Consider the following 57,671-nt stretch of genomic DNA (forward strand, 5'->3'; position numbering starts at 1 on the left):
ATAAATTTCGGGATTCATATCGGTAGTAACCGCAATGTTTGCAATTAACTTTGCTCCATCTTTTGCTAATTGGTACCATTTTTTATTTCTTCGTTTAGATAGCCAAGGGGAAATGATTCCTGCAGCTGCTTTAGTGGCTTGTCCCTGATTATCATCAAACATGGTAACATCTAAGTTTTTATTATTCGGAAGACAATTTAAAAAATAAGCAGCAGATGATCCGACGATTCCTCCCCCAATAATTGCAACTTTCTTTTTCATTAAATACCTCTATTTTTTAATTTGATTCACTCCAATATTGAAAGTAATCAGTTCTAATTCGTCCATTATATAGTTTACGTCGTTTAGTTGCTTTTTTACCATAAGCTTTTTCGAAATTTAAATCACTAGTAAGATAATACTTGGACCACGTTGTCATTGGAATAAAAACTTTGCCTAAATCTCGATAAAGTTTTTCAGCTGCTTCTTGGTCACCCATTCGTTGACCATAAGGAGGATTAGTTACAACTATCCCATTCTTTTTATCAGTATGAAAATCTTGAACAGCTAATTGTTTAAAATCAATATCATGAAGTAATCCAATTTCTTGTGCATTCACTTTAGAATAGTTTATCATTTCACCATTTACATCTGATCCTGCAATATCAAATTCACTGTCATAATCTGCCTTAGAATCTGCTTCAGCTTTTATTTCATCAACTAATTTTTTATCTACCCAATCCCAACTTTCAAAAACAAATTCACGCTGAATCCCTGGTGCAATATTACGTGCAATCATGGCAGCTTCAATTGGAATTGTTCCAGAACCACACATTGGATCTAAAAATGGCATTGTTTTAGGTTTCCAATCTGTTAATAAAATTAAGCCAGCAGCCATATTTTCTTTTAAAGGTGCTTCGCCTTTAGCCACTCGGTAACCTCTTTTAAATAAACTAGGACCAGTTGTATCAAGTAAATCAACGACTTGATTTTTAGAAATTCTAACTTCTAGTGGAAATAACCCACCAGTTTCCGGTAGTTTTGTTCTTCGATGATAAAAATTGCCTAATTTAGTTGCAATGGCTTTTTTGGTAATTGCTTGGATGTCAGGAACGCTATGTAAATCAGAATTACGAGAACGTCCTTCAACGGGAAATTTTGCATCCATTGGAATAAGATCTTCCCATGGTAAATCTTTAGTTCTTTCAAAAAGATCATCAAAAGTTTTTGCTTCAAACTTTCCAACAATTATTTTTATTCGATCAGCTGCTCTTAACCAAAGATTTGTTTTGATTATATCAACAACAGAACCATCGAATAAAACCATTCCATTTTCGACTTCAACATCATATCCCATATCTTTCAGTTCTTTGCCAACGACTGATTCTAATCCAGCAGAACAAGTTGCCATTAATTTGAATTTTTTCATTAAGTTACCCTTTCAATTATATAAAAAAAGAGTGGGAAATCCCACTCTTCCTGATTGGTGCAGACCCCTGTAAGCCATGTTTTGTGCTCAATTGAAATATCAGGAATAACAATTGAGTAGTAATCATCTATCTCAAGAATCAAAGATTCTTCCCCTACACTTGGTTCAATTTCCGTGTGTAAAGCTCCCCTACCAAAGTTTGGGTTTCCCGCTCGAGGGGTTTACTACGTTCCAGTAATTTGATTTCTCAAATTAATCGTCTCTATAGCACCTTAGGAAATACTAAGACATAGATTAAAAATCCTTAGTCTATTCTTTCGCCGTAATTGTAAATTACAATTCCCCGGCTTATTTTTTCACCGAGCACGAACACTACAAGCATCTCAGCTTGTGCGAGAGTGGACTTTCCTCAGCCAGTAAAAACTGACCGCGATTACTCAGGATCTACACCAATTATAAATTATACATTTAGTTGTTAGTGTTCTCACCAAACACTTTACGCTCAAGATTTGACAAACGTCTTAAAACATCCATATTGGTTACGTTATTACCTGTACTATTTTCAACCGACTTAGGCTGTGGAGCAGCAGGTGTTGTTTCAACATCTTGCTCAGGTTTAACGTAATCCGCTTTATTAGTTAATTCATTTGTCAACGCAGCTACTCTAGATTTTAATTGTTTGTTTTCAGAATCTAATTGATCAATTTGCTGATCTTGTTCTTGGATGTTTTTTTGAAAACTTTCATAGTCTTTAATGACTTCATCTAAGAATGAATCAACATCGTTTGGATCATATCCACGCATTTTTTGTTTGAATTCTTTTTGCAAAATTTCTTTTGGTGTGAAATTGATTTTGTTCATTCTAAAGCACCTCTTGTAATTTAAATACTATATTAGTATAGCATATTTAAGAAAAATTGTCATCATCAGTTTGTGATTGTAATTCGTTCGCTGTTTCTTGTAAATCATCAAAATCAATTATCTGCATTTTATAATTATGATTTTTCATATAATAATTAGTTGCATTATAATCATACATTGTTTTCCCCTCATTATCAGTATCGTATAAAAACAAGGCTCCATCCGTATGTGTTAACATAAATGTTTGATAGTTTTTTAATTGTTGTGGAGATTCATAAGGCTTATTGCTAACTGAAGCAGAAAAATCAACTATAGAAAGTAAATGTTGCATTTTAATTTGATTAGTTTCATTCCATTTTCCCCCAAAATTTTTGAACGGTAACATAATTCCAATTTTAAATTGATTTGGATATTCTTCTTTTAATTGGTTTGCAATTTCTATTGTCCATTGTTCTGTCCCTAATTGGGCTCCTGTTATTATCCATTCACATCCATTTTCAATTAATTGTTTTAATTGATCCTTAATTGCTAATTTAATAATTCTAGCTTTTGGACTTTGATTGTCAAAAATCCCTAATTCATAGTTACGATAACCAGTTACCCATACCCTATTCATTCATAATCCTCTAATCAATAAAATTTTTAATAAATCAATTATATTGCTATAATTGTAGTACATTACGCAATAAGATTGCATGAATTATTTAATGGGGAGCTTAGATTGACTATCAATTATCCAAATGGAAATGATTATTCACCAAAAGACAAACAGTTAAAAAAAAAGAATAGAATTAATTACGGCGATCGAGGGATGTCTTTGGAACAAGAAATTAATTTAAGTAATGAATATTATTTAAATAAAGGAGTTGCTGTGATTCATAAGAAACCAACTCCAATTCAAATTGTAAAAGTAGATTATCCGAAGCGAAGTGCAGCAGTTATCAAAGAGGCCTATTTTAAACAAGCATCAACAACTGACTATAATGGCATTTTCAAAGAAAAATACATTGATTTCGATGCAAAGGAAACTAATAACAAAACTTCTTTCCCATTGAATAATTTTCATCAACATCAAATTAAACATATGCAACAATGCTACAAATTAGGAGGAATTTGTTTTTCGTTAATTAAATTTGTTAAAACAAATGAATTATTCGTTCTAAATGGAGCAGATTTGTTTTTTTACTGGGAAAGACAATCTAAAGGCGAAAGAAAATCTATTTCTAAACAAGAATTAGAAAAAACAGGATATAAGCTAAGCTATCAAATCAATCCTCTTATTCCATATTTGGATGCGGTTGATAAAATTATTGATAACAATGGAGGAAAATAAAATGAGCTCAGATGAAACGTATTCTAGGATGAAGAAAAATCAAAGGCATCATGGGCCGGTATTTCACATTATTATGTGGATTATTTTCTTTGTTTTTTTACTTATTTTGATGGGATGTGGATTGTTTGCATACTACGCGGCAACTGCTCCTAATATTTCTTATCACACACTTTCTAGCGATAACTCTACTACTATTTACGATAAAAATGGAAAAGTGATTTCTAGACTGGGAATGCAAAATAGAGATTATGTTAAACAACAAGACATTCCAGATAATTTAAAAAATGCAATTATTTCTATTGAAGATCGTCATTTTTATTCTGATAAAGGTGTAGATCCAATTAGAATTATGGAAGCTGCCGGGAGTGATTTAATTGGCGCCGGGGGCGGATTACAAGGTGGAAGTACATTAACTCAGCAATTAGTAAAATTGTCTGTATTTTCAACCAAATCTTCAGATCAAACATTTAAACGAAAAGCGCAAGAAGCTTGGTTAGCCATTAAAGTTGATCGTGATTATAGTAAACAACAAATTATGGAATTTTATGTAAATAAGGTTTATATGGGAAATAATTCTTATGGTATGCAAACAGCGTCACAATTATTATTTCATAAGCCTTTAAATAAAATTGATCTTTCACAAACAGCTTTATTAGCTGGATTACCCCAAGCACCTGTTGCATATAATCCAGTTAACAATCCTAAATATGCTCAGATGAGAAGAGACACAGTTTTAGAAGCAATGGTTCGTAATAAGTCAATTAGTCGTTCGCAGGCTGATAAAGCTGAAAAAGAAAGTGTAAAAAAAGGACTTCATACAAAAAACGTTAATAAGACACCAACGCAAAAAGATGAAAAATATGCTGACGGCTATATTAGTCAGGTTATTCAAGAATTAAAAAATAAGGGGTATAATCTTACTTCTGGTAACAAAGTTTATACAAACTTAGATATGAACACGCAAAAACACATGTATAAGTTAGCAAATGATAAGAATTCTGGGATGGATTTTCCCAATAAAGATTTTCAAATTGGTGCAACAATGGTGGATCCACATAATGGTAAAGTTGTATCAATGTTAGGAAGTCGAAAACAAAATGTATTATTTGGATTAAATCGAGCCGTTCAAACTGATCGTTCAAGTGGTTCAACCATGAAACCGTTAATGGATTATGGTCCAGCAATTGAATATCTTAAATATCCAACCTATCAACCAATTAAAGATACACCATTTACTTATCCCGGGACTGGTAAAGAGTTAAATGATTTTGATAATAAACATGAGGGTACCATCACGATGCGGCAAGCACTTATAGAGTCTCGTAATATTCCAGCAATTAGAACTTTACAAGCAGTTGGTATTCCCCAAGCAACAACTTTCCTTAATGGTTTGGGAATGAAATTTAAACAACCGCTTGATTTGCAAAACGGTATTGGTGCTTATATTTCAACAGAACAAGAAGCTGCTGCTTATGCTGCTTTTGCTAATGGTGGTATTTATCACAAACCTTACATGATTAATAAGGTTGTTACTCCAACTGGCGAAGCAAAGCATTATAGTTCTACTAGTCACAGAGCCATGTCTACTGCTACCGCATTTATGATGACCGATATGCTTAAAGGGGTCATGACTGATGCAAAAGGCTCTGGAACAGCAGCTAAAATTAATGATTTATATGAAGCTGGTAAAACTGGTACCGTTCAATACCCTGGTAATTATCTTGGTAAGTTTCCTAAAGATGCAAGCATGGATTCATGGTTTACTGGTTATACTAAAAACTTATCATTGTCAGTGTGGACTGGTTATGATCGTCCACTTGAAGATGGTCATTATGTATCTCAGTCCCAGACTAAGATCGCTCAAAAATTTTATAAAGAAACAATGGAAAAAGCTTCTGAAAACCTACCAAATGAAAATTGGGATAAACCATCTGATGTAGTTAAAACTCACAAAGACAACGCAACTCAATATTACATTGTTGGTTATCCTGGTGATTCAGATGCTAAAATTTCACATAATTCTACTCAAGCGCAGCAAGCATCCAATGATAAGTCTGTTGTTAATAACAATTCTAATAATTCACAAAATAATACAGAATCAAAAAGCAATGATGACAACACTAATGGCGGGACTTCGGCTGCCAATGAAGAAACACCAAATGACGATAATAAGAACAATTCTACAAATAGCAATCAATCCAATGACAGTCAAAATAATGGTAACCAGCAGCCAAATGATGCCCAAAATAAAAATAACCAGGATGCTCAAAATCAACCTAATAATGCTGATAATACCAATAATAATGGCGAAGATAATAACAATTAGAATAAAACAAACCCCAGACTTAATAAGTCTGGGGTTTGTTTTATTTTTTTTGAATTTTAAATATTGGTATTTTAGGACCATCATTACTATTGTTTGATTTAATATTACTTTTCCTTTTATTTCGTTGTTCTTCAACTTGAGCTGCAGTTTGAATATTAGACTTTTTCCAATTTAGCAATATTCGATCCATATATTTTAGATTATAGACTTGATTTAATACTGCCTCTTTCAGAGCTAAATTAACTAATTTAGGAGAATAATTATCTTTATCAAACCAAGCATTAATAGTTTCTAACTCAAGTGGAGAAAGCATTCTGCCAAACTCTTTGCTAATCATATCAAAGGTTTCTTTTTTTTCACTTTTTTCATTATTACTTTTTGTCTTAGAAACATCCATTTTATAATCAGTAATTGATTCTTTATTATCCATAAACTGATTCATTTTTCTAACTAATGGATCTAAACTGTATTCGTCTTTATTAGTATTAGTACTAGTTTTAATTGAAATCAACTTTTTAGTTACTAATTGGTGTAGAATCTCATAGATTTCATTCTCAGTTAATCCAGTTGCCGTAGACAGCTTTTTAGCATTCGGAAACGAATCACCTTGAATACGAAAATAATTTAACTCTAAAATAATTATTAATTCAACAGAATTAATCCCTAATTTAGAAAAGTTAGTTAATAAAAAACCGGAAACATTAATCGAACCAAAATTTAAATATCGAATTAATTTATCGTCCATATAGCAGCCTCCTATTTATATTTAACTAAACATTATTGATTTTAGAAATGATATGACCATTATAAAAATTAATTGTAGCATAACTCATTTTATTATTTTCAGAAGACATTGAAACTATCCAAACGGGTTTGTTTTTTACTAATGACAATCCAATATTAGTAATTTTTTTATTTTTATTTCCACCAAGAGAAATATTTTTTGCTTTATTGGGAGATATTCCATCATCATGTTTGATAACTTGAATATTTTTCCAATTTTTAGAAACTATTGCGTAAGCTGGTTTTCCATCTTGGTTATACCCAGATACTGAATAATATGTTTTGTCTAAATTAGAAGTATAAAATTCATTAATTCCATGGAATTTAGCATGTTTTTCTACCAAACTAACTGTAATTTTCTTGGTTTTAACTTGTGGTTCTTTAGCTTGATGAATAATTATAACAGCCATTATTAATAAGAAAATTAAAAATATAACTAATATTTCAAATATTTTCATCAATTTTTTACGTCTAATCCATTTTTTTCGCATCTTAAAATCCTCTTCTTAGCTTAATAGCTTAATTATAGCAAATAACGGCTACTTTTTAATGATGTTGCTTTAAGAATTCAGCTTGTTTTTTCGCAATTATATCTATTTCTCCAATTTCTGGATCTATTCCATTATCAATCGCTTTTAAAATTTGTTTTCCATATTTTTTAGTTATAATTCGATTATCAAGAATTGTAATAACTCCAAAGTCCTGGTTATTTCGAATTAATCGCCCTATCCCTTGCTTTATATCCATAATAGCTTGTGGTAACGAATAACTAGTGAAAGGATTCTTTTTTTTCTCTTTTAAATATGATGCTCTAGCTTTGACTACCGGATTATTTGGCGAAGAAAATGGTAGCCTAGGAATAATAATAGATTTTAAATAATGTTTTGGGAAATCAATCCCCTCCCAAAACGCGTTTGAACCAAGAATAATTGAATTTGAATTAGCTTCAAAACGTTTAATAATTTTTTCTTGACTCCCAGATATACCCGATGCAAGAACAGCATAAGCACCATTTTTTTCATTTAATTTTTCATAAACCGCTTTAATTAAATTTAACGAATTAAACAACACCAATGTGGGTTGTGGATTTTCTTTAAATAATTTTTGAATTGAATTTGCCAAAAAATTAACATATTCATCATTTTCATAATTTTCTGGAATTGGTGTTTCATTAGAAATTGCTATTTGACTTTGTTTACCATAATCAAATGAACTTTTTAGACGTTTCATTCTAGTATTACTTCGATGTAAGTCCAATTGATCATAAATATATTGCGATTTTTTTGATGTGAATAAAACTGATCCAGTAAAAACTGTCGGTTCAAAATATTTATAAACTTTTTTATTAAGATTACTACTAGCGTCAAATCTAGCAGTTGATAGATAAACGTTATTAATATCCATGTCATCTGAATAATTTAACCAAAAAACTTCAGAATCATAGCTTACTTTTGCTTGATTGACTATCTTTTGAATATCAGTAATAAAATCAGTAATATGATTAATATGATTATTAAATTGAAGAAAAATTTTGTAATCTGATGTCGTCCACTTTTGTTCATTTTGAGAAATCTTAATATTAATTTGATTTAATATTAATTTGATTTGCTCATTTAATTTAAATTGTTTTTTTAAATCATTATGAGCGTTTTCAAAATACTTATTGAGTTTGTTATTTTTTAATCCAATTTCATGTTGTTCTCGAGATAAATGATGCATAAAATATTGTTGAAATTGTTTCAATAATTTTGAATTAATCTCAAAAACTTCATCAATTTTTTTCATAATCTTTTTGAGTTCATTATCTAACGATACATCGCCGGCAAAGATATCAGTTAAATTTTCATTATGAGTTTGAAAAACATCATTTTTAATCCGTCCAATATATAACTTAATTGTTCCTAACCAAAGTGATTTTTTTTGGGAATCAAATGCTACATCTGCTAAACGATGTGCTTCATCTATAATTAAATAAGGAACGGTATGCAATTCATCATGAATTTTTTTTGCATTTTCAAATAAATAATTATGATTAACCAATATCACATCTGAAACTTGAAGCTGTTTTTTTTGCCACTCTAAAAAATCATATTCTCCAAATTCATTATCAAAATTATTGGTGCCAGATTGATAACTGATTTGTTTTAAAATCGCTGCTTTATTTGAGAGATGTAATTCATCTAAATCACCTGAAGTTGTTTCAGTTAGCCAAACCAAAATTTGTGCTTTAATAAATTGTGATAATTTATTGTCATCTTTAATTACTAAATTATTAATAAATCTTGAAAGATCTATATAATGGCTTTTTCCTTTTAAAATGCTTGTATTCAGATCAAATCCAAAATAATCATTAATATCAGTCTTTAAAATTTGGTTTAATTGTTGTTGCAATGCTATTGAAGCGGTACTAATTACCACAGGGTTACCCTTAGCCGCTATAAAAGCCATTGGTAAAAGATACCCAAGTGTTTTGCCACTTCCAGTTGGGGCTTCGATTAAAAGGTTATTAGTTTTTTTTTGTGAATCAGTATAATTTCGATAAATTAAATTCATCATTTTACTCTGAGATTCACGCCATTGAAATTTATCTTTTAATAATAATTGCTTTTGATGTTTAGTTTTTGGAAATTTTTTTTCAGTTACTTGATTATTATTTAATTTAATTTGATGTTTTCGTAGGATAAGTCCTTCAATATTAATCAAATCATCTGATAATGAATCATTATTATTTGTGTGTAGTTTTTCTTGATAAATTGATTTAATAAAATCATTTGTTTGTTGTGGTAAATCTAAATTAATTTCTAAAATGCTCTTTATGGTATTTATTGGTAATGACTTAATTTTATTATAAATAATTACCAGTAAATCAGCGGTTGCTTTAGCATCACTAAATGATGAATGCGGATGATCATGTAAAATATGAAAATGACTACTCAAGTTACTCAAACGATAACTAGTCAGTGTTGGAAAAAAAATCTGCGAAAGAGTTACTGTATCAATTGCATCGTTAGATAAAGATGGATATCCAACTTTTTCCAATGAATTATTTAAAAAAGGGAAATCAAAATTAACATTATGAGCTACAAAAACAGTATCTTTTATTTTTTTATAAATGGTTGGTGCTAGTTGATCAAAAGTTGGATAATCTTTAATTGTTTCTTCAGAGATACCCGTGAGTTTTGTAATTTCCTGTGGAATTTCTTCCCCATTATTTACGTACGTAGAATAAGAATCGATAACTTTACCATTTTGTACAAAAACAGCACTAAATTGAATTATTTGATCTCCATTATTTATATCAGTTCCAGTTGTTTCCATATCAACAACCGAATATACTGTATCTTTATTCGTAATAATCACCAACTTTCATTTCTAACTAAAACAATTTTACTACAAGTTAGCAATATTCGATAATGTCAATATGCTTGAATGCTAGAAATAAATTAATTTGTGATAAAATGAGACTATTAAGAAAGCGAGCGATTATTAATGAAAAATAGTGCCTCTGGTAAAAGTCATGCCAAAGTTATTTTTTTGGGTGAACATAGTGCAGTATATAATAAACCTGCCATTATCTTTCCCCTACCTCAAGTTAAAGTTTGTGCAACTATTAAAAAAAGTAAAAATCAGCAGTCAATAATTCATAGTTCTTATTTTAATGGTAATCCTAGTAAACTACCTGCTACTATGGATGGATTGAAACTATTAATCATAAAATTAGATGACTATCTTAATTCGCAACAAATCCCTTTAGACATTAAGATTAACAGTGAAATCCCCTTGGGAAGAGGTATGGGATCTTCGGCTGCAATCGCAACTGCTATTATTCGTGGATATTTCAATTTTTTTGAAAAGCAATTAAATGTTAATACTTTAAAAATGTTTACTGATATTGAAGAAAATGTTACACATGGGAATCCAAGTGGAATTGATGCAAAAACGGTTAGTTCTACACATCCAGTTTTATTTGAAGCAAAGGAATTTTATGATTTTCCTTCCAAATTAAATGGTTATTTAGTGATTGCTGATACAGGGATTTCTAGTAACACACGAATAGCGGTTAATAAAGTACGTTCTGAATTATCAAATAATAAAACTAAAATATTACAAATTATTGATAATTTAGGAGTTTTAGTTGAAGATGCTAAAAAAACAATTTTATCTGATGATATTAATCAAACGGGTAAAATTATGAATTTAGCTCAACAAGATTTAAATCAACTTAAAGTTAGTTCAAGAGAAATTGAAAAATTAATAAAAATATCAGTACAAGCTGGTGCCGTAGGTTCTAAATTAACTGGTAGTGGTTTAGGTGGCTGTATAATTTCACTTGCTCCAGATAAACAAATAGCTGTTAATATTAAAAACGATTTATTAAAAAATGGGGCAGCACATGTTTGGATTCAATCATTACAAGAATTAAACGATTAGGAGTAAACCATGACAGTTGAAAATCAAAATAATTCCAAGGTACGTGCTCATACTAATATTGCATTAGTAAAGTATTGGGGAAAAGAAAATGAATCATTAAAAATTCCGACCACTAGTAGTTTGTCATTAACATTAGACAAATTTTATACCGATACGGAAGTAACATTTAAAAATGAATTAGCAGCTGATCAAATTGTATTTGATGGTAAAGTTATTAAAGGAAATAAGGCAAACCGAATTATTAATTTCTTAAATATTGTCCGAGAAATGGCCGGTAAAAATATTTTTGCAGAGGTTAAAACATCAAATAACGTTCCAACTGCCGCAGGATTAGCTTCCTCTGCTTCTGGATTCGCTGCATTAGCAGGAGCTGCTAGCAAAGCGATAGGATTAAAATTAAACAAAAAAGAACTATCGAGACTAGCTAGAAGAGGTTCTGGATCCGCCACGCGATCTATTTATGGTGGATTTGTGGAGTGGCAAAAAGGATTTGGCGATCAAACTTCAATTGGAGTTCCTTACATTGAAAAAGTTGATTGGAATATTCATGTCGTTGCAATTTTGGTTAACAAATCAGAAAAAGAAATGACTAGCACCCAAGGGATGAAAATTTCAAAAGACACCTCTCCCTATTATGTTGAATGGAAAAAACTTTGCAAACGGGACCTTAAAAATATTAAAATAGCAATTAAAGCTCATGATTTTAGTAGTATGGGCAAAATTGCAGAAGAAAATGCTATGCGAATGCACGCATTAACGTTAAGTGCAGATCCAGATTTCACCTATTTTGATGCTGATTCATTAAAAGTTATGAAATTAGTTCATAATTTACGTAAAAAAGGAATTGAATGTTACTTTACTATGGATGCAGGTCCAAATGTGAAAATTTTAGTAGAAGACCATAATCTAGTAAGTTTGCGTCAAGAACTACAAAAGGATTTTGACGAGGATAAAATTGTGATTGCCTCGCCAGGTCCTGGAATTAAATATTTAAAATAAGAAAGAAGTTACTAATTTGATTACAACTAAGGCTCCTGGAAAAATTTATATTGCTGGAGAATATGCTGTTGTTGAAAATGGCAATCCCGCTATTATAGCTGCGGTTAATCGTTTCGTTACCGTTAATTTAAAAAAAACTACAGGGATTGGACTGATTACTTCAAAACAATATGAAAATCATATGTTACGATGGCATCGAGTAGATTCAAAAATGGTTGTCGACAATCGTGATAACCCTTTTCAATATATTATTTCTGCTATTAATGTTACAGAAGAATATGTTCAAACGTTAAATATTCCTGCACAAACATATGAGATTAATGTTAACAGTACATTGGATAATGGTGATGGAAAAAAATATGGGTTAGGATCATCTGCAGCTGTAACAGTAGCAACTATCAAAGCACTCTGTGAGCTATATCAATTAAAAATTACTAAAATCGAATTATTTAAATTAGCTGCAATTTCTCATTTTGCTGTTCAGGGCAATGGATCATTGGGAGATGTGGCATCTAGTGTTTTTGGTGGGATTATTTCATATAGTTCTTTTGACCGACAATGGTTAGCAGATTTCCGCAAAAAAATATCTATTAAAGAGCTTCTCAAATTACAATGGCCAGATTTAGAAATTATTCCTTTAAAAATCCCCAATTCATTAAAATTTTTAGTTGGCTGGTCTGGATCCCCTTCTTCAACATCTAATTTGATTGATAAAGTTGAATTAAAAAAAGGAAAAAATAAATCACGTTACCAAAAATTCCTTCATGATAGTAATAAATGTGTAAGAGAAATTACAAATGGATTTAGACAAAATAATATTCGAATAATTATGAATAATATTAAATGGAATCGATTATTATTGCGAAATTTAAGTAAATTTGCTCATGTTGATATTGAAACCCCTGCTTTGACAAAATTAATTAAAATTGCTGACGAGTTTGGTGGTGCAGCAAAAACATCTGGAGCTGGTGGTGGAGATTGTGGAATTGTTTTAATTGAAAAAGAATGTGATATCAATCATCTTATTAAAGACTGGAAAGAAAATGGAATTCAAAGACTTGACATTAGTATTTATGAACATTAAGGAGTTTTAGGATGTTAAACCAACATTCCCATAGAAAAGATGAACACGTTTCTTTAGCTAAAAAATTTCATCAAGAGCAATCAAATGCTGGATTTGATGATATTCACTTTATGCCTAACTCTTTACCAGAAATTAGCAAAAACGAAGTTGATATTTCGACACAAATTAGTAATTTAAAATTTAATGTTCCCTTTTATATTGAAGCAATGACCGGCGGGAGCGAGTTCACTAAAAAATTAAATCAAAAACTAGCTAGAATTGCTAAAAATACTGGAATCGCAATGGCAGTTGGAAGTGAAAGGGTTGCCTTAAAATATCCTGAAACACGTGATAGTTTTTCAATCGTCAGACAGGTTAACCCAAAAGGAATTTTAATTGCTAATTTGAGTGCTGATGTTTCTTTAGATGAAGTTGACGCTGCAATTGAACTAATTAATGCTAATGCAATTGAAATCCATATTAATACAGTTCAAGAGATTATTATGCCAGAAGGATCATCAGTATTTAAATGGATTGAGAATATTAAAAAAATTGTAGAACATGTGACCATACCCGTAATTATTAAAGAAGTTGGTTTTGGAATGGATTCGGCTTCTCTTCAAAAATTAAAAAATATAAACGTTAGATACGTTAATATTGGTGGACGTGGCGGGACTAACTTTGCACAAATTGAGAATTTCCGACGTAAAAATAAGGAAATGCAATATTTAGAAAATTGGGGCATAACTACTGTTCAATCTCTATATGAGGCTCAGAAAGTTGATGGATTACAAATCATCGCCACTGGTGGGATTACAAATCCCTTAGAAATTGTTAAATCATTATATTTGGGTGCAGATGCAGTTGGTGTGGCCAGTGAAATATTAGTGAGCTTAATTGATAATGGTGTTGAAAAGACAGAAATTATGATTAATTCATGGATTGATGGAATAAAATCAATTTTTACTATTTTAGGTGTTAAAAACATTCAAGAATTGCGTACTAAAAAAACAGTTCTTAGCCCCGAATTACTTAGTTATTTAAAACAAAGAGAAATCAAATAAAAAATAATGCTCTAACCTGTTAATCATTGGTTAGAGCATTATTTTTATACTTTAAATCTTAAGCCTTTGGGGAAAAAATTTTTCAAAGTTCCATTAACAACTTTACCAAATCCAACTCCCATTTCATCACATTGAATTAAATACCAGCCTTTTTCTAAATCTTTATCGACTTTAATCGTATCTCCATGAACATATGATTTCCATTGATTTCTGTCAATTTGGACTTTTCTTTTAACATTTTTAGGATTGATAGCTAGTGCAAGTCCATAACTAGGTTCAATTCGATTTTTTTTAACCATACCTAATTGCGTTCCTGGTTGCATAACTTTTAATCCTTGTAAATTTGGTATCTCAGGATTAAAAGAATATAACATATTCCCAAACTTTAAAAGATGTTTTGGATCAAAATCAACGAAAGTATCATTGGCAAATTTTTTCCATTCCTTTCGAAGATCAGATTTTACATTTGATTTTTGCAAATTAAATTTCTTGATCGATTTTGGATCGTTATTTTGTAATTTAGCCACAAAGTGTCCATCTCCCCTAAACAAATACGGAAAAAGCCGGACAGTCTTAGTTAATTCTGTGTTTCCATTAGCCCAATCTGGTTTTCCATCAACCATTCCTTCATATTTTTTAATTGGTAAAACCTTAAAATTATAATTTTCTAATATCCAAGCAATGATTTGTTCGTCTTCTTCAGGAGCAAAGGTACAAGTTGAATAAATTAACTGTCCACCTGGTTTAAGCATTTTAACTGCTTCAGCAATAATTTCTTTTTGGCGGAATGCACAATCTTTTGGATAATCAACTGACCAATATTTCGTAGCATCATGATTTTTACGAAACATTCCTTCTCCTGAACATGGTGCATCAATTAAAATTTTATCAAAATATTGTTTAAAATGACTAGACATTCCTTGAGGTGTTTCATTCAAAATTAATGGATTCCAAACTCCAAACCTTTCAAGGTTTTCCACTAATATCTTAGCCCGCCCTCGATCAATTTCATTTGAAACTAATAATCCGGTGTTATTTAATAAACTAGCAATTTGAGTAGATTTACCACCTGGGGCAGCACATAAGTCTAAGATTTTTTCTCCCGATCGAGGGTCAACTACTTGAGCCACAAACATTGCTGAAGGTTCTTGACTATAAACGTATCCACTTTGATGTTCAGGAGTTTTACCATCGACTTTACCATAATATCCATTTGAAACATACTCAATTGGAGAATCAAAATTTTCATGGATATTTGCAGTTGGTTTTAATTCATTAATTCGAAACCCGTTATCTGGATTATCATCAAAGCTTTTTATAAACTCATCATATTCATTTCCCAATAATTTTTGATATTTAGTTTTAAATTCCTCAGGAAGTTTCATTACTTTTCCCCTTTTTAAATTCACTAGTTGCCTTAACAGCCATTTTCCATCCAGAATATAGTTTATTGCGAGTTTTTTGATTTATCTGCGGATTAAAGTGGATGCCAGAGGTTTTATTTTTTTGCAATTCATTAGTATCTTTCCAGTATCCCACTGATAATCCAGCCAAATAAGCCGCCCCTAATGCTGTTGTTTCAGATATTTGCGATCTTTCAATTGTCTTATTTAAAATATCTGACTGAAATTGCATTAAATAATTGTTTTTAGATACACCGCCATCTACTACTACTGATTTTAGTTTGATTCCAGTTTCATTTACCATTGTTTCTAAGACATCTTTTGTTTGATACCCTAAGGATTCCAAAGTTGCACGCACAATTTGTTCTTTAGTGGTATGCATAGTTAAACCTAAAATAGATCCGCGGATATTTTGATTCCAATAAGGTGCTCCTAATCCAGAAAATGCCGGTACTACATAAACTATTTCCGATGATTTAGCAGTTTGAGCTATTTTTTCTGATTCAGAAGCATCAGTAATAAGTTTAATTCCATTTTTCAACCATTCAATGGCAGCTCCTGCAGCAAAAATACTTCCCTCATAAGCATAGGTTATTTCCCCATTAAGACCATAGGCAATCGTGGTTAGTAATCCTTGTTTAGATAGTTTAACAGTATTACCTAAATTCATCATTATAAAAGCGCCAGTACCATATGTGTTTTTAGTCATCCCAGGCTTTAAAGCTAGCTGTCCAAACAAAGAAGCTTGCTGGTCGCCCGCAATTCCTGAAATTGGAATTTGGACTCCCATAAAAGTAAAATCTTGTGTATAACCGTAAATATGAGAGGAATCTTCAACTTTTGGCAATATCTCTTGAGGAATATCTAAAATATTTAATATTTCTTGATCCCATTTTAAATCATTAATGTTAAACAACATAGTTCTACTAGCATTAGTATAATCGGTAGCATGCACTTTTCCATTAGTTAGCTTCCATAATAACCAGGTATCTATGGTTCCAAACATTAATTCACCCTTTTGAGCTTTTTTTCTAGCCCCTTCAACATGATCTAAAATCCACTTTATTTTAGTAGCAGAAAAGTAAGAGTCAATCAATAAACCAGTTTTTTCATGAATTAATTTTTCATAACCATCTCGTTTTAGTTGATTAGCAATTAGAGCAGTTTGCTTTGATTGCCAAACAATCGCATTATAAATAGGTTTACCTGTATTTTTATCCCAAATAATCGTTGTTTCTCTTTGATTACTAATTCCAATTGAACGAACTTTATATGGGGGAATTTCACTTTTAAAAAGCACCTCGGAAATCACAGTCTCAACAATATTCCAAATCTCATTTGCGTCTTGTTCAACCCACCCAGAATGTGGAAAGTATTGTGTAATTTCTTTTTGTGCTTTTCCAATTTCTTTTCCTTGATGATTAAATAAAATAGCACGAGCAGATGTAGTTCCTTCATCGATTGCCATTACGTATTGTTCGTTTTTCATGTTTAACTCCATCAAATTAACTTAATATAATAATTATAACCTTTATTGGTTTTTCTTCATAACTATTCATTATCATGAATTATAAATTAGCTTGGTGTACAATTAAAATATAGGATGTTCTTTTAAAACTAAAATAAGGAGTATTTTTTTAATAATGAATAATAATTATTCAGCATGTACAAGTATTTTGGTTGGTAGAAAAGCAACTACAGATGGAAGTACTTTGATTGGTAGAAATGAAGACGCTAAATCAGCTTGGCCCAAACGTTTTATAGTTCATGAACACCAAAAATTAGTAGAGCAACCCAAATTTGTTTCTAAAGATAATAATTTTCAAATGCTATTGCCTAAAGAACGAGCAAAATATACTGCTACTCCAGAGTGGACCGATAAATTTGGTTTATTTGAAGAAGATGGTATTAATGAAAATAGAGTAGCAATGAGTGCTACTGAAAGTACTTATGCTAATAATCAAGTTCTTGGTGCAGATCCACTAGTAAAAAATGGTATTGGAGAAGAAGCAATGGTAACCGTGGTTCTTCCATATATTAAAACTGCTAAAGAAGGCGTACAAAGGCTAGGTAAAATTGTGAGTGAATATGGAGCCTCTGAAACAAATGGAATTCTCTTTTCTGATTGTAAAGAAGTCTGGTATTTTGAAATTGGGTCTGGTCATCATTGGGTTGCTGAAAGAATCCCAGATGACGAGTATGCAGTTGTAGCAAATCAAATGGCAATTCAAAATATTAATTTTGATGATCCTATCAATTTCCAATGGTCACCTAATATTATTGAGTTTGTTAGTCAAAACAGATTGAATATTAATAGAAAAGGTTTTAATTTTAGAGAAATTTTTGGCACCCAAAACCAATCAGATACTTATTACAATACCCCTAGAGTTTGGTACGGACAAAAAATATTTAATCCTGACATTGAACAAAATCCAAATTCACAATGCTTGCCCTTTAGTCAGAAAGCTGAACATTTAATTTCCGTATTTGATGCTCAATCATTTTTAAGTTCTCATTACCAAGGAACCGTTTTTGATCCAATTGGAACTGGAACTAAAACAGAAAAAACTAAATTTAGACCTATTAGTTTAGCTAAAACACAAGAATCACATGTTTTACAATTAAACGATAATTTTCCACAACAAATCGGTGATATCCATTGGCTTTTAATGGGAGTTGGTGCTCAAAGTACTTATGTTCCATTTTTCGCTGGAATCACAGATACTCCTGAAGAATATAAATATCCAGTCGGAAAAGATTATGATGCTAAGTCTGCTTATTGGGTTTATAAATTGGTTGGGGTCCTTGTTGATCCTCATTATTTAGAATTTGGAGAACAACTAACCAAGGTACAAAATCAACTAGTTCAAAATTATATTCAAATAATTAATGAAACTATTCAGGAATCAAGTAACCTTAATGGTAAAGACTTAAATAAATTAGCAAACAAACAAAGTAACAAAGCCGCTGTCATGGCTATGGAATCTTTTAGAAAACTTGCATCTCAGTTTATTACGCAATCAACTGATTTTTCTCCATTAAATTATCATCAAGATTTGAATCTTTAAGGGGGATGTAATCATATGAAAAATAATAAAAAAATGAGTGTAAGTGGTTTAGTTTTAATGATTCTTTCTTCAATTTTTGGTTTTGCTAACGTAACTGTTGCATATGATCAAATGGGTTATGCAAGTATTATTTGGTATATTTTTGCAGCGTTAGTCTTCTTTTTACCTACTGGATTAATGTTTGCTGAGTATGGATCTTCATTTAGCAATGAAAAAGGTGGAATTTATTCCTGGCTAAAAAATTCAATTGGTGAAAAATTAGCTTTTATTGGAACTTTCATTTGGTTATCTGCTTGGATAATTTGGATGATTTCAGTTTCAAGTAAGGTTTGGATTCCAGTTTCAAATATTTTCTTTGGAACTGACAAAACTAGTACTTGGCATTTGTTTGGAATTTTCTCATCAATGCAAACTATAGGAATTTTAGGTATTCTTTGGGTGTTAATTTCTACTCTTTGTGCTACAAAAGGATTTAATCAAATTTCAAAAGTGGCCAATATTGGCGGAATTTTTTCGATTATTTTACCAGTTTTGTTTGTAATAATTTCGATTTTTATTTTGTTTACAAATCATGGTAATTTAGCCGAACCGATTCATGGAATGTCTACTTTTATTAAATCTCCTAATCCATTATTTTCGAGTCCAATCGCAGTAATGTCGTTTGTTGTTTATGCGATTTTTGCATACGGTGGAATGGAATCTATGGGAGGAATCGTTGATCAAGTTGATAATCCTAAACGTAATTTCCCTCGTGGAGTAATTATTGGTGGAATTATTATGGCAGTAATTTATTCTGGAGCTATCTTTTTTGTCGGAGTAACTGCAAATTGGCAACAGGTTTTAGGTAAAGGAAGCGTTAATTTAGGTAATATTACTTATGTTCTTGTTAGTAACCTTGGATATGTTTTGGCCAAGACTATAGGAGCTTCTCCTACTACTGCTATTATAACTGGAGAATGGTTTGCACGTTTTGCCGGATTAAGCATGTTTTTGGCATATATTGGTTCATTCTTTGTTCTAATATATTCTCCAATTAAATCATTTATTGAAGGCTCAGACACCAAAATTTGGCCTAAACGAGTTACAAAACTCAATAAGCATGGAATGCCAGCGTTTGCAATGTGGATTCAGGCGGCTGCTGTGACTGTCGTTATTTTTGCGATTTCATTTAGTGGTTCAGGAGCACAAAAATTTTATCTTATTTTGACTGATATGGGGAATATTTCTAGTACTTTTCCCTACCTTTTCTTAGTTGGTGCGTTTCCATTTTTCAAAAAATTAAAAAATATCGAAAGACCGTTTGTTTTTTATAAAAATAAATTATTCACCTCAGTAGTTGTCACAGTTATTATGATTGTTTTAATTCTTGGAATTGGATTTACAGCTATTGAACCAATTTTAACCAAAGACTACGAAACAGCGTTTTGGACAATTTTTGGACCAATCGCATTTGGAATAATTGGTTGGGTCATATATGATATTGGAACACATAAACAAAAAAATAGTTAAAAAAAGAGATTAGACTTTTATGTCTAATCTCTTTTTGGTTTTTAACGTTTTTTGAAAGATTGCTTGATACGAGCAGCTTTCCCTTGACGATCACGTAAGTAATAAAGCTTAGAACGACGTACTTTACCGTGTCTAATAACTTCAATTTTTTCAACACGTGGCGAATTTAATGGGAAAATTCTTTCCACTCCAACACCATTACTAATCTTACGAACAGTATAAGTTGCTTGAATACCAGCACCATGACGTTTAATTACAACACCAGTGAAGTCCTGAATTCTTTCATTGTCACCTTCAACAACTTTAACTGATACCTTAACAGTATCACCAGAACGAAAGTCTGGAATATCTGAACGTAACTGATCACTATTGATCTTTTCAATCAATTTGTTTTGACGCATAATAATTTCTCCTAACTAGCACTCTTATCTATTCGACAGCGGAATACTGTTGTATTTAGCCTAACGACCATTATAGATTATAGCATAAAAATTTAAAAATAGTAAAGATTAATTTACATTATTCTTCTTCAATCTTAACTTCAGCAAGTAATTTAATTGCTCTTTTAGATAGTTTTTTATAATTAATTAAATCTGGACGTCTCAAATAAGTCTTTCTTAAAGATTCTTTTAATCTCCAATCAGAAATTTTTTGATGATCTCCATTAGTTAATACTGCAGGAACTTTTTGACCTCTAAAATTAGCAGGACGTGTATATTGAGGAGCTTCCAATAATCCGCTTGAAAATGAATCATCTGTTGCTGATCCTTGATTTCCAAGCACTCCTGGGATCAACCGTGCAATGGCATCAATCATAACCAAAGTGGGTAATTCCCCTCCGGTTAGTACATAATCTCCGATTGAATATTCATCAGTAACAATCTGCTTAATTCGCTCATCGTATCCTTCATAATGACCACATAAGAAAGTTAAATGTTCTTCTTTGGATAACTCCATTGCAGTATTTTCATCAAATTTTTGCCCAGCAGGATCAGTTAAAATAACTCGTCCGGTTGAAATATCATTTTCTTTTGCCACTTGTTGAGTATAATCAAATGCATCTATAATTGGTTGAGGTTGCAACAACATTCCTGCTCCACCACCATAAGGCGTATCATCAACATTATGATGCTTATTAGTAGAATAATCTCTAAAATTTGTAATATCAATATTCAAAAGATCTCGACTAATTGCTTTTCCAATAATAGATGCATTTAAAGGTCCTTTTAAAATGTCTGGAAAAAGACTTAAAATATCTATTTGCAAACTATTCCAATCCTTTCAACATTTCAACAATTACTATACCGTTTTCTAAATCAACTTTTTTAATTACATCATCAATCTTAGGTAATAATAAATCTTTTTGATTTTCACGTTTAACAACCCATACATCGTTTGGACCAAGATCCATAATATCTTTAATTTCGCCCAATTTATTATTATTAGTATCAAAAACAGTTAACCCAATAATTTGATGATAGTAATAAGCACCAGGTCGTAATTCATCTTCTTTTTGTTGTTCCTGTTTTATTTTTAATAATGAAGGTTTAAGATATTCAACATCATTAATTGAATTGAGTCCTTTAAAATGAAGTAAAATAAAATTTTTATGTTTTCTAGACCCGTCAATTTTAAGGGGAACGATTTCATTACTTTTAGGAAAAGCATATACAATTGCTCCGACCTTAAACCGTGAATCTGGAAAGTCAGTAATAGCTTGGACTCTCACTTCTCCTTTAATTCCTTGAGTATTAACGATTTCTCCAACATTTAAATATTGCATAATTCACCTGTTCTAATGTTCTAAAAAAACACTTAAATAAAACTTAGTTTTATTTAAGTGTTTCTATTTATTTACCGTCATTAATAATAAGTTTAATTCGCTTATTATCAGGAACATGGACACTATAAACAATAGCACGAATTGTTTGAGCAACTCTTCCACGTTTCCCAATCACACGACCAACATCTTTTTCATTTGTTGATAAAATATATTCATGAAAATCATCAGTATCTTGATGAACTATTTTAATATCATCAGGAAATTTAACTAACGGTTTAATAATGGTTTTTATTAAATTATCAAAATTAATCATAATTAAAGTTATTTCTTATTAGCAAGCTTTAAATCATGAAGTTTTTTCATAATTCCAGCATCTGACAAGATATTTCTAACTGTATCAGAAGGCTTTGCGCCTTTTTCTAACCAATTAAGAATATTTTCTTCTTCTAGAGTTACTTGGTTTTCTTGAATTAATGGATTATAAGTACCCACATTTTCAATATAACGACCGTCACGAGGACTACGTGAATCAGCAACTACAATACGGTAAAATGGATTTTTCTTTGAACCCATACGTTTTAAACGAATTTTAACAGACATAGTGACACCTCCTATAAGTTTCTTAACACTTATTATAATAACAAGAATATTTTGTAATGTAAAGAGTTTTTTCTTTACACCACTATTTTTTCTTTTTCTTACGACGGCGTTTATTTTTTTTCATTTTACGACTCATACGTTTCATAGCCAGATTGGATAATTTGCTCATTCCACCACCCATTCCAGTTGCTTTCATCATATTCTGCATTTCAGACATGTTACCATTTGATACTTGGTTCATCATTTTTTTCATTTGATTGAATTGTTTAATCAAACGATTAACATTTTGAATTGGCTGAGCAGACCCGCGGGCAATTCTTCTTCTTCTTGAAGGATTTAATACATCTGGATCTTCACGTTCTTCATTAGTCATAGAATAAATAATTGCTTTGATCTTTTCTAAATCTTTTGGATCCATATTAACGTTTTTCAAAGCAGGATTATTAGCCATTCCAGGAATCATACCAATAATATCTTTTAAAGGTCCCATATTTTGAATTTGTTGTAACTGATCTAAAAAGTCATCAAAATTAAAAGAATTTTCTTTGATTTTTTCAGTTAATTCTTTTGCTTTCTTTTCATCAACATTTTTTTGAGTTTTTTCTACTAATGATAGAACGTCCCCCATTCCCAAAATACGAGAAGCCATTCGATCTGGATGAAAGACATCTAAATCATTCATCTTCTCGCCTTGACCAATGTAAAGAATTGGTTTCCCAGTAACTGCTTTAATTGATAAAGCTGCTCCACCACGGGTATCACCATCAAGTTTAGTTAAAATAACACCAGTTAAATCTAGCGCATCGTTAAAGCCTTCTGCTGTATTGACAGCATTTTGCCCAGTCATCGCATCAACTACTAAGAGAATATCAGTTGGATTAGCAACTTCTTTGATATTTTGGAGTTCTTTCATTAATTTTTCATCAATTTGTAGTCGACCAGCAGTATCAATAAAAACATAGTCATTATGATTTTCTTTAGCTTGTTTTAACCCATCCTTAACAATTTTAACTGGATCAACATCTGTGCCCTCTTCAAAAACAGGAACGTCAATCTGATTACCAATTTGTTGTAATTGTTCAATAGCAGCTGGTCGATATACATCCGCTCCTATTAATAATGGTCGAGCATTATCATCGGTTTTTAAACGATTTGCTAATTTTCCAACAGTAGTAGTTTTACCTGCCCCTTGAAGTCCAACCATCATTATAATTGTTGGTATTTTGGGTGCTTTTATTAAAGAAGTAGTTTCTTCACCCATCATTTGTGTTAATTCATCATCAACAATTTTAATAATTTGTTGTGCTGGATTTAATCCTTCAAGAACATTTTCTCCATTTGCTTTAGCTTGTACTTTTTTTACAAAATCACGAACAACTGAAAAATTAACATCAGCATCTAACAATGCTAATCTAATTTCCCTCATTGTAGCGCGCAAATCTGCTTCACTAATTTTACCCTTACCACGCAGATTTCTAAATGCATTTTGTAATTTGTCAGTTAACCCTTCGAATGCCATTTTATAACCTTCTATTCTTCTTCTATTTTTTCTAATTTATCAATTAATTGATTAATATATTTATCATTATTATATGTTTTTTTAACATAATCCTGTAGATTATCAATTATTTTGTTTCTTTTTAGAAATTTATTATACAAACCCATTTTCGCTTCATATTTTTCTAAAGTTTGCTCAGTTCGTCGTATATTATCATAAACTGCTTGACGACTGACATTGAAGTTTTCTGAGATCTCTCCTAATGATAAATCATCTGCATAATACTGACAAACATAATCAGATTGCTTGGAAGTTAATAAACTTCCATAAAAATCAATTAAAGCATTAACTCGGTTATCCTTCGCTAATTTTAAATCGAAGTTTTCATTCATGAATTATTATTCCTTTATTAAGCCTTTAAAAAGTCCGTAAACAAATTCTTTGGGATCAAAATCTTGCAAATCATTTACTGATTCTCCCAATCCTACATATTTAACTGGAATTCCAAGTTCATTTTTAATTGCAATAATTATTCCACCACGTGCAGTACCATCCAACTTAGTTAATACTAAACCTGATATATTAGCGACATCTTTAAACATTTTAGCCTGAACTAAAGCATTTTGACCAATAGTAGCATCAATTACAAGTAATACTTCTTGTGGTGCACCAGGGATTTCGCGAGTAATAATTTTATTCATTTTTTCTAATTCGTTCATCAAATTAACTTTGTTTTGTAGACGTCCCGCAGTATCAACAAATAAAATATCATAATTTTCTTTTTTGGCTCGTTCGACAGCATCGTAAACCACCGAAGCTGGATCACTACCTTCCTTTTTTTTGACAATATCTACATGATCACGTTTAGCCCACTCATCAAGTTGTTCAATAGCTCCAGCTCTAAATGTATCAGCAGCAGCAACCAAAACTTTCTTACCTGCTTCACGATATTTATTAGCCAATTTACCAATTGTAGTGGTTTTACCGGCCCCATTAACTCCAATAAATAAAATCACTGTTGGACCATCAGGGTTAATATTCAATTCTGATTTGCCATCATCTGGTGCATCATACATGTCAATTAATTTTTCAACAATAAAATTTTGTACTTCTGAAGTCTTTTTTATGTTATTTAATTTAACCGCTTCTTTTAGTTGGTCACTAATTTCGGTTGCTGTTTTGACTCCAACATCTGACTCAATTAAAGTATCTTCTAAATCTTCAAAAAATTCATCATCAACGGATCTAAAATTAGCGAATAAACTATTTAACTTTTGACCTAATAACGAGCGTGATTTTGATAAACCGTGTTCATATTTTTTATCTTTGTCAATATCTTTTTCAATAGCATTGTCTTTATCATTATCCAATTCGGAATTTTCAAGACTAATGGATTCCATTTCATCATCATGCTTATCATTGTTTTCCAATTCAGATTTATCAGGATTATCATTTGACACGTCATTTTCAGATTTTTCTATGGTTTTAATTTCATTACTATCAGTTTCGGTAGTTTCATTTGAATCACGTGTCTCTTCTGAATTGTTTATATTTTCTGTTTCAACGTTAGTTTGTTGTCCAACATTTTCATTGTTTTGAGTCTCGTTGTTTTGTTGTTCAACATCTTCATTGTTTTGAGTCTGTTTACTTTCTTTTTCTAATTCACTATTTTCTTTGTTTTTCTTTTTGAAAATATCAAATAGTCCCATTTTTAATGCTCCTTACGTTTGTCATCATTTAAGTTTACCGATACTAGCTTTGAGATTCCAGAATCTTGCATAGTAATACCATATAGATTGTCAGCATAGATCATTGTTTCTTTCCTATGAGTAATAACTATAAATTGAATTTCAGACTTTAGGTTCTGAATATAACGAGCAAATCTATCAACATTTGCAGGATCTAGTGCAGACTCAGCTTCATCCAAAATTACAAATGGAACTGGCTTAACTTCTAAAATTGCAAATAGCAATGCTAAAGCTGTTAAGGCTTTCTCTCCACCAGATAATAAATTAATATTTCTAAATCTTTTTCCAGGTGGTTTTACCATAATATCAATTCCAGTAGTTAATAAATGGTGAGGATCATTTAATTCTAGCTTAGCTTCACCACCGCCAAAGATATTGCGGAAAACTTTAGAAAATACTCGAGAAATATTTTGATATGTTTTTTCAAAACGGACTTTAACTGTTTCATCCATTTTGTTCATAATGCTTAATAATTGATTTTTAGCTGTATTTAAATCATCCATTTGATGTTGCATAAAATCATAACGATCTTTAAGTTCTTCAAATGATTTAATTGCACCTATATTAACGTTACCAAGTTTAGTTATTTCTTGTTTAACATTTGCAATTTCTTGTTTAATTTCGTTAAAATTCAATGTTAATTTCGAAAAATTTCCATAATTAATTTCTAAATTTTTTAGTTTGTTTTTATTCTTTTGAATATTATCAGAAATCACATTGAGTTGTGACTGAAATTGATGAAGCTTTTCATTTTGATTAATTGTTTCAACTTGATTTTCACTAATTTGTTTATCAATTTTAATGATTTTTTCTTTACTAATCTTGGTTTTTTGCTTAATTTGATCAATTTTAATTTTAATATTTTTTATTGATTGTTGAATATAATCGGTATCTACCTTATTTAACCTAATAGTTTGATTTAATGCAACGGTTAATTCTTTAATTTTATTACTTGAATCTGATAATTGCCGATCAACATTTTGTAATTGATTAGTTAAATTACTCTTTTGCTTATTTAAATTTCTTTTTCGCTCATTAGAAACCACTAAATTTTGATTAACTTCATTCAAATTTTGTTTATTTTGATTTTCTTTTAATTTTAATTCATCAATTTCATTTTTTAATTCTTCATTTAACTTTTGATTATTTTCAATTTTTATTTGTAATTGTTTAATAAGGTCATTAAGTTCACGTGCATTATAACTTGGATTACTAAAACTTCCACTAAGTTTAATTTGTAACGCTTTAATATTTCGGTTAGTTTTTTCAAATTCGGTTTTATTTAAAGACAAATTTTTTTGTTTAATTTCTAATTTTGATTTTAAATCACTATTTAAGTTATAAAGTTTGTTCCTTTTTTGCTGAATTTCTTCATGAAATTCTTTGGCATGAGTAAGTTTTAATTCATCTGCTTTTAATTTTTCACTCATTTTTTCAACTTGACCATTAAGTTTTAATAATTTGTTTTTTTGACTTAAAATTCCTTCATTTTGACGTTGATTTTTACCACCCGTAATTGATCCGCCTGAATTAATCACATCGCCATTTAAAGAAACAAATTTAACTCGATGATGAACTACTTTACTTAATTCAGTAGCATGTTTCAAATTATCAGTAACTATTACGTTCCCCAATAAATGATTCTTTATTTTTTCCATATTTTTTGGCATTTTAACTAAGTTAGCTGCGATCCCAATAAAACCAGGCTTATTTTTAATTAAATCAAGGATTCTAGGACTAAGTAAACGTTCATTAATTTCTTGTAAGGGCAATAAAGTTACTCTACCTTGTTTATTTTTGTTCAAAAATTGAATTGCATTACGTGCATTATCCACATTATCAACGATTATCTGTTGAATCGAACCACTTAAAGTAGTCTCAATCGCAATTACATATTCTTTAGGAACACTAAGAAAATCGCTAACTGTTCCTAAAATACCCGATAATTTATTACGTTGTTTTAATAAATTACGTGTTCCTCGATAAAGATTGTTATGATTTTCTAACATTGACTGTAAACTATCTCGTTCCGTCTTTAGTTCTTGATAATTTCTAACATCGGCGTACCAGTTTTTTTGGTATATTTCAATTTGTTTTTCTATTTTATCAAATTGACTATTTATATCAGAAAATTGTTTATTAGCATTATTAATATTAACTTGTAATTCTTTTATGTCTGTTTCATCAGAAGTGATTTTAGTTTTAATTTCACTAATTTGATTTTGATAAGTTCTAATTTGTTTTTGCTGTTCTATTGATTCGTTGTTACTTTGTTGTGACAATTTTTGATTTAAACGTATTTCATTTCTTTTATTCGTTATTTGTTGCATTAAATCAACGTAATTACTGCGCGTTTTTTCTAATGCATTTTCCTTTTTATTTATTTGAAATGATAATTTTTGATTATTTGAAATGTGCTTTGATTTATCAAAGCTTTTAATACCATCTTTGATTTTTACTAATTCATTTTCAATTTTATTAATTTCATTGGTTAAAGTATCTCTTTGAATTTGCAAATCTGATATTTTTTTCTTTAATTCTTTTTTTTTCTGAGAATTAAATTGTTCTCTTTGTTTATTCAAACGTTCTTCACTATTAGCAGTTTCCAATGTTTTAGTATTCGTTAGAAGTTCTTGTTGGAGTTTTTCCTGTTTAATAGTTAGAGATTCAACATCATCATTGAGATTCTTTTTTTCAGATTTTAATTCATTTAATTGATGATCTACATCTAAACATTTTTGATTAAGTTTATAAATTTCACTAGATAATTGTTGCTTTTTATCCTCATCATGATTAATTTCAAGCTTAAATGCATTATATTCTAACTGACTTAAATACTTCTTTTTACGCAAATAAAGCGAAGCAGTTTCGCTTTGCTTTTTTAATGGGGTCATTTGTTTTTTTATTTCACTAGTAATGTCAGAAATACGGTCTAAGTTAGATTGCGTTTCTTCTAATTTTTTCTTAGATTCATTCTTTTGTTTTTTATATCGATATACACCAGCAGCAGTTTCAATAATAGAACGACGTTTTTCAACATCATCATCTAAAATTTCATCAACATTACCCTGCGAAATAATCGATAATGATCCTTCACCTAATCCTGTATCCATGAATAGATTATTAACGTCACGTAATAAACATTCCTTATCATTAATAGAGTAAATGCTTTCACCAGTTCGATAATAAGTTCTAGTGATTTTAACTTCGCTATAATCTGAATCTAAAAAATGAGTTGAATTATCAAAAATCAAACTAACTTCTGCACGATTTAAAGGATGACGGTATTTTGATCCAGAAAAAATAATGTCTTTCATTTTTTTGCCACGCAGACTTTTGGCAGATTGCTCTCCTAACGCCCATCGAACAGCTTCAATGACATTACTTTTACCGCTTCCGTTCGGACCAACAATTCCAGTTAATCCTTTTTGGAAATTTATAATTGTTTTATCAGCAAAAGATTTAAATCCCGCAATCTGAATTGATTTTAATTTCACAACAAAATCCTCACTTTTACTGCAGTTTTTGATCTTTAATGCCCAATTTATTTAAAGCAACTTTAGCAGCTGCTTGTTCGGCATTCTTTTTAGCATGTCCTTCTCCCACGCCCAATTCTTTATTATCAACATAAACAGCTACTTTAAATTGACGATCATTATCAGGACCATCTTCATCTAATACCTTATACTCAATATTAACAGGTCCATTAATTTGAATTGCCTCTTGAAGCTCAGTCTTATGATCAAAAAATTCATCAAACCAACCTTCATCGAGTTTAGGAAAAATAACTAAATTACAAAAATGTTTAACCGTTTCAATTCCCTGATCAAGGTAAACAGCTCCAATAAAAGATTCAAAAATATCACAAAGTAAGGAATCACGGTTTCTGGCTCCTGCTTTTTCTTCTCCTCTCCCTAAACGAATATATTTATCAAAATGACATTCACGAGCAAAACGACTAAAACTGTGTCGATTAACCATGGCAGCACGTAATCTAGACAGACGACCCTGTGGCATATCCGGATATCTTTTGAAGATGTAATCAGAAACCACTAATTGATACACTGCATCTCCTAAGAATTCTAGGCGTTCATAGAATTTTAAATCTTGTTCTGGATGTTCATTTACATAAGAAGCTTGGGTAAATGCTTCATCTAATAAAGCTTCATTTTTAAATTTAACGTTATATTTATCTGCTAAAATATCATCAAACTCTTTTTGCAACTTAAAAACCTCCAACATATTTATCTTACAGTATAGCATTAAATTAAAAACTCCATCTTAATTGATGGAGTTTTTAATTACTTTTTTCTTTTTTTATTCTTATTTTCAACAATTACATTAACTAAATCATTGACGGTTTGAATTCTTTCTGCTGCGTCATTTGGAATTACGTCACCAAATTCATCTTCAATTTCAACAATAAACTTGGCTAAATCAACAAAATCAGCTCCAAGATCTTTATTAAAATCAGTTTTAGGTGAAACGAAGGCGGCGTCAACATTAAATTGATTGCAAACAGTCTGGACTACGCTCAATAAAACCTTTTTATCATCCATTAGAAATACTCCTATCAATATTTAATCTAATTAATCATTTTTCTCAGTTTTATTAAAAAAATTTTCAACTTCTTCAACATAACCTGAGGTAACTATTTCATTTGCATGGAATAAACAATTTTTTATCATTTCAGGATTACTATTACCATGGCCTTTAACTACTGGAGCCTTTAATCCTAAAAGAACTGCTCCTCCATATTTAGTGTAATCCATTTTTTGAGCAATTTTTTTCAAAGTGTCCTTTAAAAAGAATGCTCCCAATTTACTTTTAATTCCACCATTTTTGATTCCATCTTTTAACATATCAATAACAGCTAAAGCACTACCTTCTGTTGATTTTAAAACAGCATTGCCAGTAAATCCATCTGTAACAGCTACATCCGTAATACCATTTAATAATCCGCGTGGTTCAATATTACCAATAAAATTAATTTCCCCATTGTCATCCATTAATTGTAAGGCTTGATGCATCTTTTGATGAATAATATTTCCCTTATCATCTTCGGTTCCGTTATTTATCAAACCAACTCTTGGATTAGATACTTTTCTCACATTTTTTGAATAAAACTTTCCTAATAAAGCATACTGACAAATATTATTAACCTTAGCATCTGCGTTCGCTCCAACATCAATCATAGTAAATCCAGTATCATTGTTAATTACTGGCATAGTAACCGTGAGCCCTGGTCTATCAATTGATTTTATTCTACCAATGATCAATAGGCCAGCTACCATGACTGCCCCAGTACTTCCAGCAGACACAAATGCATCTGCATTTCCATCTTTAACGGCTTTAGCAGCCAATACCAAACTAGAATTTTTCTTTTTTTTAACCGCTCTAACAGGCTCATCATTCATGGTAATTACTTCATCAGTATTAACAATTGTTATATTTTTATCGTTTTTTAAAAGTGGTTGAATTTGTTTTATATCGCCAAATAGTAAAAATTCAATCTTACTATTTTCATTTCGTGCCAATTCTACACCTTCAATTATTGATTGAGGTGCATTATCTCCACCCATCGCATCGACTGCAAGTTTAACCATTAAATAACTCCTTAATCAAATGATGTATTATTATTTATTGCATTTAAGCGCTTGACAAGATTTTCATTTTTAGAGAGTTGTTGCCAATTATCTTCATCTGTAACTCTTGTAGCAACATTTTTAGCGGCACTAAGAATATTTACATCAGAAATTGGATCACCAATCTTAAAATTTGGAATACCAGATTGCTGTTTTCCTAAAATATCACCCGGTCCTCTTAATTCTAAATCTTTTTGTGAAATAAAGAAACCATCAGTTGAAGAGCTCATTACATTCATTCGCTCAATCCCAGTTTTGTTTTTAGGATCAGCAATTAAAATACAATATGATTGTTGTTGACCGCGTCCCACTCTTCCACGTAATTGATGTAGTTGTGCGAGTCCAAAATGATCAGCATCAAAGATCACCATTACACTTGCGTTTGAAACATCAACGCCTACTTCGATTACAGTAGTAGAAATTAAAATTTGAGTCTTATTATTTTTGAAATCATCCATAACTTGATTTTTGTCTTCATCATTCATTTGACCATGTAACAATCCGACTTGATAGGTTGGTGAAAATGCTTGTTTAAATTTTTCATAAGTATCAGTCACATTTCTCATGTCAACAGAATCGGATTCGTCAATTAAAGGAACCACTATATAAGCTTGTTCATGATTTTTAAGATGTTTTTTTAAAAAATTCAACATTAATCTTACTTGATTACTCTTAATCCAGGTTGTTTTAATTGGTTTTCTGCCTCCTGGAAGTTCATCAATCACTGAAACATCCATTTCACCATATGTTGTAATAGATAATGTTCTCGGAATCGGAGTAGCCGTCATTGATAATACATTGGTAGCAACTCCTTTTTCGCGCATTTTCCGACGTTGATTAACACCAAATCGATGTTGTTCATCAATTACTGCTAATCCTAAATTATGATATTGAACAGTATCTTGAAATAAGGCATGCGTGCCCACAATTAAACTGATTTTTCCATCTTTAATTCTTGGAAGTAATTGTTTTCTAGCAGCGCTAGAAGTATCTCCAGTTAATAAAGCAATATTAATATTTGTATCATTAAATAGCTTTGCCAAACTATTAGCATGTTGTTCAGCTAGTATTTCTGTTGGTGCCAGCATCACTGCTTGTTTATTAGACAATATCGTAGCTAAAATGGCAAGCGCTGCCACTACAGTTTTACCACTACCCACGTCACCTTGGAGTAAGCGATTCATTTGATATGGACGATGTAAATCGTACAATATTTCATTAACTACTTTGTCTTGTGCTGGTGTTAATTTATAAGGGAGTTTGTCAATAAAAGGCATTAGAGTTAATTTGTCACTCATTATCTTAGCTTTTTCGTTTTTTTGTTTATGCCCTTTAATGGTTTGGAGACGCATTTGAAATAAAAAGAACTCATTAAATTTAGCTGTTCTACGAGCACCTTTTACTTCAGCTTGTGATTTGGGGAAATGCATCGTTTGGATAACATTTTTTAAACTTTCAAGTCTATATCTTTTCATAATCCAATCAGGAACAAAATCTTCAATTACATCTTGATATTCAATATATGCCTGCTCAATAATTTGTTTTAGAGTTTTTTGAGTAATCTTGTTATTTACAGAATATATTGAATTATAACGTTGGTTTTTAGTTTCACTAATTATTTTAATTCCAGACATTGATTTTCGATTAGAATCAAATTTTCCATAGACTAATATTTCTTGACCAACAACTAAGTTTTTTTTCAGCCAAGGTTGATTAAAAAATGAAATCGGTATGATATCATTATCAACTAATAATTTAATAATCAAACGATTACGTCGTTTCCCAAAATAGTTAACTGTTGGTTCAATTGCAATTTTTCCTTTTAAAGTCACTGTTTGTTGGTCTTTTAGTTGACTTAAATCTTTCATTCTAAAATCATCATAACGAAAAGGAAAATAATTTAATAAATCAAAAATTGTTTTAATATTTAAGTCAAATAATGCTTCCTGTTTTTTAGGACCTACCCCTTTTAATTTACTAATGGGATCATCTAGATTTTTCATTTAGCTCACCTCCTGTACTAAAAAACTGTTAATTCAATTTTGAATTAACAGCTATTTAATATTAATTTAATTTCTTATTATTCTACAGAAATAATAAGTGGATAAACAGGTTGATTTCCTTCATGAATTTCAACTTCTAGATCTCCATCAATTGCCAATGCAGCTTGTTCAATTTTATCAGCATCAGTTTGTAAAGCACCTTCACCAAAGATAATAGTTACATTTTCACTATCTTCATCAAGCATTGATTTAAGCATATCGATTGCAGTATCATCAAGGTTTTCACCAATAACATCAATAGTTCCATCCACAATACCCATAAAACTACCTTTTTTGATATCTAAACCATTAATTTTAGTATCTCTTACAGCTGCCGTAACTTGTCCACTTTTTACAGTATCTAACGAATCATCCATTTCAGCTTGATTATTTTCCAAACTATTTTCCGGATTATATGAAAACATGGCAGTTAATCCTTGAGGGATTGTCTTACTGTGAACTACTTTCATTGGAATATCAGTTAATTTTTCAGCTTGTTCTGCTGCAAGAAAAATATTTTTATTGTTTGGTAATACAATTGCTTGTTTAGCATTTGAATTATTAACAGCTTTAACAATATCTTCAGTACTTGGGTTCATTGTTTGTCCGCCACTAATAATGTTAGTAACACCCAAACTTCTGAATAAATTCTCAAGTCCTTTGCCAGCAACTACAGCTATAATGGCTAAATCTTTTGGTTCAGCAGAAACGTCCGTAACCGGCTGTTCCTCAATTTCTTCATCATTTTCCATGATATCTTCTTGTTGGGACCGCATGTTATCAATCTTAATATTAATTAAATCACCGAATTGTTGTCCCCAATTCAAAACTTTTCCAGGTTGTTCAGTATGAATATGAACTTTAGCAACTTCATCATCGTTAATTACTAATAATGAATCACCTAAAGGAGCTAAATAATTATAAAATTCATCATAATCAAATGACTTCGTAACTTCTTTCCCTTTACCAAATCGAACTGTCATTTGTGTACAATAACCGTACACAATACTTGCAGGGTCCAATTGACCCTGTGCACTTTCATGATGATCTTCGTCAACCATTTGATCCATCTTATTCGACTCAACATTAAACTTAGCTCTTTTATCGTTTGACGGTTGACGACCATTTAAAATGTCCGCAAAAGCTTCAAACACAAATGTTAAACCTTGCCCTCCAGAATCCACTACTCCAACTTGTTTTAAAACTGGAAGTAAATCAGGAGTTTTTTTCAATGCATCTTGAGCACCTTTTGTAATGGAATCCATCACTTCAGCAACATTATCAGTTTTTTCAGATTCACGTTGTCCTGCATTTGACGCATAGCGAACAACGGTTAAAATTGTACCTTCAGTTGGCTTCATTACAGATTTATAAGCTGTTTTAGCTCCTGCTGTAATTGCATCAGACAATTCTTTTGCTGTTAAATCAGTCTTTCCTTCAACATTTTTAGAAAAACCACGAAAAATTTGAGAAAGAATTACCCCAGAATTACCTCGCGCCCCCATTAAGAGTCCTTTTGCTAAAGCAGAAGCTTTTTCACCAATGGTTTTACTATTAGATTGTTTAACATATTTAGCTCCGCTAGCAAAAGATAAGCTCATATTAGTACCAGTGTCACCATCTGGTACAGGGAAAACATTTAAAGAATTAATAAAATCTGCATTGTTTTTTAGTACGACCGACGCAGCTTGAACCATTTGGTCGAACTCTTTAGTAGTAATCTTAGTTACTGGCACTATTATTCAATCTCCCTTTCAATTCAAAATAATTAATCGATAATCACTTTAACGCCTTGCACTATAACATTAACCGCATCAGCCGTAACACCAAGCATTGATTGTAAATTATATTTTACTTTATCCTGAACAGTTCGTGAGACTTCTGATATTTTAGTTCCGTAACTCACAATGATATTAACATCTACTTCAATTTGATCATCAACCTGACGTACTACTACTCCACGTGAATAAGCATCTCTACGTAAAATTTCATTCATATTATCTTTTAATTGATTTTTACTAGCCATACCCACAACTCCGTAATTATCAGTTGCAGCACCACCGACTACTGTAGCAATTACATCATTATCAATATCTATTGACCCATATTGGGTATTCATTTTTACTGCCATCGTATGCATCTCCTTATTTTAACGAGCTAATAACGATACTCTATATTAACATATAGAAACCCAAATCCAAAATTTTTAGGTGTAAAGCAAAAATACTTGAAAGAACAATTGCATTTATGGCTTGTTTATGCTAATCTAACATTATAGCTTATTTACGCTTTAATGCATTTTAAAGGAGGGATTTTCATGGCTAAAGATCAATTATCAGGAAAAAGAACTCATTTTGGTAACCGTCGTTCTCATGCCTTAAACGCTTCAAGAAGAAGTTGGAAGCCAAACCTACAAAAAGTTCGTATTTTAGTAGATGGCAAACCAAAACGTGTTTGGTTAAGTGCCAGAACCTTAAGATCTGGTAAGTTCAAACGTGTATAATTTACAATATTTTAATTAATTAATTAAAAAAAGATAGCAGCCACAAATGTGACTGCTATCTTTTTTTAATCGGAACTTTGAATTACCATTAAAATTCCATTATCAAATGAAAATGAAGCATGATTTCCAATAAATTCATTACTTGAAAAAGACACTGGAAACTCAATTTCATAGTTATCCAATTTATATTTTTCATCCGGAAGTGTTAGATTAGTTTTCTCTAATGAAACAAAATCTAAATATTTCATTCCTGATAACCTTGTAATTTGATGTTTCCCAGGAAAAAAGAAATTAATTAAATTATGCCGATCAATTAAAGTTATTTTTTCAGCCACAGATTTAATCGGATTTTTATATACCATCAACAAGTTAGTCATTAACTGGTCTAATCTTCCCCCTGAAAAACCATAAACTTTAATTTGATAACCAGGAAAGTGTTTAAGTGCATATTTAATTCCTAATTCTGTATCAGTTTCATCTTTGATTGGATTTGAACAATAAACGTTTGGAACATTATTCTTGATTAATTGAAATTCAATTGATGAAACCGAATCAAAATCACCCACAGCCGCAATTGGCTTAATGCCCAATTCCAAAAGTCTTAATGCACCCCGGTCAACACCAATAAAAGGTCCTTTTATTGGTGTATTTGCTTTTAAATCAATAGGCCATTCTGTTTTAGGACCACCAACTAATAAATTAACTACTTTCATAATTAGAAATTAGTTGCATCTTTAATCGCATTAATTCTTGCTGCAGGATCTTCAGCATCAAAAACATAAGAGCCGGCTACAGCTACATTTGCACCAGCTTCGTATGCCTTAACAACTGTCTTATTATTGACTCCGCCATCAATTTCAATATCATAATTATAATTATCATGTTCATTTCTTAAGCGATCTAACTGTTTAATTTTTCCAACAGTTTCTGGAATAAACTTTTGTCCCCCAAAACCTGGGTTAACGGTCATTACTAATACTTGATCAACCATGTAAAGAATTGGTTTGATTAAACTAACCGGAGTTCCTGGATTAATTACTACTTCTGCTTTCACACCTTTAGCTTTAATCATTTGTAGTGCTCGATGAATATGTTGAGTAGCTTCTACGTGTACACCAATGATATCGGCACCATTATCAGCAAAAACATCAATATATCTTTCTGGATTTTCAATCATTAAATGGCAGTCTAGTTCCATTTTAGTGATTGGTCGAATTGCCTTTACCCATCCAGGACCATAGGAAATAGAAGGTACAAACATTCCATCCATAATATCAATATGTAAAATTTCTGCACCGGCTTTAGCAACTTCTTCAATAGATTTTTGCAAATTTACATAGTCAGCACTTAGAATTGATGGCGCAACTTTAATCATATTTATTTTCCCCTTTTTTTGTTATAAGTTGGTTTTTGATTTTTAACAATCTCATATTGTTTTAGGTAGTTTTCATACCTACTAGCTAGAATTGTACCATTTTTCACACCTGTTTTCACTGCACAACCGGGTTCATTAATATGCAAGCATTCTCTAAATTTACAATTATCAGAAACCCTTTCAAAATCCGGATAATAATTTTTTAATTCATTAGCTTTAAGATCATGGGCGTCAAAGGTAGAAAATCCAGGAGTATCAGCAACTAACCCGTTGTTAATAGTTAACAATGATACTTTTCGAGTAGTATGTTTTCCTCGACTAAGCGACTTTGAAACTGCCCCTGTTTCTAAATTTAAATTTGAATCAATTTTATTTAATAAAGTGGATTTCCCTGCCCCTGTTTGACCTAAAACAACGGTTTGTTTCCCTTTTAAAGAATTAAATACTTTTTCCAATTGATGATCAGCAACGGTTGGTAATATCACTTTGTAGCCAACTTTTTGCTCATAGTCAGTCGCAATTCTTTTGAAATTTACTAATTGTCTTTCATCTAACAAATCAGTTTTTGTAAAAAAAATTAAGGGTTCAATTTTTTCTTGTTCTAAAGCTACTAATTCTTTATCAAGCAATCTTGCAGAAAAATCTGGTTGAACAGCTGATACAACAACAATTGCTTGATTAGTATTAGAGATTGGTGGACGAACTAACACGTTAAACCTAGGCATAATTTCTAAAATATATCCTTCGTTTTGATTAGTAATATCAAACTTAACCTTATCACCAACTAACGGTTTTATTTGACGTTTACGGAAATTTCCTCGAGCCCTGGTTCGAAAAATTTTGTTGTCTGAATAAACATCATAAAAGCCACTTAATGATTGATAAATTTTACCTTCACGCACATTATCCACCTATTTAATCCTTTTAAAGCCTGAAATAAAAAAACCATCAGAACCATAATCGTCAGGGAATATCTTTAAATAATCTTCTGGACGATCTGACTTCAAATTCATTTTAGTTTTTACCCTAATTGGTTCAAAATTATGATGTTCATTTAAAAATTTTGTTACATTATTTGAATTTTCCTGATCAAGAATTGAACAAGTACTGAACACTAATTGACCGCCAACTTTCAGCTTAGATGCAACAGAGTCTAAAATTTGTGATTGAATCTTGCTTAAAATTTCAACATCTTTAATTGATTTATCATAACGAATTTCCGGTTTTCTACGAATTAATCCCATCCCAGTACAAGGTGCATCAACTAGAATCTTATCAAAGATTTCATCATCAAATAATTTATCTAATTTACGAGAATCACATGCATGAACCTCAATTTGATTAGCAACTCCCATTCTCTCGGCATTTTTTTTAATTAGATTTAATTTATTTTCGTGTAAATCCAACGCTTCAACTTTTCCCGTAGTAAGATATTCTGCTATTTGAGTAGTTTTTCCACCAGGAGCAGCACAAGCATCCAAAATATAATCATCGCCGTTAATTAACATTGATTGAACGGGTAACATTGCACTCTCATCTTGAATTGTAAAAAGTCCATCTTTAAATAAATCAGTATGTGCAGCGTTACCATTTGAAACAACTAAGGCATCGGCAGCTACCTTACTTGGTTGAACTTCAAATCCTTCTTCTTCTAATAATTTAGTTAAAGAAGAAGGATTACTTTTTTTAATGTTAGTTCGTAAAGACTGATTAGCAGGTTCATTAACTGATTCTAAAATCATTTCAGTTTTTTCGTTACCTAATTGATTATTCAGTTGTTCAATGATCCAAACTGGGACACTAAATTTAATAGATAAATATTGTGTTTTATCTTTTATATCATCTAAACTAGGAAGACCATCGCGATTAATTTTATGCAAAACACCTGTTACTAGTCTTCGAATTCCGTCATGTCCTCTTGTTTTAGCGATTTCAATTGATTCATCAAAAATTGCACGATTAGGAACTTTATCAAGATATACCATTTGATAAATAGCAGTATATAACAATTCTTTAACCCATGATTTTAATTTGTCAGGATGCTTTACCATCTTTTGAATATAGTATTCAAAAGTTAAACGATGCTGAATAACTCCATAAACAATTGTTGTAAACAGTCGAACATCTTTTTCATTCATATTAGTTGAATCAATCACATTATTAATTTGTAAATTGGAATATGCACCATTAGAAACACGTTCCAAAGTTTTTACAGCCAAATATCGAGGATTACTAGTATTATTTTTCATCAATAAATTGATCTCCTATTTTTATATTCTGTTTACCATTCAAGAAATCAGTAATTGTTTTTTTGGGTTTACCTGCAGGCTGAATTTCATTAATCTGTATAACTGTCCGATCTCCCGCAGCCAGTTGTAACGTGTGCTTATCTTTATATACTATTTGTCCTGGATCAAGTGAGGTTTCCTTATTAACTACATCCGTATCCCAAAATTTAAAGCGTTTTCCAGCAACATATGCATAGGCAGTTGGATCTGGCCTTAAAGCCCTTACTTTACAATCAATTGCAAAAGATGTCTGATTAAAATCAAGTTTTTCTTCAGAACGTTTAATTGTTGGAGAAAAAATTACTTGAGATTCATCTTGCTTAATCGGATCAATTTCATTGGAAGCAATTTTAGGCAGGGTATCTATTAATAAATCACGTCCAACAATACTTAATTTATTAAACATGGTTTCTGTATCATCAGTTTCAGTAATTGCAACTGCCTGTTGAGCAATTATATCACCGGCATCCATCGCTTTGACCATATACATAATTGTAATCCCTGTTTCTTTATCACCATTCATAATGGCATATTGAACAGGTGCACCACCACGGTACTTCGGTAATAATGAACCGTGAACATTTACCGCGGCAATCTTAGCAGCATTTAATAATTTAGTTGGCAAAAATTGTCCATAAGCTGCTGTGATAATAAAATCAGGTTGCATCTCAATTACGGATTGCATTTCTTCACTGCCGCTTAATTTTTCTGGTTGAAGAATTTTCAAGTTTAAATCAGTAGCTGCTTGTTTTACTGGAGATGCACTAATTTTCTTTTTTCTTCCAACCGGACGGTCTGGTTGGGTAACCACTGCCAAAATATCATATTTTTCATTCAAGGCTTTTAAAATTGGAACGCTAAAAGATGGCGTTCCCATAAAAACAATCTTTTTCAAGTTATTCCTCCTACATAAAGTTAACTGGTTCTGGATCAATTGCAATTCGAAGACCTTTCCTGATTTCTTTTTGCGAAACCTGTTGCACATGTTTCAAGGTCTGATCTAGATTCTGATCACGCTTATATTTGATAATGATTTGATAATAATATCGGCTTTTAACACGTGCAATTGGTTTAGGAGTAGGTCCTAAAATAATTGTCGATTTTTCTAAATTTCCTTTTAAATAATTAGATACTTGATAAGCTTCTCTAGCTGCCTGATGTTCAGACAATGAACTAATAGTCACTTTAATTGTAAAATAATATGGGGAATAATCTGCTAAATGACGAAGTTCCATCTCTTTTTCAAAGAATTTTTCATAATTTTGCGTGCTTGCTAGTTTAACTGCATAATTATCAGGATTAAAAGTTTGAATGATAACTTTTCCTTTTTTTTCAGAACGACCTGCTCGTCCAGAAACTTGTGTCAATAAATCAAATGTTCTTTCGCTGGCCCGAAAATCAGGTAGGTCAAGACCAGTATCAGCATTTAAAACCCCAACTAATGTAACATCTGGGAAATCAAGTCCTTTAGCAATCATTTGTGTCCCTAATAAAACATTAGCTTCATGATTACCAAATTTCCGTAAAATCTTTTCATGTGATCCTTTACGTTTGGTTGTATCAACGTCCATCCGTAATATTTTAGCTTCGGGAATTAATTTTTCTAACTGTTGTTGAGCTTTTTCAGTTCCAGTCCCAAAATAACGAATATTTTTACTATGACAAACTGGACATATGTTTGGAATCGCTTCTTCAAAACCACAATAATGACATTTCATAGTACGAGAATCTAAATGCATTGTAAGGGAAATATCACAATTAGGACACATTAAAACGTGACCACAATCTCGACATAACATAAATGACGAAAATCCACGACGGTTTAACATTAAAACCACCTGATTGTCTTGATTAATCGTTTGTTTAACGTCATTTAATAATTCTGTCGAAAAAATATCGCCATTTTTTTCAATTTCTTGTGTCATATCTACAATAGCTACCTGGGGCAAACTTTGTTGATTAATTCGGTTAGGTAGTAAGATTAAATCATACACATTCTTTTCGGCCCTTGCTCGTGATTCTAAAGATGGAGTTGCACTACCAAGTACGACAGGACAATTATGGTAGGCAGCTCTCCAAATTGCAATATCTCTGGTGTGATAGCGAGGATTGTCACCTTGTTTGTAACTAGCATCATGTTCTTCATCTAAAATTATTAACCCAATGTTTTTTAATGGGGCAAAAATAGCTGAACGAGCACCTACTACTACTTTTGCTTCTCCTTGATTAATTCGACGCCATTCGTCATATTTTTCCCCATTTGAAAGTCCACTATGAATAATAGCTACTTGAGAACCAAATCTATTTTTTACCCTCCCTACCATTTGCGGTGTAAGTGCAATTTCTGGAACTAACATTAAAGCCTGTCGTTTATCATTTATGGCATGTTGAATTGTTTGTAAATATACTTCCGTCTTACCTGACCCAGTGACTCCCTCTAACAAAAAAACTTTATCATGATGTTGCTCAATTGCTTCATCGATTTTATTTACCGCAATTTGTTGATCAGCATTGAGTTTTTTGGGTTTATCCAAAATAATTTGATTTTTATAAGGATTTCGATATTTTTCCACTCTAATTTTTTTAATAAATCCTTTTTTTACAAAATTATTGATAGCACTGATTGAAATAGCATTTTGATTTACAATTTTTCTTTGTATTAAGGGCTGGTTGGGAAATTTTTGTAATAATTTTAATAATTTTATTTGTGCAGTGGCCTTTGGCGAAATATCTTGAGAAACTTCAGCAAAATCTGTTATTTGATTTAAAATGGCCAATTCCGTTTTAGGTTTAGCCTTATTTTGTACATGATAGGTAACTTTAATTTGATTACTTTTTTTTAGATCAGATAATTTTGCCATTTCGGCTTTTGAAAAATGGTCCTCATCAAATGGAATAATCTTTTGTTCTTCAAATCGATTAGCTAAGCTCTTATCACCAATTTCACCGATTAATTCAACCGTACTACTGTACTTAGCTTTCATAACACTTGGTAACATAGTTAAAAGACAACTAATTTGAAATGAATAAGTTTTTTTTGCCATCCAACTTGAAAGTTTGATTAATTCATTATTTAAAACTGGACTTAAATCCATGATGCTAGAAATACTTTTCAAAGTGGCAGTTTTATCTTGTGCAAGCTCACCAATTCCAACTACAAATCCCTCAACTTTTCGATTTCCATTACCAAACGGAACTACCACTCTCATTCCAATTTCTAAGCGTCCTTTTAAATCGTTAGGAATTAAATATGAATATGGCGTGTTTGTTTGCATTGTAGGAACATCAACAATCACATCTGCGACATTCATATTATCCTCCAATCTTAGTTTTTAAAAGTTGTAACTATAATATTTATTAATTCGGCTGCAATTTTATCTTTTGATTCGACCGCCGTAGTTTTTTTAAAACCATTATCAGAAATAAACGTAACTTGATTTAAATCACTATTAAATCCAATTTTCGGATTAGAAACATCGTTTAAAACAATCAAGTTCAAATTTTTATTTTTTAATTTAATCCTGGCATTTTTTTCTGGATTTTGAGTTTCAGCAGCAAATCCAACTACATATTGATTATTTGTTTTTAGCTTACTAATTTCTTTTAAAATATCAGTAGTTTTTTCTAAAACCAAACTAATGCTATTTTCATCATCATTTTTTTTAATTTTTTGTTTGGCAATTTTTTTAGGTTTAAAATCACTCACAGCCGCTGCCATTATTAATACATTATTCTTTTTAAATTCAGTCAGTATTTCTTCCTGTAACTCGTCTACTGAACTAACTTTTATTATCTTCATACCCGCAGGATCAGGTAAATTAGAATTAGCACTAATTAACGTAACATTAGCACCTTGATTACGAGCAGCTTTAGCAATTGCATATCCCATTTTTCCAGAAGAACGGTTCGAAATAAACCGAACTGGATCAATTTGCTCTCTAGTTCCTCCAGCTGTCACTAGAAAATTGAGATTTTTTAATTTATTTTCATGTGATATGTTAGCAATTATATGATTAACAATATTTTCAGGATCAGGCATTCTTCCTTTGGCAGAATAACCTTCAGCTAACATCCCAACATCGGAATCTACGACCTTAACACCATTTTTTTGTAAAGTTGCAATATTTTTTTGAGTAGCATCATTTTTTAACATGATGTCATTCATAGCAGGAACTATTATTTTTAAACTAGGGGTTGCTAAAAATGTAGTTTGAGCAAAATTATCAGCAATCCCATTTGCAGCTTTAGAAATAAAATTGGCCGTTGCTGGAGCCACAATTGAAATGTCAGCCCATTGTGCTAATTCAATATGTGCAACTCCCGCTGCAATAAAATAGCTTTCATCATCATAAACTTTGTGTTTGGAAAGGGTTTGAAAAGTCATCTTTGATACAAATTTTGTTGCAAATGTGGTCATAACAACTCTAACTTCTGCACCTTTTTTTTGTAAAATTCGCATTAAATAAACTGCTTTATAGGCAGCTATACTCCCAGTTACATATAAAACAATTTTTTTACCGTTCATCTTTTCCTCCAAGTTACTTAATACAATATTAATTATACATTAGTTCATCATCTAATTAATAAAAAGACCACCATGCACTTTGGCATAGTGGTCAAACAATATAATTTAACTGCCTGGTTCAATTTTAAGAACACCTGCAGCAATTTCTTCAAGTGCCATTCCAACTGATTTTGAATTTTTGTAATGTGACAACATCGGTGTGGCACCTTGATCTAATTCTTCGGCTCTTTTACTTGCAAGCATTACTAAAGAATAACGTGAATCAACAATCTCTAGCAATTTGTCAATTGATGGATAAAGCATTAAATATCATCTCCTAAACTAGTTAAATAATCAGGCATAACTCTTTTTACTTTTAATCTTTCACTTTTTACAATATCTTTAATCTGAGAAACAGCATTATCAATTGTATCATTAACAACGGCATAGTCATAATTCTGCATCATTCGAATTTCTTTTGAAGCTTTTTGAATCCGTTTATTAATAATTTCAGTATCATCAGTTCCACGCCCCACTAATCGATTACGTAATTCTTTAATATCAGGCGGGGTCAAGAAAATAAAAACACCATCAGGACAGTTGGCACGAACTTGTAAAGCACCATTGACTTCAATTTCTAAAAATACATCATGTCCAGCATTAAGTTGATCGTTAACATATTTTAATGGTGTTCCATAATAATTGTCAACATATTTAGCATATTCTAACATTTCTCCATTTTTTATATGCTCTTCAAATTCTGTTTTATTTACGAAAAAATAATCAACACCGTTTTTCTCACCATCACGAGGTTGACGCGTAGTCATTGAAATTGAATAGTTAAAATCTACTGTTGGATCTTCAAATAATGCTTTTCTAACCGTTCCTTTACCAACACCAGATGGACCAGAAAGCACAATTAGCATCCCTCTTTTTGCCAATTAAATCGCTCCTCATTATTTATTATTAGTTACAAGTATTATGACTTTTTTATAAACGATAATCAATAGCAATTATCATTGATTTACACATTGGTTTCTTTTTCTTTGTCAGCCAATTTTAATAATTCTTGAGCATGCTCCAAAGTTAATTTTGTAACCGTAGTTCCTGCTAACATTCTAGCAAGTTCATTTACTCGGGATTCACCTTTAATTAATTTGATAGTAGTTTCTGTTCGATGTTCTTTGTCGATATGTTTAGAAATATAATACTGATGATCTGCCATAGCCGCAACCTGTGGCAGATGTGTAATACATAAGGCCTGCGATTGAATGCTTATTCCATGAATTTTATCTGCAATTGATTGTGCCACTCGCCCAGAAACTCCAGTATCAACTTCATCGAAAATAATTGAAGTTATCCCTTGAAGTTTAGAAAAAATAGTTTTCAAAGCTAACATAATTCTAGATAACTCTCCTCCAGATGCTATTTTTGAAAGTGGCTGCATTGATTCTCCAGGATTAGTACGGATATAAAACTCAATATTTTCAATGCCAGAACGATTAAAAGTATCTTTAGGTAAACTGTTAAAACGAACTTCAAATTCTGTTTTATCCATATATAAATCGGCTAACTGTTGCTGAATTTCTTTTTTTAGTTTTTGTGCCCCAGCATGACGAATACTTTTTAATTTTTCACCTAATTTATTTAATTGAAAAACACAATCATCTAAATTTTTTTCTAAATCATTTCCAGTATTTTCTTCAATTTCCATTTCATGTAATTCGTGAGAAATTTTTTCAAAATATTGTAAAATTTGAGCGATTGAATCTCCATATTTATGTTTTAATTCAAAAATAGTATTTAAACGTCCTTGAACTTCATTTAATCGATTTTCATCAAATTCTAAAGAATCTAACTGATTTGATATTTCTCCAGTGGCATCCTGAAGCATATAATAAGCACCTTTAATATTCTCAGAAATTTTCTTGAAATCATTATCAAGTCGTTCAATATCTTCGATAGAACTCATTGCTTCACCAATCATATCAAGTGGACTAACAGTTTCATTACCTTCGATATCATTTAAACCTTTACTAAGATTTTCATTAATAGTTTGGAAATTATTAAGACGACCTTTTTCTGAAATCAATTCTTCTTCTTCGCCATTTGTTAGTTCAGCTTTTCCAATTTCATCCACTTGATACTTAAGCATATCCAATCTTTGAGCCCACTCTTTTTCATTTTGATTCTTATTTTCTAATTGTTTTTTTAATTTTAAATACTTTGCATATTGGGACTGATATTTTTGTAAAACAGGTTTGATTTCATTACCAACAAATTCATCCAACAAATGTAAATGTTGATCACTTTGCATTAAAAGTTGATGTTCATTTTGCCCATAAATATCAACTAAAGTTTCTCCAACTTGTTTTAAAGTATTAGTGTTTACTAACATTCCATTGATCCGACAAATATTACGTCCGTTTCGATATAATTCACGTTGTAAAATTACATTATCATCACTATGATCAATCCCGTACTCGTCAAGTTTCTGTTCAGTTAATCCACCTTTTGGAACTTGAAATAATCCTTGTAAAACTGATTTATTTGCTCCAGTTCGAATAAAATGTTGAGATCCACGTCCACCGGCTAACAATCCAACTGCATCAATTATAATCGATTTTCCGGCACCAGTTTCCCCAGTTAAAACTGTCATTCCAGTTTCAAAATTAACTGATAAACGTTCAATAATTGCAAAATTTTTGATTGATATTTCTTTTAACAAAACATCACCTTCTAACTATCAACTATTTAAAGCATTGTATGCTTGATCTTGGACTGCATCAACTAAAATATTATTTTGTGTCTGAGGATTATCTGTCGATTTTAAATGAATCAAAAATTCAACATTTCCTTCCCCACCTTTAATCGGTGAGAAATCTAAGTTTAATACAGAAAAACCAGATTCAAGTGCAAAATTAATCACCTTTTCAATTACTTGGTGATGCACCTTACGATCTCTTACAATTCCATGTTTTCCAACATTTTCTCGACCAGCTTCAAATTGTGGCTTGATTAAAGCAACAACTTCACCATTTGGTTTTAAAATGTTTTTTAACGCAGGCAAAATTAAATGAAGAGAGATAAATGATACATCGATTGAAGCAAATTCCGGTAACCCAAATGTAAAATCATCTGGCTTACTATACCTAAAATTAGTGTTTTCCATCACTTTAACTCTTGGGTCATTTCGAAGCTTCCAAACTAACTGATTAGTCCCAACATCTAACGCGTAACTTAATTTAGCTCCATTTTGTAACATTACATCAGTAAATCCACCTGTAGAAGAACCAATATCCAAGACAATTTTCCCTTTAACGGGGATTGCAAAACTCTTTAATGCTTTAGCAAGCTTTAACCCACCCCGACTAACATATGGCATTGCTTTTCCTTTTAAGTGAAGTTCAGTATCAATCGGAATTTTTATGCCTGGTTTATCTAAACGTTGTTCGTTTTTTCCTAAAATTTCTCCTGCCATTACAGCTCGTTTGGCTTGTTCTCGACTATCGAAAAGTCCTTGTTTGACTAATAAGACGTCAATTCTTTCTTTTTCTTTTGTCATTTTAACCTTATCCTATATCTCAAAGTATGAAAAAAATGAAACTAATAAATCAACGAATTGACAGTTATTCACTTCGTCTAAAGCCTTTTTTCCATCTTCAACAGTAATGCGTAATTTTTGTTGTGCACCTTTTTTTCCTAAAAGATTAACATAAGTATTTTTATTAGCATCTTCATCCATTTCTGTCGTTGGATGATCTAATATATCATCATAAATCTGGAAGGCTAATCCAAAATTCCAAGCAAATTTTGATAAACCATCTTGATCTGCTTGATTAACATCAGCAATAATAGCACCTGCCATAATACAATAATGAAATAATTCACCGGTCTTTTTTTGATCTAAATTCATTAATTGATTTAAATCAAGCTGAAAATCATCAGAAGATACATCAATTACTTGTCCTGCTACCATCCCATCTGGTCCAGCAGCTCTAGATAATAAATTAACCAACTTAATTCGTTTTTCAGCACTAAGGTTACTTTCAGCTATCCATTGAAAAGCTAACGTTAATAGTCCATCACCTGCCAAAATTGCAATGTCATCACCAAATTTTTTATGATTGGATAGTCGACCCCTTCGATAATCACTATTGTCCATTGCAGGAAGATCATCATGAATTAAAGAATATGTATGCACTAATTCAACAGCAGAACTTAATTTAATGATCGAATCATCAATCGGATAAGCAAATGCCTGTAACGTTGCTAATGTTAATAACGGACGTAACCTTTTGCCACCAGCTAGTAAAGAATAACTCATTGCTTGTTCTAATGTTTTTACTTCGGTAAGCTGTTGAATGTTATTTTTTAGATATTCATCAATTTTAGGGATATATTGATTTTTAAATTTTTTTAAAATTAATTTATTATTTTCCATTTAAAAAGGAGCAGCTCCATCTTCGGTTTCATCTAACTTCTGTTGTTTTAATTCTTCATATCCTTTGTCACGTGTAAAAGGAACTTCATCTCCATCAGAATTTACCATTTTAGCTAATGTTTTATCAGCATTTTGTAATGTTTTTTGCATTTCTTGACTTAATTTAACTCCATTTTGAAATTCAGACAAAGCTTTTTCAAGCGGAACATTTCCACCTTGTAATTCTTGAACAATTTCATTTAACTTATCCATATTTTCTTCAAAAGTTGCTTTTTTTTCTGCCATATTAATCATCCTTTTTTGAATTTATTTCTGTGACATTAGCTTTCACATTTCCGTCTTTAAATTCGATTTTTAATTCTTCATCGTTTTTAACATCTGAAACAGATTTAATCAATTTACCATTTTTATTTTTTACTAAACTATAACCGCGAGCCATAATTTTCAATGGACTTAAATGGTCAAGTGCTGCAACTTTTGAAACCAACAATTCATTTTTTTGTGACAAAATATTTTGTATTTCTCGTTGCATAGTTTCAAATAAATATTCTAACTGTTTTAAATTTGATTGTACCAGGTTATGTGGAGAAATACTTTTTAGCTTACCAACCAATAATTGAAGTTCATTTTTATTAGTATTAATAATTTTTGAAAATTCGTTAAATAACTTTTCAGTTAATATATCTTTTTGTTGCATATACGACTCATACAAACGCTCTGGATGTTTAAATATATAACTATTAAGTTGTTGCGTAAGTTGTTGTTGTTTCATTTTAATAATATTAGCAATTGCATTTTCCAACGCGTTTTGATTATTTCGTATTCTTTCAATCACATCATTTAAAACTGGAGAGGCAATTACCCCAGCTTGTGTAGGAGTAGATGCCCTAATGTCAGCAACAAAATCAGCAATTGTATTGTCGGTCTGATGTCCAACTGATGAAATAATGGGAACATCACTCTCATAAATCGCTCTTGCTACTTCTTCCTCATTAAAAGGCCAAAGATCCTCAATTGATCCACCACCACGACCAATAATCATAGTGTCAAACCCACCAAATTCATTAACTTTTTTGATTTGGTTCACAATTTCTTTTGACGCATTTTCTCCTTGAACTGCGGCTGGAAAGAGCACAACTTGAATTTTAGGATCTCTTTTCCTGACTGCATCAATAATATCACGAATTACAGCTCCACTTTGAGATGTGACAACCGCAATTCGTTTTGGATATTTAGGAATAACATGTTTATGTTCTTGATCAAATAAGCCTTCATCATATAACTTCTTTTTTAATTGTTCATAAGCAACATAAAGATTTCCTACCCCATCTGGTTCCATTGAATCAACATATATTTGATATTGTCCGCTTCGTGCAAATGTAGAAACCCTACCAGTTATAAGAACTTTCATACCTTCTTCAGGTTCAAATTTAATCTTTCCAAATTGACCTTTCCACATTACTGCACTAATAACAGATTTATCATCTTTAACACTAAAATATTGGTGTCCCGGACGTTTTCTCCAATTTGATAATTCTCCAGTCAAGTAAACCTGATTTAAATAAGGATCTTTATCAAATTTTTGATTAATATATTGATTTAATGCCGTTACGGTTAAATAATCTCGTTTCATTCTACCCGGCTCCATTCACACATTTCAACTGTTTGTTGCATTAAAGTTGCAATCGTCATTGGACCAACTCCTCCTGGAACCGGAGTAATAAATCCAATGTTTTTTGAATTCTCATCATAACTTACATCGCCAACGAGTTTTCCATTTGTATCTAAATTTTGTCCTGCATCGATTACATAAGCACCTGGCTTGAAATGACTATCGTTTAAAGTATTAGCATTTCCAACTGCTGAAATAACTAAATCAGCTTTTTTAGTATGCAAAGCAATATTTTCACTGTGACTATGTAAACATGTCACACTTGCATTAGCATTTAACAATAAAGCCAAAAGTGGTTTACCAACAATTGAGCTTCTTCCCACGACCACTACATTTGCACCATCCAAATTAACATGATATGCAGCTAATAAAGTCATAATACCTTTAGGAGTACAAGCTACGGGAAATTGTTCATTAAGATTCAAAAATAATTTTCCAATATTCAATGGATGAAATCCATCTACATCTTTTTTAGGATCAATCGATTGAATAATATTTTGTTCATTGATATGACTAGGTAACGGTGATTGAACTAAAATTCCATTAATTTTAGAATCAGAATTTAATTCATTAATTGCTCTTATTAAATCTGCTTCACTGATATCATTGTCAAAATGTTTCATTATCGAATAAAGTCCTAAAGACTGAGCCTTCTTATCTTTCATGCGAACATAACGTTCACTAGCCTGATTATGACCTACAATGATAACTGCAATCCCCGGAATAACTCCTTTTTTGGCTAATTTTTCAATATGCTGTTTAGTTATCTCATTTAGATGTTTCGCCTCTTTTTTACCGTCAATTATTTCAACCATTTAATATCTCCTACTTCTGCTATTGTTAATATTAGTTTAGCATACCACCAATTAACAAACCTAAAAATTGATATAAAAAAAGAACCCTTTATTAGGTTCTATTTCATAATCTTATCTAAAACGGCATTAATAAAATTAGTCGATTTATTATCACTATATTTTTTGGTTAACTCTAATGCTTCATTAATTGCAACTTTGGCAGGAACCTGCTCAACAAAATCTATCTCATAAACTGCTAACTGCAATATCACTAAATCAGACTTATTTAGTCGTTTCAGACTCCATTTATTATCTAAGTTATCCTGAATTTTTTGATTAATTTCAGATTCATGATTTCTTACGCCATTCACAAGTTCATTATAATAACTAGGAACGGTTTCAATCTTATCTTCAGTTAAATAATCAAAAAATGCTTCAGGAGTAACGTTTTCATTACTATCCATTGCAAAGAGAGTTTGAAATGCCAACTCTCTTATTTGATGTCTATTAATTTTCAATGTCTTCTCCATCATTATCAAATAAACTATCTGTATCTACTTTAGGAGTCTTTTCAGGTACAATGCCTTCTACATGAACATTTACAGCTCCAACATGAAGATCTGTCATGAAAAGTAATTGTTGTCTAACTTGATCCTGAATCTGTAAGGCTACTTTAGGCACAGAAACACCATAATCTAGATACACATAAACATCAACATCGAGTTTATTATTTTCATCAAAAAGAAGTTTTACACCCTTACTACGTTCTTTTTTCCCAAATAAACCTTTAACACTTGAAGAGAAATTTCCACGCATTCTATTGACACCTTCAACGTCAATAGTAGCAATTCCAGCAATAACTTCAATCACTCGAGGTGAAACCTTTATTTTACCTAAATCATCTTTTTTAATATTTAATGTAATAAATTGTTCAGCTGCTGCCATCTTATAACCTCCAACTCAAAATAAATTAAGATTCTATCTATTTTTCACGTGAAATATAGGTTCCGTCGGTGGTATTAACAACTATTTTGTCTCCTTGGTTAACAAAGAACGGAACTTGTAAAGTTACGCCAGTTGACATCGTAGCTGGTTTTGATCCTCCTGAAGCTGTATCTCCCTTAATTCCTGGTTCAGTTTCAGCAACTTCAAGGGTAACTGTTTTAGGAATATCAATTCCAATTGTTTCACCTTTATATTGCATAATTTGAACTTCCATATTAGGTTGCATGTACTTCATTGCTTCCTTAGCTGCTTCACGAGGAATTGTAAGTTGTTCATATGTGTCAGTATCCATAAATACCAATCCATTACCGTCATCATACAAATATTGCATTTTCATTGTATTAATTTCAGCTTTTTCCATTTTTGCACCGGAACGGAAGGTTTTTTCTTGTACAGCACCAGTTCTTAAATTTTTTAGTTTAGTTCTAACAAATGCTCCACCTTTGCCCGGTTTAACATGTTGAAAATCTAAAATCTTCCAAATAGCGTTATCAACTTCGATTGTTAATCCAGTTTTAAATTTTGCAGTAGAAATAGCCATAATAAAGCCTCCTATTAATTAACAGTAATAATATCAATCTTAACAGTTTCAAATCAAGTAAAACAGCTAATAAAAAATAAAAAAAGAGACCCACGTTAAGCAAGCCTCAAATTTTATTTACTTATTTGCAGTTTCAGCTTCTGTATAAACAGAAACTTGACGTTTGTCTCTACCTAAACGTTCGAAACGAACGACTCCATCAACCAATGCGAATAAAGTATCATCTGAACCACGTTTAACGTTTTTTCCAGGATAGATATGAGTTCCACGTTGTCTGTAAATAATTGAACCAGCAGTAACTGAAGAACCATCAGCAGCTTTTGTTCCTAAGCGACGACCTGCAGAATCACGACCATTAGATGACGAACCACCAGTTTTATGGTGAGAGAAGAATTGTAAATCCATTTTAAGCATATGCAATACACCTCCATACTTGTTTAAGTTTATTTAATTTGTACATAATCATTATATTGACTAGCAACATCACTAATACCGTTTTTAAAACTTTTTAACAAAGCCTGTGCAATAACATTAGTTAAATCTTCTTCTCGAAGTGTGATTGCAAGATAACCACCATTCTTACTATCTTGATCAACTAATGGAATAATGTTAGCGACTTGTGATAATCCATTAACTGTTGTAATCGACAAAGCGGAAACAGCTGCACAAACGATATCATGTCCATAATCACCGGAATCAGCATGACCAGACAATTCAAATCCAGTCATAGTCTGATTTTTATAATCAAATTTAGCTTTAATCATAATAACTATGCATTAATCTTTTCAATTTTTACCTTAGTATATGGTTGGCGATGTCCTTTTTTAGAACGAGCACCCTTTTTAGGCTTGTATCTAAAAATAGTAATCTTTTTGTTTTTACCTTGTTTTTCAACGGAACCTTCAACTGAAGCTCCATCAATTAAAGGAGTTCCAACTTTAGGAGTGTCGCCACCAACAAAAACAACTTGATCAAATGTTACTTTGTCACCTTGGTCTCCATCTAATTTTTCAACGAAAATTGATTCACCTTCAGTAACTTTGTATTGTTTGCCACCTGTTTCAATAATTGCGTACATTTCAATGCACCTCCTCTTAATATATGCTTAGACTCGCCAGAGATAAGTGTCTTTTAAGAACTTATAACTTACACTGTGCGGTTGTAGCTGTGGAAGTCCACAAGTACAACAATAAAAGTATATCTAATAAAACTGTATAAGTCAAATAAAAAAGAAACCTTCTTAAAAATTAAAAAGGTTTCTTTTTTCAATGTCGCAGGAGCGATTCGAACGCTCGACCTACGGTTTAGAAGACCGTTGCTCTATCCAGCTGGGCTACTGCGACATAACCAATGCAACATTTATAATTATATTTAATTTTGATTAATAAGTCAATAACAAATTAAAATATATTTTAATTCAAAGTTTGATTTAATTCTTCTTGAATTTTATTAAAAAATTCATTACTAATTTCGCTAGTTTTAAAACCTAAATCAACAATTCCCCATTTTAAAAATAACGTCCAAGCATGTTTTAAATAAGTTTTATTTTTTTCATAGTAACTTTTTAAAAGCATATTTTTCAAAGATAAATAAAGAATCATAATTTGATTATCTTTTTTTAATGCTGATAATTTATTAAAAAATTCATCAGGAACATCCAAAGTATCACTCCAGTTTAATAAATTAGCTAATAGTAAAAAGTCTTGTAATACTAGTAAATAGTGGTCTAACTTTTCTTGATGATCACTTTGAGATACAGTTTTTAACTCAATTACATCCAATCCAGTAATTTTAGCTAAATCACTCAAATGGATATCTAACGCCACTAAGGCACTAGTTATATGTTTATTGGATTGCCAAATATTTTGCTTTTTTGCGTCAATTTGACGATATAAATTAATTGCTTTAGAACTCATTTCAGGTAAATTCATTTTTTCTCCAGTCTTGTACTAATTTATTAATATTATTTATTTCTTCAGGATGCTCCACTAAGTTAAACCAATTAACCTTCATTTTGTTTCTAAACCAAGTTAGTTGGCGTTTCGCATAATGACGTGAATCCAACTTTATTTGTTCAATAGTTTGATCTAAATTACATTCTCCAGAAAAATAGTCATTAAACTCGCGATAACCAATCGCCTTGCTAGCAGGATTATTGATCCCACCATGAGAATATAACCAATCATTTTCTTCTAATAATCCACTTTTTACCATTTTATCAACTCTTAAATTAATTCGCTTATATAGTAATTTTCGATCACAATTTAAGCCGATTAACAAAGCATCATATTGCAAATCTCCATTTTCTTGTTCAGAAAATTTTTTGCCAGTCGTTTGATAAACTTCTAAAGCTCTAATCACTCGACGTGAATTCTCTGGTGATATTTTTTCAGCCGACTTATAATCTATTCTCTTTAACTCATTCCACAAATTAACTTTTCCAACTTCAGTTAATTTTTTTTCTAAATCATTTTTGATTTTATGGTTTGAACTGTTTTTTCCTCCCAGATTAAGCCCATTAATCAGTGCCTGAATATAGTAGCCTGTTCCCCCTGCTATTATAGGCAAATGACCAGCTGCAGTAATAGAATTTATTAGAGGTTTAGCATCTTTTACAAATTCAGAAACTCCATACTGTTGATTTACATCTATAACATTAATTAAATAATGTTTAATTCCTTCACGTTCAGAGCTTAAAACTTTTGCGGTACCAATGTCAAGATTTCGATAAACCTGCATTGAATCACCAGAAATTATTTCCCCATTAAATTTTTGTGCTAACTTAATTGCTAAATTACTTTTACCTACCGCTGTTGGTCCAACAACTACTAAAATTTTTTTCATTCATTAATTTCCTAACTGAATATAAGTTTTGTTACTGGATATATTAACTTAAATAAAGCATAATAGACAAGTAATAACAAAGGAGGCTAATTATGCACAAATTTGGAAAAGGTTTCGCAACTGGAGTTGCAACAATGATTGGAATTACAGCTGGTGTTTTATTATCTTTTAAGAAAGCTGTCGTTGAACCAATTGAATCACAAGAACAAAAGGCTGACGAAAACCGTAAAAAATCAATGAGAAAATCTGGATCATCACATTTAGGTTAATTAAGTAAAAAAATAAGAACTCAAATGAGTTCTTATTTTTTTTACTCTTTTTTAACTTTACCATCCCATTTTTGATAACCTTCATCTAAAATTGAAATGTTTTTAAATCCATGTTTATGAAGCAATTTAGCAGCTCTCATACTAAGAGCTTTATTTTGATCATATAAATAAACTGGTAAGTCAGGTCTCAAATCTGTATAAAAGCTTTTAAATGTCGAATATGGCATATTTCTAGCTCCAAGAATATGACCATCTTTAAAATTATTTGATTCTCTTAAATCAACAATTTGAGCCTTTCGCATTCCATTTTTAAATTCAGGCTCAGAAAGAAATTTAACATATTTTTTTGCTAGGAAAATATTATAGTATCGAATAATCGACCAAATACCAACTAAAACTGCAATTATCACTAAAGAAAGTGTAATTGATTCTAACAAACTGGTTCCAATAACCACTTATATCCACTCCAATTATATTGTTTTATCTAAATTGTAATGCCATAGAAGCAGCACCAATAACACCAGCATCATTACCTAATTCAGCAAGTTTGATTTTAGTTGAATCTCGAACTGAAGTAAAAGCATTTTGTTGGAAATATTTAGTTGTAGGTTGTAATAATGTGTTTCCAGCGTTTGATACACCGCCACCAATAATGATGCTAGCCGGATTAAGAGTATTACCAATATCAGATAATGCGAGACCTAGATAAAAACAAACCTTATCAACCACTTGGTTAGCCAAAATATCACCATTATCAGCTAAGTAAAAGATTAACTTTGAAGTAATCTTTTCATCAGTCTGTTCTAATTCAGCTAATCTTGAAGTACCGTTAAAATCCTTTGCCATATCTCCAGCAACTCGGACGATTCCCGTAGCAGAAGCATATGTTTCAAGACACCCTTTTTTACCACATGTACATAAATATCCATTTGGTTGTACAGCAATATGGCCGATTTCACCGGCTCCACCATTAACACCATGCAATAATTTACCGTTAGCGATAACGCCGCCTCCAACACCAGTACCTAAGGTAACAAATACAACATCGTCTTCACTACTACCAGCGCCTTTCCAATATTCACCTAATGAAGCAACATTAGCATCATTATCAATTTCAAAAGGCAGCCCTAAACCTTCTTGGATTTTTTCACGAATTGGTTGTACTGTCTTCCAACCTAAATTATAAGCCTCTGTAACAGTTCCATTTTCTCTATTAACAGCACCAGGAGTCCCCATGCCGATTCCAATAAAATCACTTGTTGTTTTTCCTGAATCTTCAATGTGTTTGCTAATTGATTTAACAATGTTTTCAACAATATGACCTCCATTATCACTAATATCAGTCAAAATTCTCCATTTATCTAAAACTTCTCCTTCTTCGTTTAAAAAAGCCATCTTAGTTGTTGTTCCACCTAAATCAATTCCAATTAAATTTTTTGACATACTAAAGACCTCCAGTTTCATTATTTTCTTTTAACTTATTTTCTTCAATTCGATGTTCTCGGGTTAACACTAGTTTAGCAGCTAAAAATTCTTTGTCTGAAACTAACTGAGCTTCTCTAAGATGATCAAGCTCTAATGCCATCACTTCTATGTCCCAAATACGTTTGCCAATATAGACATAAATCCCGAATTTTTTTAACAGCTTTTGTACATCATATAATGTTTCCATAAGTATTATCACCCTGAGTCATTTTACTCATCTGTGTTAACGGACTATGCCAATATAACACAAGATAATTATACCAATAATTAAAGCGTTTGCATAAAGAAAACTACATTTTTTGTTTAAATTATTAAATCCTTTGATTCCAACTACGAAACTTATCATAAATCCACCTATTAAGCCACCAATGTGACCATATATA

The 57,671-nt window shown here is 31.2% G+C and carries 61 protein-coding genes, 1 tRNA gene, 1 other RNA gene and 1 other annotated feature (2 of these 64 cut by a window edge); of the genes, 10 read left to right on the forward strand and 53 right to left on the reverse strand.

The genetic code is table 11. The features are described 5' to 3' along the window. From AC0GLR_RS03335 to AC0GLR_RS03355, 5 genes are all read right to left on the reverse strand, one after another. Nucleotides 1–261, reverse strand: partial view of an NAD(P)/FAD-dependent oxidoreductase gene (locus AC0GLR_RS03335; RefSeq protein WP_495605353.1) — the 5' end (the start) only. The gene continues 852 nt to the left of window position 1, outside the view; 261 of the gene's 1,113 nt are visible here — the first part of the coding sequence; it begins with the start codon at nucleotides 259–261; its stop codon lies off the left edge, out of view. Between the two features lie 16 nt (nucleotides 262–277). Beyond that, nucleotides 278–1,408: a THUMP domain-containing class I SAM-dependent RNA methyltransferase gene (locus tag AC0GLR_RS03340; RefSeq protein WP_495605354.1), complete on the reverse strand. Its 1,131-nt coding sequence runs from the start codon at nucleotides 1,406–1,408 to the stop codon at nucleotides 278–280. Between the two features lie 65 nt (nucleotides 1,409–1,473). Then, an RNA gene (rnpB, locus tag AC0GLR_RS03345) (RNase P RNA component class B) lies at nucleotides 1,474–1,853 on the reverse strand. A gap of 23 nt (nucleotides 1,854–1,876) precedes the next feature. Continuing rightward, entirely contained in the window at nucleotides 1,877–2,269 is a 393-nt protein-coding gene (gpsB, locus tag AC0GLR_RS03350; protein ID WP_495605355.1) for a cell division regulator GpsB, read from the reverse strand. A gap of 46 nt (nucleotides 2,270–2,315) precedes the next feature. Then, entirely contained in the window at nucleotides 2,316–2,885 is a 570-nt protein-coding gene (locus tag AC0GLR_RS03355; RefSeq protein ID WP_495605356.1) for an SLOG family protein, read from the reverse strand. A 105-nt stretch (nucleotides 2,886–2,990) separates the two neighbouring features. On the opposite strand from AC0GLR_RS03355, the gene recU reads away from it, so the two are divergent. Together recU and AC0GLR_RS03365 are read left to right on the forward strand one after the other, a co-directional pair. Then, nucleotides 2,991–3,602, forward strand: a complete 612-nt coding sequence (gene recU / locus AC0GLR_RS03360; RefSeq protein ID WP_495605357.1) for a Holliday junction resolvase RecU — start codon at nucleotides 2,991–2,993, stop codon at nucleotides 3,600–3,602. Nucleotide 3,603: 1 nt separating this feature from the next. Further along, entirely contained in the window at nucleotides 3,604–5,928 is a 2,325-nt protein-coding gene (locus AC0GLR_RS03365; protein ID WP_495605358.1) for a transglycosylase domain-containing protein, read from the forward strand. Nucleotides 5,929–5,968: 40 nt separating this feature from the next. On the opposite strand, the gene AC0GLR_RS03370 is transcribed toward AC0GLR_RS03365, so the two are convergent. The 3 genes from AC0GLR_RS03370 to AC0GLR_RS03380 are packed head-to-tail and all read right to left on the reverse strand — an operon-like array spanning nucleotide 5,969 to nucleotide 10,071. Beyond that, on the reverse strand, nucleotides 5,969–6,673 hold the full coding sequence (locus AC0GLR_RS03370) for a DnaD domain-containing protein (protein WP_495605359.1): 705 nt from the start codon (nucleotides 6,671–6,673) through the stop codon (nucleotides 5,969–5,971). A 25-nt stretch (nucleotides 6,674–6,698) separates the two neighbouring features. Next, nucleotides 6,699–7,202, reverse strand: coding sequence for a cell wall elongation regulator TseB-like domain-containing protein (locus AC0GLR_RS03375; RefSeq protein ID WP_495605360.1), 504 nt, complete (start codon nucleotides 7,200–7,202; stop codon nucleotides 6,699–6,701). A gap of 55 nt (nucleotides 7,203–7,257) precedes the next feature. Then, nucleotides 7,258–10,071, reverse strand: a complete 2,814-nt coding sequence (locus AC0GLR_RS03380; protein ID WP_495605413.1) for a helicase C-terminal domain-containing protein — start codon at nucleotides 10,069–10,071, stop codon at nucleotides 7,258–7,260. Nucleotides 10,072–10,200: 129 nt separating this feature from the next. On the opposite strand from AC0GLR_RS03380, the gene mvk reads away from it, so the two are divergent. From mvk to fni, 4 genes are read left to right on the forward strand one after another with little or no spacing between them, the layout of a single operon-like run. Next, nucleotides 10,201–11,142 carry a mevalonate kinase gene (gene mvk / locus AC0GLR_RS03385; protein WP_495605361.1) on the forward strand — a complete coding sequence of 314 codons (942 nt, stop codon included), beginning with the start codon at nucleotides 10,201–10,203 and terminating at the stop codon, nucleotides 11,140–11,142. 9 nt (nucleotides 11,143–11,151) lie between these two features. Continuing rightward, nucleotides 11,152–12,141: a diphosphomevalonate decarboxylase gene (gene mvaD / locus AC0GLR_RS03390; RefSeq protein WP_495605362.1), complete on the forward strand. Its 990-nt coding sequence runs from the start codon at nucleotides 11,152–11,154 to the stop codon at nucleotides 12,139–12,141. 16 nt (nucleotides 12,142–12,157) lie between these two features. Then, on the forward strand, nucleotides 12,158–13,225 hold the full coding sequence (locus AC0GLR_RS03395) for a phosphomevalonate kinase (RefSeq protein WP_495605363.1): 1,068 nt from the start codon (nucleotides 12,158–12,160) through the stop codon (nucleotides 13,223–13,225). Between the two features lie 11 nt (nucleotides 13,226–13,236). Continuing rightward, nucleotides 13,237–14,268 (forward strand): type 2 isopentenyl-diphosphate Delta-isomerase, encoded by a 1,032-nt coding sequence (gene fni / locus AC0GLR_RS03400; RefSeq protein ID WP_495605364.1) that lies wholly within the window; start codon nucleotides 13,237–13,239, stop codon nucleotides 14,266–14,268. A gap of 44 nt (nucleotides 14,269–14,312) precedes the next feature. Here fni and AC0GLR_RS03405 read toward each other — a convergent pair whose 3' ends face one another. Continuing rightward, complete coding sequence (locus tag AC0GLR_RS03405) at nucleotides 14,313–15,653, reverse strand: RsmF rRNA methyltransferase first C-terminal domain-containing protein (RefSeq protein ID WP_495605365.1); 1,341 nt, start codon at nucleotides 15,651–15,653, stop codon at nucleotides 14,313–14,315. Further along, the gene (gene glpK / locus AC0GLR_RS03410; protein WP_495605366.1) at nucleotides 15,640–17,160 is read right to left on the reverse strand and encodes a glycerol kinase GlpK; all 1,521 of its coding nucleotides are present in this window, start codon (nucleotides 17,158–17,160) and stop codon (nucleotides 15,640–15,642) included. Before glpK ends, AC0GLR_RS03405 begins: the two co-directional genes overlap by 14 nt. Nucleotides 17,161–17,314: 154 nt before the next feature. Here glpK and AC0GLR_RS03415 point away from each other — a divergent pair, with 154 nt between their 5' ends. Together AC0GLR_RS03415 and yjeM are read left to right on the forward strand one after the other, a co-directional pair. Next, complete coding sequence (locus tag AC0GLR_RS03415) at nucleotides 17,315–18,739, forward strand: C69 family dipeptidase (protein WP_495605367.1); 1,425 nt, start codon at nucleotides 17,315–17,317, stop codon at nucleotides 18,737–18,739. Nucleotides 18,740–18,754: 15 nt separating this feature from the next. Next, nucleotides 18,755–20,248 (forward strand): glutamate/gamma-aminobutyrate family transporter YjeM, encoded by a 1,494-nt coding sequence (gene yjeM, locus AC0GLR_RS03420; RefSeq protein ID WP_495605368.1) that lies wholly within the window; start codon nucleotides 18,755–18,757, stop codon nucleotides 20,246–20,248. Between the two features lie 41 nt (nucleotides 20,249–20,289). Here yjeM and rplS read toward each other — a convergent pair whose 3' ends face one another. The 15 genes from rplS to AC0GLR_RS03495 form a co-directional block, all read right to left on the reverse strand. Then, the gene (gene rplS / locus AC0GLR_RS03425; RefSeq protein WP_495605369.1) at nucleotides 20,290–20,649 is read right to left on the reverse strand and encodes a 50S ribosomal protein L19; all 360 of its coding nucleotides are present in this window, start codon (nucleotides 20,647–20,649) and stop codon (nucleotides 20,290–20,292) included. Between the two features lie 118 nt (nucleotides 20,650–20,767). After that, the gene (trmD, locus tag AC0GLR_RS03430; RefSeq protein ID WP_495605370.1) at nucleotides 20,768–21,514 is read right to left on the reverse strand and encodes a tRNA (guanosine(37)-N1)-methyltransferase TrmD; all 747 of its coding nucleotides are present in this window, start codon (nucleotides 21,512–21,514) and stop codon (nucleotides 20,768–20,770) included. 1 nt (nucleotide 21,515) lies between these two features. Further along, nucleotides 21,516–22,031, reverse strand: coding sequence for a ribosome maturation factor RimM (rimM, locus tag AC0GLR_RS03435; protein WP_495605371.1), 516 nt, complete (start codon nucleotides 22,029–22,031; stop codon nucleotides 21,516–21,518). Between the two features lie 67 nt (nucleotides 22,032–22,098). Then, entirely contained in the window at nucleotides 22,099–22,344 is a 246-nt protein-coding gene (locus tag AC0GLR_RS03440; RefSeq protein WP_495605372.1) for a KH domain-containing protein, read from the reverse strand. A gap of 8 nt (nucleotides 22,345–22,352) precedes the next feature. Further along, complete coding sequence (gene rpsP, locus AC0GLR_RS03445; protein WP_054646202.1) at nucleotides 22,353–22,631, reverse strand: 30S ribosomal protein S16; 279 nt, start codon at nucleotides 22,629–22,631, stop codon at nucleotides 22,353–22,355. 82 nt (nucleotides 22,632–22,713) lie between these two features. Continuing rightward, nucleotides 22,714–24,150 carry a signal recognition particle protein gene (gene ffh / locus AC0GLR_RS03450; RefSeq protein ID WP_495605373.1) on the reverse strand — a complete coding sequence of 479 codons (1,437 nt, stop codon included), beginning with the start codon at nucleotides 24,148–24,150 and terminating at the stop codon, nucleotides 22,714–22,716. Between the two features lie 11 nt (nucleotides 24,151–24,161). After that, nucleotides 24,162–24,521, reverse strand: coding sequence for a putative DNA-binding protein (locus tag AC0GLR_RS03455; RefSeq protein ID WP_495605374.1), 360 nt, complete (start codon nucleotides 24,519–24,521; stop codon nucleotides 24,162–24,164). A 6-nt stretch (nucleotides 24,522–24,527) separates the two neighbouring features. Next, nucleotides 24,528–25,838: a signal recognition particle-docking protein FtsY gene (gene ftsY, locus AC0GLR_RS03460; protein WP_495605375.1), complete on the reverse strand. Its 1,311-nt coding sequence runs from the start codon at nucleotides 25,836–25,838 to the stop codon at nucleotides 24,528–24,530. A 2-nt stretch (nucleotides 25,839–25,840) separates the two neighbouring features. After that, on the reverse strand, nucleotides 25,841–29,374 hold the full coding sequence (gene smc, locus AC0GLR_RS03465) for a chromosome segregation protein SMC (RefSeq protein WP_495605376.1): 3,534 nt from the start codon (nucleotides 29,372–29,374) through the stop codon (nucleotides 25,841–25,843). A gap of 16 nt (nucleotides 29,375–29,390) precedes the next feature. After that, a complete protein-coding gene (gene rnc / locus AC0GLR_RS03470) occupies nucleotides 29,391–30,101 on the reverse strand; it encodes a ribonuclease III (RefSeq protein WP_495605377.1) in 711 nt (236 codons plus the stop codon). Nucleotides 30,102–30,178: 77 nt separating this feature from the next. Then, nucleotides 30,179–30,436 (reverse strand): phosphopantetheine-binding protein, encoded by a 258-nt coding sequence (locus AC0GLR_RS03475; protein WP_495605378.1) that lies wholly within the window; start codon nucleotides 30,434–30,436, stop codon nucleotides 30,179–30,181. A 30-nt stretch (nucleotides 30,437–30,466) separates the two neighbouring features. After that, entirely contained in the window at nucleotides 30,467–31,483 is a 1,017-nt protein-coding gene (gene plsX / locus AC0GLR_RS03480) for a phosphate acyltransferase PlsX (RefSeq protein WP_495605379.1), read from the reverse strand. 11 nt (nucleotides 31,484–31,494) lie between these two features. Further along, entirely contained in the window at nucleotides 31,495–33,525 is a 2,031-nt protein-coding gene (recG, locus tag AC0GLR_RS03485) for an ATP-dependent DNA helicase RecG (protein WP_495605380.1), read from the reverse strand. A 77-nt stretch (nucleotides 33,526–33,602) separates the two neighbouring features. Next, entirely contained in the window at nucleotides 33,603–35,300 is a 1,698-nt protein-coding gene (locus AC0GLR_RS03490) for a DAK2 domain-containing protein (RefSeq protein ID WP_495605381.1), read from the reverse strand. 32 nt (nucleotides 35,301–35,332) lie between these two features. After that, entirely contained in the window at nucleotides 35,333–35,695 is a 363-nt protein-coding gene (locus AC0GLR_RS03495; RefSeq protein WP_056997620.1) for an Asp23/Gls24 family envelope stress response protein, read from the reverse strand. 186 nt (nucleotides 35,696–35,881) lie between these two features. Here AC0GLR_RS03495 and rpmB point away from each other — a divergent pair, with 186 nt between their 5' ends. After that, nucleotides 35,882–36,067 (forward strand): 50S ribosomal protein L28, encoded by a 186-nt coding sequence (gene rpmB, locus AC0GLR_RS03500; protein ID WP_065866222.1) that lies wholly within the window; start codon nucleotides 35,882–35,884, stop codon nucleotides 36,065–36,067. Between the two features lie 65 nt (nucleotides 36,068–36,132). Here rpmB and AC0GLR_RS03505 read toward each other — a convergent pair whose 3' ends face one another. From AC0GLR_RS03505 to miaA, 24 genes are all read right to left on the reverse strand, one after another. Continuing rightward, complete coding sequence (locus AC0GLR_RS03505; protein ID WP_495605382.1) at nucleotides 36,133–36,780, reverse strand: thiamine diphosphokinase; 648 nt, start codon at nucleotides 36,778–36,780, stop codon at nucleotides 36,133–36,135. Between the two features lie 2 nt (nucleotides 36,781–36,782). Beyond that, on the reverse strand, nucleotides 36,783–37,442 hold the full coding sequence (gene rpe / locus AC0GLR_RS03510) for a ribulose-phosphate 3-epimerase (protein ID WP_495605383.1): 660 nt from the start codon (nucleotides 37,440–37,442) through the stop codon (nucleotides 36,783–36,785). 2 nt (nucleotides 37,443–37,444) lie between these two features. Next, the gene (gene rsgA, locus AC0GLR_RS03515; RefSeq protein ID WP_495605414.1) at nucleotides 37,445–38,344 is read right to left on the reverse strand and encodes a ribosome small subunit-dependent GTPase A; all 900 of its coding nucleotides are present in this window, start codon (nucleotides 38,342–38,344) and stop codon (nucleotides 37,445–37,447) included. A gap of 9 nt (nucleotides 38,345–38,353) precedes the next feature. Next, a complete protein-coding gene (gene rsmB, locus AC0GLR_RS03520; protein ID WP_495605415.1) occupies nucleotides 38,354–39,691 on the reverse strand; it encodes a 16S rRNA (cytosine(967)-C(5))-methyltransferase RsmB in 1,338 nt (445 codons plus the stop codon). Next, nucleotides 39,681–40,625 (reverse strand): methionyl-tRNA formyltransferase, encoded by a 945-nt coding sequence (fmt, locus tag AC0GLR_RS03525; protein ID WP_495605384.1) that lies wholly within the window; start codon nucleotides 40,623–40,625, stop codon nucleotides 39,681–39,683. The genes rsmB and fmt overlap by 11 nt, the downstream gene beginning before the upstream one ends. Before the next feature lie 10 nt (nucleotides 40,626–40,635). Beyond that, nucleotides 40,636–43,041, reverse strand: a complete 2,406-nt coding sequence (priA, locus tag AC0GLR_RS03530; protein ID WP_495605385.1) for a primosomal protein N' — start codon at nucleotides 43,039–43,041, stop codon at nucleotides 40,636–40,638. 14 nt (nucleotides 43,042–43,055) lie between these two features. Then, a complete protein-coding gene (coaBC, locus tag AC0GLR_RS03535) occupies nucleotides 43,056–44,255 on the reverse strand; it encodes a bifunctional phosphopantothenoylcysteine decarboxylase/phosphopantothenate--cysteine ligase CoaBC (RefSeq protein ID WP_495604120.1) in 1,200 nt (399 codons plus the stop codon). Nucleotides 44,256–44,360: 105 nt separating this feature from the next. After that, entirely contained in the window at nucleotides 44,361–44,558 is a 198-nt protein-coding gene (gene rpoZ, locus AC0GLR_RS03540; protein WP_495604121.1) for a DNA-directed RNA polymerase subunit omega, read from the reverse strand. Next, on the reverse strand, nucleotides 44,558–45,175 hold the full coding sequence (gmk, locus tag AC0GLR_RS03545) for a guanylate kinase (protein ID WP_495604122.1): 618 nt from the start codon (nucleotides 45,173–45,175) through the stop codon (nucleotides 44,558–44,560). Before gmk ends, rpoZ begins: the two co-directional genes overlap by 1 nt. Before the next feature lie 83 nt (nucleotides 45,176–45,258). Next, nucleotides 45,259–46,962 carry a DNA repair protein RecN gene (recN, locus tag AC0GLR_RS03550; protein WP_495604123.1) on the reverse strand — a complete coding sequence of 568 codons (1,704 nt, stop codon included), beginning with the start codon at nucleotides 46,960–46,962 and terminating at the stop codon, nucleotides 45,259–45,261. 18 nt (nucleotides 46,963–46,980) lie between these two features. Continuing rightward, nucleotides 46,981–47,799 carry a TlyA family RNA methyltransferase gene (locus tag AC0GLR_RS03555; protein WP_495604124.1) on the reverse strand — a complete coding sequence of 273 codons (819 nt, stop codon included), beginning with the start codon at nucleotides 47,797–47,799 and terminating at the stop codon, nucleotides 46,981–46,983. A 12-nt stretch (nucleotides 47,800–47,811) separates the two neighbouring features. Then, nucleotides 47,812–48,678 (reverse strand): polyprenyl synthetase family protein, encoded by an 867-nt coding sequence (locus AC0GLR_RS03560; RefSeq protein WP_495604125.1) that lies wholly within the window; start codon nucleotides 48,676–48,678, stop codon nucleotides 47,812–47,814. After that, a complete protein-coding gene (locus AC0GLR_RS03565; RefSeq protein WP_495604126.1) occupies nucleotides 48,679–48,963 on the reverse strand; it encodes an exodeoxyribonuclease VII small subunit in 285 nt (94 codons plus the stop codon). Nucleotide 48,964: 1 nt separating this feature from the next. Continuing rightward, complete coding sequence (xseA, locus tag AC0GLR_RS03570; protein WP_495604127.1) at nucleotides 48,965–50,311, reverse strand: exodeoxyribonuclease VII large subunit; 1,347 nt, start codon at nucleotides 50,309–50,311, stop codon at nucleotides 48,965–48,967. Next, nucleotides 50,308–51,165 (reverse strand): bifunctional 5,10-methylenetetrahydrofolate dehydrogenase/5,10-methenyltetrahydrofolate cyclohydrolase, encoded by an 858-nt coding sequence (locus tag AC0GLR_RS03575; protein WP_495604128.1) that lies wholly within the window; start codon nucleotides 51,163–51,165, stop codon nucleotides 50,308–50,310. Before AC0GLR_RS03575 ends, xseA begins: the two co-directional genes overlap by 4 nt. Nucleotides 51,166–51,263: 98 nt before the next feature. Then, the gene (gene nusB, locus AC0GLR_RS03580) at nucleotides 51,264–51,662 is read right to left on the reverse strand and encodes a transcription antitermination factor NusB (protein ID WP_495604129.1); all 399 of its coding nucleotides are present in this window, start codon (nucleotides 51,660–51,662) and stop codon (nucleotides 51,264–51,266) included. Next, nucleotides 51,652–52,089, reverse strand: a complete 438-nt coding sequence (locus tag AC0GLR_RS03585) for an Asp23/Gls24 family envelope stress response protein (protein ID WP_495604130.1) — start codon at nucleotides 52,087–52,089, stop codon at nucleotides 51,652–51,654. The genes nusB and AC0GLR_RS03585 overlap by 11 nt, the downstream gene beginning before the upstream one ends. A 37-nt stretch (nucleotides 52,090–52,126) precedes the next feature. Next, the gene (efp, locus tag AC0GLR_RS03590) at nucleotides 52,127–52,690 is read right to left on the reverse strand and encodes an elongation factor P (RefSeq protein WP_495604131.1); all 564 of its coding nucleotides are present in this window, start codon (nucleotides 52,688–52,690) and stop codon (nucleotides 52,127–52,129) included. A 117-nt stretch (nucleotides 52,691–52,807) separates the two neighbouring features. Then, entirely contained in the window at nucleotides 52,808–53,104 is a 297-nt protein-coding gene (rpmA, locus tag AC0GLR_RS03595) for a 50S ribosomal protein L27 (RefSeq protein ID WP_054646224.1), read from the reverse strand. 29 nt (nucleotides 53,105–53,133) lie between these two features. Beyond that, a complete protein-coding gene (locus AC0GLR_RS03600; RefSeq protein WP_495604132.1) occupies nucleotides 53,134–53,454 on the reverse strand; it encodes a ribosomal-processing cysteine protease Prp in 321 nt (106 codons plus the stop codon). A gap of 5 nt (nucleotides 53,455–53,459) precedes the next feature. Next, entirely contained in the window at nucleotides 53,460–53,768 is a 309-nt protein-coding gene (rplU, locus tag AC0GLR_RS03605) for a 50S ribosomal protein L21 (RefSeq protein WP_495604133.1), read from the reverse strand. Between the two features lie 19 nt (nucleotides 53,769–53,787). Further along, nucleotides 53,788–53,861, reverse strand: a sequence feature (ribosomal protein L21 leader region). A gap of 98 nt (nucleotides 53,862–53,959) precedes the next feature. Beyond that, nucleotides 53,960–54,033, reverse strand: a tRNA-Arg gene (locus AC0GLR_RS03610). A 69-nt stretch (nucleotides 54,034–54,102) separates the two neighbouring features. Then, on the reverse strand, nucleotides 54,103–54,621 hold the full coding sequence (locus AC0GLR_RS03615; RefSeq protein WP_495604134.1) for a hypothetical protein: 519 nt from the start codon (nucleotides 54,619–54,621) through the stop codon (nucleotides 54,103–54,105). Further along, nucleotides 54,608–55,534 (reverse strand): tRNA (adenosine(37)-N6)-dimethylallyltransferase MiaA, encoded by a 927-nt coding sequence (gene miaA / locus AC0GLR_RS03620; RefSeq protein ID WP_495604135.1) that lies wholly within the window; start codon nucleotides 55,532–55,534, stop codon nucleotides 54,608–54,610. The genes AC0GLR_RS03615 and miaA overlap by 14 nt, the downstream gene beginning before the upstream one ends. Nucleotides 55,535–55,626: 92 nt before the next feature. Between miaA and AC0GLR_RS03625 the strand changes: the two genes are divergently transcribed. Continuing rightward, nucleotides 55,627–55,803 carry a DUF3042 family protein gene (locus AC0GLR_RS03625; RefSeq protein WP_065866225.1) on the forward strand — a complete coding sequence of 59 codons (177 nt, stop codon included), beginning with the start codon at nucleotides 55,627–55,629 and terminating at the stop codon, nucleotides 55,801–55,803. Nucleotides 55,804–55,844: 41 nt separating this feature from the next. Here the strand turns inward: AC0GLR_RS03625 and AC0GLR_RS03630 are convergent, their stop codons facing one another. The 4 genes in view from AC0GLR_RS03630 to AC0GLR_RS03645 are tightly spaced (at most 36 nt apart) and all read right to left on the reverse strand, a layout consistent with a single transcriptional unit that may run on beyond the window. Then, nucleotides 55,845–56,258, reverse strand: a complete 414-nt coding sequence (locus AC0GLR_RS03630) for a rhodanese-like domain-containing protein (RefSeq protein WP_495604136.1) — start codon at nucleotides 56,256–56,258, stop codon at nucleotides 55,845–55,847. A 25-nt stretch (nucleotides 56,259–56,283) separates the two neighbouring features. After that, nucleotides 56,284–57,246, reverse strand: coding sequence for an ROK family glucokinase (locus tag AC0GLR_RS03635; protein ID WP_495604137.1), 963 nt, complete (start codon nucleotides 57,244–57,246; stop codon nucleotides 56,284–56,286). Between the two features lies 1 nt (nucleotide 57,247). Next, nucleotides 57,248–57,475, reverse strand: a complete 228-nt coding sequence (locus AC0GLR_RS03640) for a YqgQ family protein (protein WP_495604138.1) — start codon at nucleotides 57,473–57,475, stop codon at nucleotides 57,248–57,250. A gap of 36 nt (nucleotides 57,476–57,511) precedes the next feature. Next, nucleotides 57,512–57,671, reverse strand: the end of a protein-coding gene (locus AC0GLR_RS03645) for a rhomboid family intramembrane serine protease (RefSeq protein ID WP_495604139.1). Its footprint extends 515 nt past the window's final position; the window shows 160 of its 675 coding nt (coding positions 516–675); the start codon falls outside the window, past its right edge — the gene reads right to left on this strand; it ends in the stop codon at nucleotides 57,512–57,514.

The organism is Fructilactobacillus sp. YLN 2412 (assembly GCF_059488745.1).

What these genes read in the sequence shown, in the direction of transcription:
- mvaD (WP_495605362.1), top strand. Translation starts at nt 11,152, where the DNA reads ATGACAGTTGAAAATCAAAATAATTCCAAGGTACGTGCTCATACTAAT.
- rpmA (WP_054646224.1), bottom strand. Translation starts at nt 53,104, where the DNA reads ATGCTTAAAATGGATTTACAATTCTTCTCTCACCATAAAACTGGTGGT.
- miaA (WP_495604135.1), bottom strand. Translation starts at nt 55,534, where the DNA reads ATGAAAAAAATTTTAGTAGTTGTTGGACCAACAGCGGTAGGTAAAAGT.
- AC0GLR_RS03505 (WP_495605382.1), bottom strand. Translation starts at nt 36,780, where the DNA reads ATGAAAGTAGTTAATTTATTAGTTGGTGGTCCTAAAACAGAATGGCCT.
- priA (WP_495605385.1), bottom strand. Translation starts at nt 43,041, where the DNA reads ATGAATGTCGCAGATGTGATTGTTGATGTTCCTACAATGCAAACAAAC.
- AC0GLR_RS03455 (WP_495605374.1), bottom strand. Translation starts at nt 24,521, where the DNA reads ATGAATGAAAACTTCGATTTAAAATTAGCGAAGGATAACCGAGTTAAT.
- AC0GLR_RS03585 (WP_495604130.1), bottom strand. Translation starts at nt 52,089, where the DNA reads ATGGCAGCAGCTGAACAATTTATTACATTAAATATTAAAAAAGATGAT.
- AC0GLR_RS03575 (WP_495604128.1), bottom strand. Translation starts at nt 51,165, where the DNA reads ATGGTTGAAATAATTGACGGTAAAAAAGAGGCGAAACATCTAAATGAG.
- AC0GLR_RS03640 (WP_495604138.1), bottom strand. Translation starts at nt 57,475, where the DNA reads ATGGAAACATTATATGATGTACAAAAGCTGTTAAAAAAATTCGGGATT.
- coaBC (WP_495604120.1), bottom strand. Translation starts at nt 44,255, where the DNA reads ATGAACGGTAAAAAAATTGTTTTATATGTAACTGGGAGTATAGCTGCC.
- AC0GLR_RS03340 (WP_495605354.1), bottom strand. Translation starts at nt 1,408, where the DNA reads ATGAAAAAATTCAAATTAATGGCAACTTGTTCTGCTGGATTAGAATCA.
- efp (WP_495604131.1), bottom strand. Translation starts at nt 52,690, where the DNA reads ATGGCTATTTCTACTGCAAAATTTAAAACTGGATTAACAATCGAAGTT.
- AC0GLR_RS03475 (WP_495605378.1), bottom strand. Translation starts at nt 30,436, where the DNA reads ATGGATGATAAAAAGGTTTTATTGAGCGTAGTCCAGACTGTTTGCAAT.
- AC0GLR_RS03560 (WP_495604125.1), bottom strand. Translation starts at nt 48,678, where the DNA reads ATGGAAAATAATAAATTAATTTTAAAAAAATTTAAAAATCAATATATC.
- xseA (WP_495604127.1), bottom strand. Translation starts at nt 50,311, where the DNA reads ATGAAACGAGATTATTTAACCGTAACGGCATTAAATCAATATATTAAT.
- rpe (WP_495605383.1), bottom strand. Translation starts at nt 37,442, where the DNA reads ATGATTAAAGTTGCGCCATCAATTCTAAGTGCTGACTATGTAAATTTG.
- AC0GLR_RS03555 (WP_495604124.1), bottom strand. Translation starts at nt 47,799, where the DNA reads ATGACAAAAGAAAAAGAAAGAATTGACGTCTTATTAGTCAAACAAGGA.
- AC0GLR_RS03600 (WP_495604132.1), bottom strand. Translation starts at nt 53,454, where the DNA reads ATGATTAAAGCTAAATTTGATTATAAAAATCAGACTATGACTGGATTT.
- AC0GLR_RS03405 (WP_495605365.1), bottom strand. Translation starts at nt 15,653, where the DNA reads ATGAAACTTCCTGAGGAATTTAAAACTAAATATCAAAAATTATTGGGA.
- ftsY (WP_495605375.1), bottom strand. Translation starts at nt 25,838, where the DNA reads ATGGGACTATTTGATATTTTCAAAAAGAAAAACAAAGAAAATAGTGAA.
- AC0GLR_RS03415 (WP_495605367.1), top strand. Translation starts at nt 17,315, where the DNA reads ATGAATAATAATTATTCAGCATGTACAAGTATTTTGGTTGGTAGAAAA.
- mvk (WP_495605361.1), top strand. Translation starts at nt 10,201, where the DNA reads ATGAAAAATAGTGCCTCTGGTAAAAGTCATGCCAAAGTTATTTTTTTG.
- rimM (WP_495605371.1), bottom strand. Translation starts at nt 22,031, where the DNA reads ATGCAATATTTAAATGTTGGAGAAATCGTTAATACTCAAGGAATTAAA.
- AC0GLR_RS03615 (WP_495604134.1), bottom strand. Translation starts at nt 54,621, where the DNA reads ATGAATTTACCTGAAATGAGTTCTAAAGCAATTAATTTATATCGTCAA.
- glpK (WP_495605366.1), bottom strand. Translation starts at nt 17,160, where the DNA reads ATGAAAAACGAACAATACGTAATGGCAATCGATGAAGGAACTACATCT.
- rplS (WP_495605369.1), bottom strand. Translation starts at nt 20,649, where the DNA reads ATGCGTCAAAACAAATTGATTGAAAAGATCAATAGTGATCAGTTACGT.
- AC0GLR_RS03635 (WP_495604137.1), bottom strand. Translation starts at nt 57,246, where the DNA reads ATGTCAAAAAATTTAATTGGAATTGATTTAGGTGGAACAACAACTAAG.
- AC0GLR_RS03370 (WP_495605359.1), bottom strand. Translation starts at nt 6,673, where the DNA reads ATGGACGATAAATTAATTCGATATTTAAATTTTGGTTCGATTAATGTT.
- AC0GLR_RS03495 (WP_056997620.1), bottom strand. Translation starts at nt 35,695, where the DNA reads ATGGCAGTAAAAATGAATACCCAATATGGGTCAATAGATATTGATAAT.
- AC0GLR_RS03375 (WP_495605360.1), bottom strand. Translation starts at nt 7,202, where the DNA reads ATGCGAAAAAAATGGATTAGACGTAAAAAATTGATGAAAATATTTGAA.
- AC0GLR_RS03365 (WP_495605358.1), top strand. Translation starts at nt 3,604, where the DNA reads ATGAGCTCAGATGAAACGTATTCTAGGATGAAGAAAAATCAAAGGCAT.
- gpsB (WP_495605355.1), bottom strand. Translation starts at nt 2,269, where the DNA reads ATGAACAAAATCAATTTCACACCAAAAGAAATTTTGCAAAAAGAATTC.
- ffh (WP_495605373.1), bottom strand. Translation starts at nt 24,150, where the DNA reads ATGGCATTCGAAGGGTTAACTGACAAATTACAAAATGCATTTAGAAAT.
- AC0GLR_RS03565 (WP_495604126.1), bottom strand. Translation starts at nt 48,963, where the DNA reads ATGGCAGAAAAAAAAGCAACTTTTGAAGAAAATATGGATAAGTTAAAT.
- rpoZ (WP_495604121.1), bottom strand. Translation starts at nt 44,558, where the DNA reads ATGCTTTATCCATCAATTGACAAATTGCTAGAGATTGTTGATTCACGT.
- fni (WP_495605364.1), top strand. Translation starts at nt 13,237, where the DNA reads ATGTTAAACCAACATTCCCATAGAAAAGATGAACACGTTTCTTTAGCT.
- AC0GLR_RS03355 (WP_495605356.1), bottom strand. Translation starts at nt 2,885, where the DNA reads ATGAATAGGGTATGGGTAACTGGTTATCGTAACTATGAATTAGGGATT.
- AC0GLR_RS03440 (WP_495605372.1), bottom strand. Translation starts at nt 22,344, where the DNA reads ATGATTAATTTTGATAATTTAATAAAAACCATTATTAAACCGTTAGTT.
- yjeM (WP_495605368.1), top strand. Translation starts at nt 18,755, where the DNA reads ATGAAAAATAATAAAAAAATGAGTGTAAGTGGTTTAGTTTTAATGATT.
- rplU (WP_495604133.1), bottom strand. Translation starts at nt 53,768, where the DNA reads ATGTACGCAATTATTGAAACAGGTGGCAAACAATACAAAGTTACTGAA.
- AC0GLR_RS03625 (WP_065866225.1), top strand. Translation starts at nt 55,627, where the DNA reads ATGCACAAATTTGGAAAAGGTTTCGCAACTGGAGTTGCAACAATGATT.
- rsmB (WP_495605415.1), bottom strand. Translation starts at nt 39,691, where the DNA reads ATGAAAAATAATACTAGTAATCCTCGATATTTGGCTGTAAAAACTTTG.
- recG (WP_495605380.1), bottom strand. Translation starts at nt 33,525, where the DNA reads ATGAAAAATCTAGATGATCCCATTAGTAAATTAAAAGGGGTAGGTCCT.
- rpsP (WP_054646202.1), bottom strand. Translation starts at nt 22,631, where the DNA reads ATGTCTGTTAAAATTCGTTTAAAACGTATGGGTTCAAAGAAAAATCCA.
- rpmB (WP_065866222.1), top strand. Translation starts at nt 35,882, where the DNA reads ATGGCTAAAGATCAATTATCAGGAAAAAGAACTCATTTTGGTAACCGT.
- plsX (WP_495605379.1), bottom strand. Translation starts at nt 31,483, where the DNA reads ATGGTTAAACTTGCAGTCGATGCGATGGGTGGAGATAATGCACCTCAA.